This window comes from Candidatus Acetatifactor stercoripullorum, from assembly GCF_944382095.1.
In the GTDB taxonomy this organism is placed as follows: Bacteria; Bacillota; Clostridia; order Lachnospirales; family Lachnospiraceae; genus Acetatifactor; species Acetatifactor stercoripullorum.
Genome location: NZ_CALWMU010000025.1, coordinates 1 through 52,877, shown reverse-complemented (window position 1 = coordinate 52,877; position 52,877 = coordinate 1). Strand labels below are relative to the sequence as shown.

The following is a 52,877-nucleotide window of genomic DNA, read 5'->3' as shown; positions in this document are numbered from 1 at the left end:
ATCTCTCAAAAATCGGCAGATTGGTACTTTGGAAAGACATATCTGTCTTTTTATTGCAGTTTGCGGAAACTCAAGGATTTGTAAAAAATGGGAAAATGAAAACCGGCATGACGAAAGCCATACCGGTTCTGCTGTGCGCCTGACGGTGCATATTAAGCCACTACAGTGACATTGGTAGCACGGATCTTGCTGCTGTTCTGAGGATCGCATTCGGTGTCGAAGGTAACCTTCTGGCCTTCCTCCAGGGACTTAAAGCCCTCAGCATTGATTGCGGAGAAGTGTACGAATACTTCCTCTCCGGTGGCGTCATTGGTAATGAAGCCATAACCTTTCTGTGCATTAAACCATTTTACTGTACCGTTGTTCATCTTGGTACCTCCTTTTATTGTGCAGGCAGAGCCCGTTTTAGTGTTGGTGATTCTAAAACGTAGTGCAAAAAAATCACATATTTTTGTAAACCATCATCAAAGTAGCAATGACTTACAAAAATATGTGAGTTCAATGACTTTCATTTAGAATACGAGTAGAGTATACCACTGTATTTGTCGTAATGTCAATGATTTTTTATGAATAATTTTCCGGCTTTTTGCAGAAAGTATGAAAAAAGCAAAACGGAGGAAAAGGTCTGCGGCGGCAGGCGTATAGAGCGGAATGTACATTACAGTCAGTATGTTTATGATCGTGGCAATTACAATGGTGTCCTTGATGGCGGGCTTCTGGGTGGGGAGAAGCCTGCGCTGGAAGCTGGCGGAGACGGAGGAAGAAAACGGCGGGCAGCCGGGAGAACAGACAGATGAGGAAAGATTTGTCCGGGAAGCGGTTTCGGCAGGAGAGGGCCGTGAGACGGTGAAAGAAGAAGGGTCCCGCACACGGTTTGTTTTTCAGGAGCGGAAAAATAAAACGGTGGAGAAGGTAATTCCCAGGGGCTGGGCCATTGGAAGTCCCTGCGCCGGAGAAGTAAGCTTTTTTTATGAGGGAAGCCGCAGAGGCGCGGTGATTCAGGCGCAAAAGGGAATGGTGTATGCGCCTGCGTCAGGAAAAATCACAAAACTGTATCCTATGGGAAATGCTTTTCTTTTGTGCACGGAATTTGGCGTTGAGCTGTTGATCAAGGTGGGAAGCTGCAGGGATGAGATGTTCAGCATGTATTACCGGCCCCGCATTGTACAGAACGAAATTGTAAATAAGGGTAAGCTGCTTTTGGAATTTGACCTGGAGGGACTGGAGGCAGAGAATGTGGACGCCAGCGTGTCCATCAGTGTGGAAGCGGCACAGGACAGCCGGGAAATCCTTGTCACGGGACAGAAGTATGTCCGGGTGGGGGAAGAGGTTCTCTGGGTGAGAGATCAGAAGACCCTTGATTAAGGGCGCGGCTTCGGCGGTATTCCTTGGGCGTGATATGGAATGCCTGCTGAAATTCCCTGAAAAAGGTGCGGGAGCTGCCGAAGCCTGAATCCAGCGCAATCTTGGTGACGGAGTCGTCCGTGGAGATGAGCAGATCTCTGGCGTATTCCAGACGCTTGGTATTTACATAGCATGGAAAAGTGGTATGGAATTTGTCGGAAAAAAGCCTGGAGAGGCGGAAACGGCTGACGCCGAATTCCCTGGACAAAATTTCCAGGGACAGGCTTTCTGTGTAGTGGGCGTCTATGTACATAAGAATTCGCTGCTCTAAAATTAAATCCATGGATATATTCTTTGGCTCCAATGTAAGCTTTGGAAAGAGATCCGCCAAAAGAAGCGTCAGGTACCCTTCGGCCAGGGCCAGCACGGACTTTGGGATAAGGCCCTCCTTTGTAGGAAAGTCCAGGGCCAGGCTTAAAAGTCCCTTTATAGCAGCGTTTCCGTGGCAGGAAATGGCGCAGGAGGGAATAAGGCTTCTTAGGGGATTGCACTTTTGAAAATATTGCTGATAGCTGTGGCAGCAGTCGTCATCAAAAATACATAAAAGAATCCGGCTGTGGGAAACGGTTTCCAGACTGTGGAGCTGGTTTGGAAAAATAATGGCGGCGCTGCCCTCTGAAAGCAGGTACTCTGTGTGATCCACGCAGATGCGCACTTCGCCCTCCAAAAGGACAACAAGCTCTGCCTGGCGGTGCAGATGGGCCGCAAAGGATATATTGTGGGAGGTATAAAAGCGCAGGCGCTCCGAACGATTCTGGTAAAAAATACTCATAAGGCTTTCTATTCTCCTGTAAGGCGAAGATCGCAAAAAATGGCATCAGAAAGGTACTGTTTCATAGGATTATAATACTCTATTTTTATGGGATTTCAAGGGAAAATCACAATAAATGGCATAAATATTTGGCAATATGACACGCGTTGGGGGAAAAAGGCTGTTATACTTAAAAAAAAGCACCGGAAAGGAGAATGTATGGACAAAACAAAGATCAAGAAAATGTGGATTGCCGATCAGGGAGACGGCACCTACATAAATCCCATATTATATACGGATTATTCGGACCCGGACGCCATCCGCGTAGGGGAGGACTTCTTTTTAATTGCTTCCAGCTTCTGCAACACACCTGCCATACCCCTTCTGCATTCCAGGGATCTGGTGAACTGGAAGGTGATCAATTATGTGATGGACAGGCTGCCTTTTGACTATTACGACAAGCCCATGCACGGCTGCGGCACATGGGCGCCCTCCATACGGTATCATGAGGGAGTGTACTATGTGTTTGTGCCCATGCCTGATGAAGGAATTATGATGTGCAAAACCACGGACCCCTGGGGAACCTGGAGTGAACCGGCCTATGTGAGGAAGGTGGTAGGATGGATTGATCCCTGTCCTTTCTGGGATGAGGATGGCAGGGCGTATATGGTGTCCGCCTTTGCCAGAAGCCGAATCGGCTTTAAGAGCATGCTTTATATGTCTCCCATAGAGCCTGACTGCTCCGGGGTTTTGGACGATGGAAGGTTTATCTATGACGGACATGACACCCAGCCCACCATCGAAGGGCCTAAGCTTTACAAGCGCAACGGATGGTACTATATTTTTGCTCCCGCAGGGGGCGTGAAGCCGGGCTGGCAGACCGTGCTGCGCTCCAGAAATATCTATGGCCCATATGAAGAGAGGATTGTGCTGCATCAGGGAGACACCCCTGTAAACGGCCCCCACCAGGGAGCCTGGGTGGATACACCGGACGGCCAGGACTGGTTTCTGCATTTTCAGGATGTGGGAAATGCAGGCCGTATTGTGCATCTGCAGCCTATGCGCTGGGTGGACGACTGGCCTGTGATCGGCGTCAATGAAAAGGACGGCTGCGGCGAACCGGTGCTTCGTTATCAAAAACCGGATGTGGGAGCGGTTTATCCCATAGACGCTCCTGAGGACAGTGATTTCTTTGAGGGAGATACCCTGGGACTGCAGTGGCAGTGGAATGCCAACTACAAAAAAGAGTGGTACCGGCTGGGAGATGGAGGGATTACCCTGTTTGCACAGCCCTCTGATCCAAAAACACAGCTTTGCGACATCAGCAATCTGCTGCTCCAGAAATGGCCGGCCCCGGAGTTCCAGATCACCACATGCCTGCATCTGGAGCATATGGGAGAGGGCGATGTGGCGGGCATGGTGTCACTGGGAGGACATTATACAGCCCTTTTGGTCAAAAAGGAAAAAGGGAAGCTTATCCTGCAGCAGAGAACGGGAAACTGGACGAAGGACGACGAGGTGCGCACCGATCTGGGACAGGTGGAGGAAAACACACTTTATCTCCGGATGCGGGTGGAGAAGGAAACCTATGTATCCTTTGAGACTGGCTGTGATGAGGAGCATTTTTCAGCGGCAGGGGAAACAGTGGAGGCAGCTCCCGGACGCTGGGTTGGCGTAAAGGCAGGACTTGCAGCCATTAATGAAGGGGGCAGCGCCCCCGGAAGCATAAAGGCAGACTACTTTGTGTTTGAAGCGCTGCACTAGAGCTGTTTAAGAAGAGATGCTGCCCCTTTTTGGGAAGGCTATTCCACAATGGTGTAGGAGTTTTTCTTTTCTATGCGTCCCGGAAGAGGAGATGCGGGATATCCAAGGGCAGCCGCTCCGAAAACGGCGTGGTCAGGGCGCAGGCCAAAGCTGTTTAGTACGTCCCGGACAGCCGGTTCGTCACAGATGTCTTTTAACTGGTTGAGCCAGACAGAACCTATGCCAAGGGAGTGGGCTGCGAGAAATATATTTTCCAGAGCGCAGGCATTGTCCTCCCTGGCAAAGGGGCTTTCCTTTTCGTTGGCGGCAAGAATCAGCACGGCGGGGCGGTACATATCGTAATTTTCCCGGCCTAAAACCCCTGCTGCGGCCTGGGCAAGCCGTTGTATTTTTTCGCGGTTTGTAATGGCGATGAACTGCCAGGTCTGCCGGTTCATGCCGCTTGGGGCGCAGACGGCGGCCTGAAGGATTTCTGTAAGCGCTTCCTCTGGAATGGGCTGCTCCGTAAAAGAACGGCAGCTTCTTCTGGTGTAAATGTTTTCCAAAACGGTGTTCATAAAATACCTCCTTCAAAAATATGTATCTGCCTGAAAATAGGTCGTTTCCTTCTTTATCATAGCTCTTTTTTCTGTAAATGACAATAAAGTACAAAAATAAAGGAAGGGATGGGGACTATGTTATTTACGGATCAGGATTTGAAAAAGCTTATTGGCCCTTTGGTCATTGAGCAGATTTTGTCGGTTACCATCGGCATGGCGGACACCATTATGGTGGCTTCCTGCGGGGAGGCGTCTGTGTCCGGGATTTCGCTGGTGGATTCCATCAGTGTGCTGCTTGTAGGGCTTTTTGGAGCCATGGCCAGCGGAGGGGCCGTAGTGGCGGCACAGTATATGGGGAAAAAGGACAAGGAAATGGTGGGAAGGGCCTCCAACCAGCTTTTCTTAGCGGTAGGCGGCGTGGCTCTGGTGTTTATGGTGATCGCTCTGGCGGGCAACCAATTTCTGCTGAACCTGATCTACGGGGGCATAGAGGCCGACGTGATGGAGGCGGCAAGAATTTATTTTTATATAACTGCCGTGTCCTATCCCTTTTTGGGCATTTATAATGGCGGGGCGGCTTTGTTTCGGGCTGTGGGAAACGCCAAGGTATCCATGCAGGTGGCTGTGGTGGCAAATCTGATTAATGTGGCGGGAAATGCTCTTTTGATTTATGGCTTTCAAATGGGAGCGGCGGGAGCGGCCATATCCACGCTGGCAGCCCGGGTGGTGTGCGCTGTGGTGATTTTTGCCCTGCTGAAGAAAAATAAAGAGATTCCGCTGGGAAAAAGCTGGAAGCCTGATGGAAGAATCCTAAAGAAAATTTTGTATATCGGAGTGCCAAACGGTTTGGAAAACAGTATATTTCAGATCGGAAAGCTTATGGTAAGCAGTCTCATTGCAGGCTTTGGCACGGCGTCGATTACCGCAAACGCCATTGTGGGCAATGTGGGGAATTTTCAGCTGATTCCCGGAAATGCCATAGGTATGGCAATGATCACTGTGATCGGGCAGTGTGTTGGAGCGGGAGATGTAAAGCAGGCGGAATATTATAACAGAAAACTGATAAAGACGGCGTATCTTTATATGATCGTTCTGGGGATAGGGCTGATTGTTCTTGCCCGCCCTGTCTGCAGCCTCTATCAGCTGAGCGAGGCGACCACAAGGCTGACCATTACGGTGCTCTTATATAACTGCATCTGCTGTATGCTGGTGCATCCTCTGGCCTTTGCACAGGCAAATTCCCTGAGGGCGGCGGGAGACGTAAAATTTACCATGGTGGTTTCCATCGCCTCCATGTGGACCTGCAGGATTGTGCTGGCTTATCTGATGGGCGGATATATGGGGCTTGGCGTTCTGGGAGTCTGGATTGCCATGACCATTGACTGGTGTGTGCGGGCGTTCTTTTTTACCACCAGGATACGGTCCGGAAAATGGACAGCACATATGAATGTGATTACCAACGGATAGAAGCTTTGTGGCACGCCATGATTAGAAAATTGAAAAAAGTAATTGACAAATACCCTGTGGGGGTATATCCTTTTTGGTGAAAGGAATACCCCTATGGGGTATTTTAAAATGGGTGATTACGAAACTCGCTCCCAGGTTCGTGACTTTGCCAGCGAGTTTCGCAAACGCCTAATTTCAAAAAACAGAAAGGATAGGAACCGGGTGGAAGGAAAAAATAAAACGGAAGAGTGCTGTTGTCATCATAAGACAACGCCAAGGCAGGAGAAAGAGCTGAAACAGCTGAAAAATCGGCTCAACCGCATGATCGGGCAGCTAAACGGCATCAGTAAGATGCTTGACGACAACCGCTACTGCGGGGATATCCTGACCCAGGTGGCGGCGGTGGAAAGCGCCCTTCAGGCATTTGGCTATGTGGTGTTGAAGGAGCACATGGAAACCTGTGTGGTGGAAGAGATTAAAAAGGATAATGTAAAGATTGTGGATGAAGCTGTGGAGCTGATCAAAAAGCTGAAGTGATCAAGGACTTAGGAGGTGTATCGTGTGAAGGAAAGATATCATATTTCAGGCATGACCTGTTCCGCCTGCTCCTCTCATGTGGAGAAGAGCGTAAACAAGGTGGCGGGAGTGGAGCATGCTTCCGTGAACCTTCTGACGGAGACGATGGATGTGACCTATGACGAACAGGTTATCGGAAGGCCGGATATTATAGGAGCTGTGGAAAGGGCGGGGTACGGCGCCTCTCCCATGGAGCAGGAAAAGGCCGGCGGAGGCGGCCAGGCCGCTGGGACTTTTAAAACCCGGGAAAGCTCTGTGGGAGGCCGGGAAGGACTTAAGGAACAGGCAAAGGAGCAGGACCGGGCCATGAAATGGAGGCTTGGCATCTCTATCGGCTTTTTGATTCCTCTTATGTATGTGGCCATGTTCCACATGTATCAGGATTGGTTTGGGCTTCCGGTTCCGGGCTTTGTGATGAATGCCTTTCACGGAAATGCCAATGCCATGAATTTTGCGCTGACGCAGTTTTTGCTCTTACTGCCGATTTTGTATATGAACCGGAAGTTTTTTGCGGTGGGCTTTAAGACGCTTTTTCATTTAAGCCCTAATATGGACAGTCTCATAGCCCTTGGGGCGTCTGCGGCCACGGGCTATGGAATTTTTGCCATGTACCGTATCAGCTATGGGCTGGGACATGGCGACATGGCCCTGGTGGAGCAGTATTCCCACGATCTGTATTTTGAATCTGCAGGCATGATTTTAACGCTGATTACGGTGGGAAAATATCTGGAAAGCCGTTCTAAAGGGAAAACCAGCGAGGCTATCACAAAGCTCATGGACCTGTCGCCAAAGATGGCGGTCATCTTAACCCAGGACGGACAGGAAAAGGAGGTTCCCACGCAGCAGCTGAAACAGGGAGATATTTTTCTGGTAAAGCCTGGGAGTCTTGTGCCGGTGGACGGTATTGTGATAGAGGGCCGCTCCAGCATAGACGAGGCCGCCATTACCGGAGAAAGCGTTCCCGTGGAGAAGAAGGAAGGGGACAGCGTGGTTTCCGCCACCATGAATAAATCCGGATTCTTAAAGTGCAGGGCCCAGAGAGTGGGGGACGACACTACGCTGGCCCAGATCATCCGTCTGGTGGAGGAAGCCAGCGCAAGCAAGGCCCCTATCGCCCAGCTTGCGGATAAGGTGGCCGGAATTTTTGTGCCGGTGGTCATCGCCATTTCGCTGGTCACCCTTGGCGCATGGCTTGCGGCAGGAGCGGGAGCGGAATTTGCCATATCAACGGCTATCGCAGTGCTGGTGATTTCCTGTCCCTGTGCGCTGGGACTGGCCACACCTGTGGCCATCATGGTGGGAACCGGCGTAGGAGCCAGCCACGGCATTTTGATTAAATCCGGGGAGGCTCTGCAGCGGGCCAAGGAAATTGACACGGTGGTGCTGGATAAAACAGGCACCATTACAGAGGGAAGCTTAAGCGTTATGCAGGTTAAGACGCTGGCGGCGAAGCACACAGGGGAACAGATTATCGCTCTGGCAGCCGCTTTGGAGAGTAAAAGCGAGCACCCTCTGGCGGAGGCGGTAGTAAGAGCTGCCAAGGCAGCTCCGGCAGCTAAAGCAACTCCGGCAGCCCAGGACGGCAGTCTCTATCAGGGAATTGGCGTTTCGGATTTCAATGCGGTATTTGGCCGGGGCATTGAAGGGAAGCTTGAGGCGGACTGGATACAGCCCGGGAAATACTATGTGGGAAACAGCGCTTATCTGGCGGAAAACCATATCTCCCTGGAGGGAGAGGATGGCGCCTTGTGTCAGCCCATAGCCGACGCTATGGCGGACGAAGGCCAGACGCCCCTTTTTGTGGCGGATGAGAACCGGGTTCTGGGTATTATCGGCGTGGCCGACAGCATCAAGGAAAGCTCTCTGGAGGCCATCCAGGCATGGCATCAGATGAAGGTGAGGGTGATCATGCTCACCGGGGATAACAGACGGACGGCGGAGGCTGTGCGAAAGAAGCTTAATCTTAAGGAGGTAGTGGCCGAGGTGCTGCCCCAGGACAAAGAAAAAAAGGTTTCCCAGCTAAAGGAGCAGGGCTGCAGGGTAGCTATGATCGGGGACGGTATCAACGATGCTCCCGCTCTGGCAGCAGCAGATGTGGGCATGGCAATCGGAGCGGGAACGGATGTGGCGATAGAGAGCGCGGATATCATTTTGATGAAGAGCGATTTAAGAGACGCTGTTACAGCCATGCGCCTGAGCCGGGCGGTGATCCGGAATATCAAGGAAAACCTGTTCTGGGCGTTTTTCTATAACAGCATCGGAATCCCGCTTGCCGCAGGTCTTTTGTATCCGGCCTTTGAACTGCGCTTAAATCCAATGTTCGGCGCTGCGGCCATGAGTTTAAGCAGTATTTTTGTGGTAGGCAATGCACTCCGGCTGCGGGGCTTTAAAAGCTCCTTCGGCAAAAGGGAGGCAAATATAAAAAATATAGAAAAAAGGAATGAGAAAGGAAGAAAAGAAATGACAAAGGTATTGACAGTGGAAGGCATGATGTGTGCACACTGCACCGCAAGAGTGCAGAAGGCTTTGGAGGCCGTGGAAGGTGTAAAAGAGGCAGCCGTAAGCTTAGAGGATAAGACGGCAGCAGTGCAGCTTGAAAAGGAGGTTTCCGACCAGGTCCTTACAGCGGCTGTGACAGACGCCGGCTATGAGGTAACGGATGTGAAGATAAGCTGAAGGGGCAACCATTAATATTTCTTTAAGATTTTTACCAGGGAATTGTGTACAGGATGCAGATATGCTAAGTTATGTGTATGCGGACACATCTGAAATTTGCGTAAGATCAGCGTTTAAAGCGCGGAAATGAGGTACTTATGAAGAATAAGCTGTATTATCTTTTGTTTGTTGTCTACGCACTGGTGGTGGTTTTTATCCTGTATATCAACGGCGTGTTTTCCCAGGATACCTCCGGCCTTGTGAATTTGTTGATCAATGTGGGCTTCCTGGTAATCATCGGTATTTTATTTATTATATCCAGCGTCAGCTTTTCCAGGCTGAACCGCTGTACGGATGATCTGTGCGAAGCGGCGGACCAGCTGTATCAGGAGTATAAGGAAAAGGGACAGAATCTCTGGGAGAGCTGCCGTGACAAAAAGGATTTGTTTCACGAGGAGATACTGAAAACGGCATTCTCCAAATATAAGGCCAGAATCAGCAATTACCGCACCAAAAGGGGATATGCCGGAACCTGTGATCTGGAGGAGTATATCAACGAGGACCTTCTGGATCAGGCGGCTATGACCTATTATAACTCAGGCATAGCGGGGACCATGACGGGACTTGGCATTCTGGGAACCTTTCTGGGGCTTACCATGGGGCTTGGCTCCTTTGACGGCAATGATATTTTTACCATTTCCGATAATGTGGGACCGCTGCTTTCTGGAATGAAGGTGGCCTTCCACACTTCGGTATACGGTATTTTCTTTTCTCTGGTATTTAACTTTGTGTACCGCAGCATTATGTCCGACGCCTACGAAAAGCTGGAGCGCTTTCTGCAGGTATTCCGCCAGTGCGCCATGCCGCCGGAAATGCCGGCAGATGAAAATGGCGCCGCCATGCTGGTGTATCAGGCGAATATGTCCCGCAGCATGAAGGAGATTGCCCAGCTTTTAAGGGGAAATGCCCTGGATCAGACAGCGGGTGTGGAGCGTATCGTTAAGGAATTTGTGGAACAGATGCAGTCTGCACTGGGAACGGATTTCGGGCGGTTTGGAAACACGATGAGGGCCACCCAGGAGGCCCAGCAGGCTTATGCAGATAACTGCAGGAATCTCATTGACGCTGCTACGGCGCTGGTGGAGGTCAACCGAAACGTACAGGAGACCCTGGCACAGATCATGAAGCGTCAGGAGGAGTTTGCCCAGGAGTTAAATGCCCAGAAGGAAAAACTGGAGGATACCTGTGAGAATATAAGCGATGAGGTATCCAGCCAGCTTTACACCTTTACCCAGACAAGGAGCGCCTATGAAAAATAACAGGAAGAACAGAGAGGCTTTTGCGGAGCACAGCTTTTGGCAGTCCTATTCGGATATGATGGCAGCCCTTCTTTTGATCTTTATTTTAATCATCGCCATCACTCTGGCCATATATAAGCAGAAAACCTCCGACTTAGAGCAGACCAGACTGGACTTAAGCGCAGCACAGGAACAGCTTGACGCGACCCGGGCGGACCTGGAAAGCTCAAGAGCGGAGATTGAGCAGCAAAATAAAGAGCTGGAGGAATCTCTGGCCCAGCTGCAGCAGGCCTATGCCCAGGCTGCGCTGACACAGGAGGAGCTGGATCAGGCTTATCTGGAAATTGCAAATGCCCAGGCGGAGCTTTCCGCCACAAGGAGCGAGCTGCAGAATATAGTGGGAATCCGCACGGATTTGATCGGAGAGCTGCAGAATACCTTTGAGAATTCCAGCATGACGGTGGACGCTCAGACAGGATCCATCACCTTTTCCGCGGACGTGCTCTTTCGGTATAACAGCGCTACGCTTACATCCCAGAGCCGCAGCACCCTGCGGGAGGTCATTCCCAAATATCTGGAGGTGCTTTTACAGGATCAGTACCGGGAATATATTGCGGAAATTATCATCGAGGGACATACGGATACGGACGGCGGATATCTGAGCAATATGGAGCTGTCCTACAACCGGGCCAGCGCAGTGGCTAAATTCTGTCTGGATGAGGAAAACGGGCTCGGCCAGGAAAAAATAGAGCAGCTGCAGGAGCTTTTGACTGTGAACGGGCGTTCCTACAGCGAGCCTGTCTACGAGACGGATGAGGCGGGAGCCCAGACCGGGGAAATAGATATGGCCGCCTCCCGCCGGGTGGAAATCAAGTTCCGCTTAAAGGAGGACGAAATGATCGAGAAGATTTCTTCCATCCTGCAGCAGCAATAAAAGAGCCTTTATAAAAAGTTTATACTTTTGTGCTTGCTTTTTATCTCCTCTGTGTTATAGTAGATATAGAACAAACAACTTAAGGCAGAGATGAGGAGGTGTGCGTATGAATATTCAAAAGTTTACGCAAAAGTCCATGCAGGCAGTGGAAGGCTGCGAAAAGCTGGCTTATGAATATGGAAATCAGGAAATTGAACAGGAGCATCTGCTGTACAGCCTTTTGACGATAGAGGACAGCTTGATTTTAAAGCTTGTTGAGAAAATGGGAATCCAAAAGGAGCATTTTGTAAACCGGGCGGAGCAGGCCCTGGGAAAATGCGTGAAGGTACAGGGAGGCCAGGTGTACATCGGCCAGCACCTGAATAAGGCGCTGACTTATGCGGAGGATGAGGCAAAACAGCTGGGAGACGAATATGTGTCCGTGGAGCATTTATTCCTTGCCATGATCAAGAATCCCAACAAGGAGATCGCTCAGATTTTTAAGGAATATGGCATCACCAGGGAGCGTTTCCTGCAGGCGCTGTCCACGGTAAGGGGCAATCAGCGGGTTACAAGCGACAATCCGGAGGCTACCTATGACACCCTGGAGAAATATGGCCAGGATTTGGTGGAGCGGGCAAGAAATCAAAAGCTGGACCCTGTGATCGGACGAGACAGTGAAATCCGCAATGTGATTCGGATTCTTTCCAGAAAAACAAAGAACAATCCCGTTTTGATCGGTGAGCCCGGCGTGGGCAAAACCGCCGTAGTGGAGGGGCTGGCCCAGAGAATTGTGAGAGGAGACGTCCCCCAGGGGCTGAAGGATAAGAAGATTTTTGCGCTGGACATGGGAGCCCTTGTGGCGGGAGCCAAATACAGGGGCGAGTTTGAGGAACGTTTAAAGGCGGTGCTGGAGGACGTAAAAAACAGCGACGGACAGATTATTCTGTTTATCGACGAGCTTCATACCATTGTGGGTGCGGGCAAGACGGACGGCGCTCTGGATGCCGGGAATATGTTAAAGCCCATGCTGGCCAGAGGAGAGCTGCACTGTATCGGCGCCACTACTCTGGATGAGTACCGTCAGTATATTGAAAAGGATGCGGCGTTAGAGCGTCGGTTCCAGCCGGTTCAGGTGGATGAGCCCACGGTGGAGGACACCATCTCCATCCTGAGAGGCTTGAAGGAGCGTTATGAGGTTTACCACGGCGTGAAGATCATGGACAATGCCCTGGTGAGCGCCGCAGTGCTTTCCAACCGTTATATCTCGGACCGGTTCCTTCCGGACAAGGCCATCGACCTGGTGGACGAGGCCTGCGCCCTCATTAAGACGGAGCTGGACAGTATGCCCACGGAGCTTGATGAGCTCCAGAGAAAGATCATGCAGATGGAGATTGAGGAGGCGGCCCTGAAAAAGGAGGATGACCGGTTAAGTAAAGAGAGGCTTGCAAGCCTTCAGAAGGAGCTGGCTGAGTTAAAGGAGGAATTTGCAGGCCGCAAGGCCCAGTGGGACAATGAGAAGGCGTCTGTGGAGAAGCTTTCAAAGCTGCGTGAGGAGATTGATCAGGTAAACAGTGAAATCCAGATCGCACAACGAGAGGGCAACCTGGAAAAGGCTGCGGAGCTAAGCTACGGCAGGCTGCCGGCGTTAAAAAAGCAGCTGGAGCAGGAGGAGGAGAGAGTGAATTCCTCCGATCTGTCCCTGGTGCATGAAAAGGTATCTGATGAGGAGATCGCCAGAATTATCTCCCGGTGGACGGGCATCCCTGTGGCAAAGCTGACGGAGAGCGAGCGGAACAAGACGCTGCATCTGGACGAGGAGCTGCACAAGAGAGTGATCGGGCAGGACGAGGGCGTCACCAAGGTGACGGAAGCCATCATCCGCTCCAAGGCGGGGATTAAGGACCCTACAAAGCCCATAGGCTCCTTCCTGTTTTTAGGGCCCACCGGCGTGGGCAAGACGGAGCTTGCCAAGGCACTGGCTGCGGCGCTGTTTGACGACGAAAACAATATGGTGCGTATCGATATGAGCGAGTATATGGAGAAATACTCCGTATCCCGCCTGATCGGAGCCCCTCCCGGATATGTGGGATATGAGGAGGGCGGACAGCTGACTGAGGCAGTCCGCAGAAAGCCTTACAGCGTGGTACTGTTCGATGAGATCGAGAAGGCTCATCCCGACGTGTTCAATGTGCTTTTGCAGGTGCTGGATGACGGGCGTATCACGGACTCCCAGGGAAGAACCGTGGACTTCAAGAATACGATCCTGATTATGACCTCCAATATCGGGGCAAGCTACCTGTTAGAGGGCATTCACCCGGATGGAAGCATTCAGCCGGAGGCGGAGAGCATGGTGATGAACGATCTGCGGGCTCATTTCAGACCGGAATTTTTGAACCGTCTGGACGAGATTATCCTCTTTAAGCCGCTGACAAAGGAAAATATAGAGGGAATCGTTCATTTGATCATTGCCGACCTGAACAAGCGTCTGGCAGACCGTGATCTTAAGATAGAGCTCACAAAGGAAGCCCTTTCCTTTGTGGTGGATAACGCCTATGACCCGGTTTACGGCGCAAGGCCCCTGAAGCGTTATATCCAGAAGCATGTGGAAACGCTGGCGGCAAAGCTGATTCTGGGAGACCAGGTATCCTCCGGAGACACCATTCTGATCACCCTGGAGGACGGAGCCTTGAGCGCAGCTGTGAAGAAGCAATAAAAGAGATTTGGATGCAGGCAAAAAAATCCTCCCTGTTTTGTGCGACAGGGAGGTATTTTTTGCGCAGAATTTTCTTGTAAAAGTGAAAGCTTTTTGTTAATATAAACTTAAAAACAGGTAATAAACTTAAAATATTCGACTAAAATTACTTAAAAGCCATACCGGAGAAAGGAGAGGGGCATGAATCTGCAGTATTTGGAGGAGGAACGAATTTTTCGCCTGGACACGCCGGGCACATCCTATCTGATCGGCATTGTGGGAGAAGAGGGGTTTTTAGGCCATATTTATTACGGAGGGAGGCTGGCGGATTTAAGCGGAATCAAAACGCTGCTTCGGACCGAGGAAGCGCCCTATACTCCGGATACAAATGACAGGGAGCGGATTTCCTTTCTGGACAGCTTTCCTATGGAGTATTCCTTCCACGGTGTGGGAGATTACAGAGAAAGCTGCGTGCGGGTGAGAAACGCTTTAGGAGCTGGCGCAGTCTGCCTGACCTATGTAAAGCATGAGATTTTCCGGGGGAAGGAAAAGCTTCCCGGGCTGCCCGCTGTCTTTGGCGGCCAGGACGATGTGATGAGTCTTGCAATCACCTGCGAGGACAAGGCGCTGGGGCTTGGGGCAGTGTTAAAATACAGTGTGTTTGCGGATACGGACGCCATTGCAAAAAGCGTCTGCTTTACCAATCTGGGGGAAAAGCCCCTTTATCTGGAAAAGGCGTTGAGCGGCTGCCTGGATATGGACAACAGAGAATTTGACGTGCTGACCCTTCACGGCTCCTGGGGAAGAGAGCGGCATATGGAGCGTAAAAAGCTGGGACATGGGAAATTTAAGGTCTCCTCCCTAAGAGACGGCAACTGTCATCAGGAGCATCCCTTTCTTGCGCTTTTGTCCCCCGGAGCAGACCAGGATGCGGGGGAGGTGTACGGCTTTCATTTTGTCTATTCCGGGAATTTCATGGCCCAGGCCGAGGTAAACCAGTTTGACAGCGTGAGAGTGGTTATGGGAATTGAGCCGGAGGATTTTTGCTGGAAGCTGGAGCCGGGAGAAAGCTTTCAGACCCCGGAGATGATCACGGTGTATTCGGAAAAGGGACTTTCCGGCATGACAAAAAGCCTTCACACACTTTACAGAAAGCACCTGATCCGAAGCCCTTATCTGCATAAAAGACGGCCCATACTGATCAATAACTGGGAGGGCACCTACTTTGATTTCAATGAAGAAAAGCTGATTGAGATTGCCAGACAAAGCGCGGCCTTGGGGATCGAAATGCTGGTGATGGACGACGGCTGGTTCGGGGATCGGTGCGACGACAGCCGCTCCTTAGGGGACTGGCAGGTGAATCAGGAGAAGCTAAAGGGGGGACTGCCCTATCTGGTGGAGCAGGTAAAGGCTCTTGGAATGCAGTTTGGCATCTGGTTTGAGCCGGAAATGATCTCCCCGGATTCCAGGCTTTACAGGGAGCATCCGGACTGGGCCATCGCCATTCCGGGAAGAAGGCCGGGAATGGCCAGAAACCAATATGTGCTGGATTTAAGCCGGAAAGAGGTCAGAGATCACATTATGGAGGAAATGTTTGACATTCTCCACAGTGCGGACATTGCCTATGTAAAATGGGATATGAACAGACCCCTGACAGACCTTCACAGCGCGGCGCTTGCGCCGGACAGACAGGGAGAGCTGGCCCACCGCTTTGTGCTGGGAATGTATGAAATGCAGGAGAGGCTGCTTGCGGAATTCCCCGGGCTTTTGCTGGAAAACTGCAGCAGCGGGGGCGGACGCTTTGATCCGGGAATGCTGTATTACAGTCCCCAGATCTGGTGCTCGGACGATACGGACGCCGTGGAGAGACTTGCCATACAGGAGAGCACGGCCATGCTGTATCCTTTGTCCACCATTGGGGCTCATGTGAGTGTGTGTCCCAATCATGCGGTGGGACGAAATACGCCCCTTGAGACCAGAGGGTTTGTGGCTCTTGCGGGCACCTTCGGCTATGAGCTGGATATCACAAAGCTGACGGAGGAGGAAAAGGAGCTGGTTTCAAGACAGACCAGGCTGTATGGAAGCCTTTGTGAGCTGATCAGAGAGGGTGATTATTACAGGCTTGCCTCCTATCAGGAAAATCATTCCTATGACTGTTTCCAGGTAAACGCTGCAGACGGCGGACAGGCGCTTGTTTTCTATACCCAGGTGCTCAACGAGACAAACCGCAAAGCCAGGTTTATCCCTTTAAGGGGGCTTTTGGAGGAGGCCCGGTATGCCTTGTACCAGGCGGACATTAAGACGGAGGAGCTTTTTGTTTACACAAACAGGATATTTTCAGGAAGCGTGCTTATGAAGGCCGGGCTTCCTGTGGAGAGAATGTGGGGGGATTTTCAGGGGAGGCTTTTGTATCTGAAAAAAATCTAAGGGAAGAAAACAGAGGAAGGAAAGCAGGAAAACAAGACGGATATGGGAAAAATTGTGAGAATGGCTGATATTGCAGCAAGGCTTGGGGTCAGCACCGTGACCGTGTCAAAGGCTCTCGGGGATCAGAAGGGGGTCAGCGAGGAGCTCAGGGAGCGAATCAAGCAGATGGCCGGGGAAATGGGGTATAAGGCTCCCTCCGCAAACAGGAGCGAAGAAAAAAAGAGCTATAATATCGGAGTGCTGGTGGCGGAAATCTATATTGAAAAATATGCTACCTTCTATTGGGAGCTTTATCAGAAAATCACAACCGCTGCGGTGAAGGAGGACTGCTTTGTGCTGCTGGAGGTTCTGGAATCGGCGGCGGAGAAGGAGCTGCAGGATATTAAACTGATCCGGGAAAATAAGATCGACGGTCTGATTGTGCTGGGAAGCGTCAGTACCGAATACCTGGAGCAGCTGTGCAGGGGAAACGATCTTCCTATTGTGTGCATGGATTTTTATGACAACAAGGTTAAGGTGGACTGTGTGATTTCCAACAGCTTTTATGGCGCTTATCAGCTTACCAACTATTTGTTTGACAAAGGACATCAAAAGATTGCCTTTGTGGGAACGCTGCTTGCCACCGACAGCATTACGGACCGCTACCTGGGCTATCAGAAGTCGCTTATGGAGCATGGAGTGGCGGTGGAAAAAAAATGGGTTATCCCTGACCGGGATGAGAGCAGAAAGTGCTTTGATCATATTACCTTTCCCCGGGAAATGCCCACAGCCTTTGTATGTAACTGTGACCTGACGGCCAGCAAGGTGGTCAAAGGCCTTCAGGAGAGGGGCCTTTGTGTGCCGGGCGACGTTTCTGTGGTGGGATATGACGATTATCTTTATCCGGGCCTGTGCGATGTGGAGCTGACCACCTATTCCGTCAATATGGAGAAAATGGCGGAAACAGGTGTGGAAATTCTAAGAAGCCGGCTGGGCGGGGATCTGGGGCAGATAGGCATTCATGTGATAGAAGGAGGCCTTGTGGAGCGTGACAGCGTTTCACCTATAATATAAAGAACCCTTACGATAGGCGGCGGGCGTTATGCCCGCCGCTTTTTTAAAGTGGCGGATAAAATGATTTACATTTTCATATCCGATGGAAGAAGCAATCTCATGGATTTTTAAATTGCTGTTTTCAAGAAGCTCCCTGGCGGCGGCAATACGGGTTTTGTGGAGATATTGCATGGGAGAAATGCCATAGTGCTCCTTAAATTCCCGGCAGATCCGGTAGCGGCTCACCTGACTGCGCATCTCCAGCTGCTGCAAAGTAAGATCAGTGTAATAGCTTTTATCCAGCAGCTCCTTTATCTCAGTGAGATAGCCTGGAATTTTCTTTGCACAGGGGGCTTTTTGAAACAGCATTTGGGTTAGAAGCTCTGTAAGCAGCAGGTTTGCCTGAAAGGAATCCACCGGCTGCTGCCGGATCAGCGCGCGGTAGCCGGGCAACAGAGAAACGGGGGAGGGAGGTTCAAAAAAGAGAGAATCGGACAGCAGAGTACGGCAGTAGCAGCCGGCGCTGCAGCCGTCAAAAAGAAGCAGCTTAAATCCGCCGAAGTCCTTTATGGAAAGGGTATGGGGCACTCTGCCGTCTATCAGGAGAAACTGTCCTTGATTTAACAGCAGGGAGCTTTCCGACGCAGAAAGCGGGGTATACCGCACGCTTCCCCGTGTGGAATGGAGAATCCCATAGGTGGGAAACAGGTTTGAAGAAAGCGTAAGGGAAGCGCCTGCACTGCAGTGGAGGACGCCCAGTCTGCACAGCAGATGCCGCAGAGCAGCTTCTTCATTTTGAATCTCATAGAATTGAAGGGGACTGGCGTCCTGGGAGGGAGTTCTCAGGGTATATACGGGAAATGAATTCATATGCCGTTCCTCGCTTTCCGCAGATTGCTTAAATAAAATTAAATTAATAATTGTAATAGAAAAGCAATAATTGTATAATTGATTTAAAAAGGTAATAGGCAAGAAAATATATAAGGTAACAATTAACCTAATAATTAACATTATAATGCTTAAAAAAGAAAAAATACACCGTGATAATAGCTAAAATCACCGTGATATAATTGTATAAATAGACGAAATGGACAAAGAAATCAATAATAAGATATAAAAAGCAATTAATGTAGATGACTAATAATAAATTTAATGTAAAATAAATTTAAGTTAACAAGTAGTTAACAAAAATTAAAGGAGGGTTATATTATGAAACTGAAAAAGGTTATGGCATTGTCTCTGGCAGCGGCGCTTACCTGTTCTCTGGCAGGCTGCGGCAATGAAACCGCACAGACAGCGCAGAGCAGTACCACTGCTGACAGTCAAGAGAGCACGGAAACGCAAAGCGGCGGGGAGGACGTTTTGGAAGAGGAGCTGGGCTATGCGGATATCGTACTGGGAGAGACCTATGCGGACTTGACGGCGTCCATAAAGGTAATGTCTCACAGGACAGACCTGGCGGATACCAAATTCCCTGAGTATATTGCAGCGTTCAATGAAATGTATCCTAATATTACGGTAGAATATGAAACCATCACTGATTATGCAGAGCAGGCGCTGCTTCGTATTGAACAGTCTGACTGGGATATTATGATGATTCCTGCAGTGGACAAAAAGGATCTTGGCACTTATTTCGTACCCTATGGCGATCTGGAAACTGTCAGTGAACAGGTACGGTTTGCAAACACCTGGGTGTTTGACGATCTGGTGTATGGAATTCCTTCCACCGGAAATGCCCAGGGCATCGTATATAATAAGCAGGTATTTGCAGATGCAGGAATTACGCAGCTGCCCACTACGCCCGACGAATTCATGTCTGCACTGCAGGCCATCAAGGAGAGCAATCCCGATGTGATTCCTCTGTATACCAACTATGCGGCTGAGTGGACCATGGGAGCATGGGACGCCTATATTGGAGGCTCCGCAACAGGAAGCGCAGCCTTTATGAATCAGGAGCTGATTCACAGCGCTTCACCTTTTTCTGACAGAGGCGATGGCACAGGCCCCTATGCGGTGTATAAGCTTCTTTATGATGCGGTTGCCCTGGGATATACCGAGGAGGATTACACCACTACGGACTGGGAGGGCTGCAAGGGCATGATCAACAACGGAGAGATCGGCTGTATGGTGCTTGGCTCCTGGGCCTACTCTCAGATGGTGGAGGCAGGACCCAACGGCGATGATATTGGCTATATGTCCTTCCCCATTACCGTGGACGGAAAGCAGTATGCTTCCGCAGGACCGGATTACAGCTACGGCATTAACGTACAGTCCTCTGATGACAACAAAAAGGCTGCCATGGTTTACGTGAAATGGCTCACCAATCTTTCCAATTTCTCTTATTCCGAGGGCGGCATTCCCATCGACGTAAACGGGGCTTATCCCGATTTGTATTCCGCTTTTGACGGTATAGAATTTGTGGCGGATGAAGCGGCTCTTCCGGGAGAGGAGACCTATCTGAACGATCTGAATACACAGTCCGAGCTGATGATCAACGCCGGTGGAAACAGGAAGATCATGGAGATCGTAGAGCATGCGGCCCAGGGCGATATGAGCTATGACGAGATCATGGAATCCTGGAACCAGGCATGGAGCGACGCACAGACTACACTGGGAATCGAAGCGCAGTAAGCAAAAAAGTGCGGGGGCAATGCCCCCGCATTGTGCCAAGGGCCTCAAAAGGGACAGAAAGGGCGTAAGGATATGAAAACAGGTTTTGATTTTGCAAGGTGGTTTAAGGGAAGAAAGGTGCAGAGATTTCTGGTGATTTTCACATTTATGGCGGTGCCGCTTTTACTGCTTTTTGTGTTCACCTACCTTCCCTTCGGGGAAATGGTGAATTTCAGCTTTTATAACATGAGATATACCGGAACGAGAACCTGGGTGGGACTTCAGAATTACATAGACGTTTTCCGGAGAGACGACTGCTTTGGGGCGCTGAAGCTGAGCTTTTATTATATGGCAGGAGCGGTGGTGCAGCTTATGCTTGCGTTGTACTTTGCAACGCTTCTAAGCTTCCGGGTGAGGGGCGGCAGCTTTTTTAAGGGAGCCATTTTCTTCCCCTATCTGATCAACGGCATTGCCATAGGCTTCATCTTCAAGTTTTTCTACACCAGGGGCTTTGTGCTTGATACGGTGCTTGGGTGGTGCGGCTTTGAATTGGATCAGCTTCCTTTTTGGCTGAGGGACACCAATATCAATAATATATCCCTTGTGGCCACCAGTGTGTGGCGCTATATGGGACAGAACATGGTGCTTTTTATTGGAGCCATCATGTCTGTGGACGGCGAGCTTTATGAGGCGTCAAGGCTGGACGGTGCAAACCGGTTCCAGCAGTTTATCCATATTATTCTTCCCAATATCAGAACCATTGTCATGCTGAATCTGATCCTGTCCATTACCGGTTCCTTAAGCGCTTTTGAACCGGCCTACGTGATCACCAGCGGCGCCAACGGGACAGCCACCTACTTTGTGCTGATGGATGAGCTGGCTCATGTGACCCAGAAGGTAGGTCTGGCAAGCGCCATGGCTGTGGTGCTGCTTGGCATGATACTGCTTGCAACCCTTCTGCAGAAGCTGTTCTTTAAATATGTGTTCAGAAGCGCAGAGGATGAGGATAAGGGCGCCGGGGCAAGAAGGGAGAGAAGGCTTGCCCGCTATGCAAGGCGGCATAAGACGGGGAAAGGAGAGTTAAGACCATGAAGGTATTCCTGTTTGTAAAAAAAGCTGCTGCAAAAATATTGATTTATGCCAGCCTGCTCCTTGCCGCCTTTATCGCGCTGGTTCCGGTAGCCAGCTGCGTCATCACAGCCTTTAAGCCGGATGAGGAGTATGCGGCCACCAATGTGATGGAGCTTCCTGCGGTGTGGAAAAGCTTTTCCCCAAGCCTTGCATGGATAAAAGAGGCTTTCGCCAACTTTATCACAGCCTGGCAGAGGGCGGATATGCTGCTGGCCTTCCGCAATACGGCTATTATTCTGTTTTTTGTGCTTTTGGGCTCCATTATGACAGGCTCTATGCTGGCCTATGTGCTCAGCCGTTTTAAGTTTCCGGGAAACGGACTGATCCGCAGCCTGTTTCTATTTGCCAGCCTTCTGCCCGGTATTGCCATGCAGGTTTCGCTCTACCGCATTATGTACGAGCTGGATTTTATCAATACCCTTTACGGCTATATTATCATGCAGATGGGCACGGACGTTATATCCATCTACATCTTTATCCAGTTTTTTGAAAATATCTCAACCTCTCTGGACGAATCCGCCATTATGGACGGCTGCACCTATTTCGGCGTTTTCTTTCGGATATTATTCCCTTTGTTAAAGCCGGCCATTGTGACCGTGCTGATTTTAAAGGGGGTGGGCACCTACAATGAGTATTATGCAGCCAGCCTGTATCTGCAGGATAAGACAAAATATATCACAGTTGCCACCTGTCTGTACAAATTTACGGGGCCTCTGGGAAATCAGTATAATCTGATCTGCGCTGGACTTTTGATTACGCTGCTTCCGGCCCTGGTGATTTTTATTCTGTGTCAGAAGCAGATTTACGGAGGGCTTACCCTGGGAGCTGTGAAGGGCTGAAACAAAAGGAGGCAGAAAGTGTGAGGAAGCCGGAAGAGCACAACAGAATCAGCAGGCAGATGAAAACGGAGATGAAAAGACATCTGGAGGAAAAGCTGCTTCCCTTCTGGAAGGGACTCATTGACCGTGAAAATGGAGGATACTTCGGATATATGGACGGGCAGCTTCAGATTCATAAAGAGGCGGTGAAGGGCTGTATCTTAAACAGCAGAATACTGTGGTTTTTTTCAAACGCTTATCTTTGCCTGGGAGACAGGGAATTGGAGGAGTATGCGGCGTGGGCCTATGTTTTTCTGCGAGATTGCTTTTATGACAAGGAAAAAGGGGGGCTGTTTTGGTCCGTAACCTGTGAGGGCAGGGTGGAGGATGACGGAAAGCATACCTACAATCAGGCGTTCGGGGTGTACGCCCTCGCAGCCTATTACAGAGCCTTTGGAGAAGAGGAGGCGCTTTTGCTGGCCGGAAAGCTGGTACAGGTGATAGAGGAAAAATGCTTTGACCGGTACGGCTATAAAGAGGCCCAGACACGGGACTTTGGGCCTGCGGACAATGAAAAGCTGTCGGAAAACGGCGTGCTGGCGGACAGAACCATGAATACCCTTCTGCATGTGCTGGAGGCCTATACGGAATATTACAGAATTACAAGGGATTTGGCCGTGGGAGAAAAGCTTCGGTATATGCTGGGCCTGATAGAGGGGAAAATTTACAATTCAAAGCTTCGGCGCCAGGAGGTTTTTTTTGACAACGAGATGCACAGTCTCATTGATCTGCATTCCTATGGCCATGATATTGAGACGGCATGGCTTGTGGACCGATGTGTGGAGATTTTGGGGGATGCGGACTGGGCCGGAAAAATGAGCCCTGTAACTGCAGCCTTGGAGGATCAGGTATATAAAGAGGCTTACAGGAGCCATTCCCTGGCCAATGAGTGCGAGAAGGGTGTGGTAGACGAAAGGCGTATCTGGTGGGTACAGGCAGAGGGCGTGACGGGCTTTTACAACGCCTGGCAGAAAACGAAAGAAGGCCGGTATCTGGAGGCTTCCGCAGATGTCTGGGGCTTTATCAGGGAGCATATTGTGGATAAAAGGCCCGGTGGGGAATGGTTCTGGTATACGGATGAAGCAGGCCGGCCGGCGGTGGAGGCCCCGGAGGTGGAGCCCTGGAAATGTCCCTATCACAATGGGAGAATGTGTATGGAAATCATGATGAGAGGAGAAGGAAGCGATGCTCCATGAAAATTATTACAGAGAGCTTGCAAGGCAGGAAGCCCTGATTGCCAGAAAAAATAAGGTTGATGAAAGCTTTTATAACGGCGTTTATGAGCGGTATGTGTATCCGGTGCTGACCAGAGAGCATGCGCCCCTTTTCTGGAGATATGATCTCAATCCGCAGACCAATCCTTATTTTCAGGAGCGGCTGGGGATCAATGCGGTGATGAATGCGGGGGCCGTTCGTTTAAACGGCCGTTTTTATCTGGTGGCCAGAGTGGAGGGGAATGACAGAAAATCCTTTTTTGCGGTGGCGGAAAGCGAGAGCGGTGTGGATGGCTTCCGCTTCTGGGATTATCCTGTGAGGCTGCCGGATACCTGCCCGGAGGAGACTAATGTATATGATATGCGTTTGACAAAGCATGAGGACGGCTATATTTATGGGGTTTTCTGCTCGGAAAGCAAGGATACTGCATCCTCCGATCTGTCGGCGGCGGTGGCATCGGCGGGTATTGTGCGCACAAAGGATCTTAAGAAATGGGAGAGGCTGCCAAATTTAAAGACGCTGCGTTCCCCGCAGCAGAGAAACGTGGTGCTGCATCCGGAATTTGTAAAGGGAAAATATGCCTTTTATACCAGACCCATGGACGGTTTTATCGAGACGGGGTCAGGGGGCGGCATTGGCTTTGGGCTGTGTGATGACATCGAAAATCCGGTGATAGATGAAGAGGTTATCCTGAGCAGGAGAAGGTATCATACCATAACAGAGGCAAAAAACGGCGCAGGAGCGGTTCCCATCAAAACGAAAAAGGGCTGGATTCATATTGCCCACGGTGTGCGAAGTACGGCGGCGGGGCTGCGTTATGTGCTCTATGCCTTTGCAACGGCCTTGGAGGATCCCTCCAGAATCATTGCAGAGCCTGGCGGAATGCTTATGGGGCCCAGAGGGGCGGAACGGGCAGGGGATGTGTCCAACGTAGTGTTTACCAACGGAGCCATAACAGGAGAAGACGGGAAGATTTATCTTTATTATGCTTCTTCTGATACAAGACTGCATGTGGCCGTCACCACGGTGGAGCGGCTTTCGGACTATGTGTTCCACACCCCCAAGGACCCGTTAAGAAGTTCCGGCTGCGTATCCCAAAGGTGTGAGCTGATTGACCGGAATCTGGAAATTTTAAAAAAAGAACAGGAATGGAAAGAAGTATGAGCAAATATAAAATCTTAGGCCAGCCAGTGCCAAACGTACCCTGGCAGGAAGGGCCGGATTGCTTTTTTGGAGCGCCGGTGTGGAGATACAGCGAAAATCCCATTATCGGAAGAAATCCGGTGAAAAATGTGGCAAGAATTTTCAACAGCGCGGTAATGCCCTATGAAGATGGGTTTATCGGTGTTTTCAGAGGGGAGCAGACCAACGGCATTCCCTATATTTATCTTGGAAGAAGCGGGGATGGCATACATTGGGATTTTGAGGAGAATAAAATCTCTTTTACGGATGAGGAGGGAAAGCCCTTTATGCCCGCATATGCCTATGATCCCAGGCTTGTGAAGGTGGAGGATGTCTATTACATTATCTGGTGTCAGGATTTTTACGGAGCGGCCATCGGCATGGCGAAAACCACGGACTTTCAGACCTTTACCAGAGTGGAAAATCCCTTTCTGCCCTTCAACCGCAATGCGGTGCTGTTTCCACGGAAAATAGGGGGACGCTTTTGTATGCTCAGTCGTCCCTCGGACAGCGGTCATACCCCTTTTGGGGATATTTTCTTAAGCGAAAGCCCGGATTTGGTTTACTGGGGAAAGCACAGACATGTGATGGGGAAGGGAAAGGAATGGTGGGAATCCTTAAAGATCGGCGGCGGAGCCGCTCCCATTGAGACAAGCGAGGGCTGGCTTTTGTTTTACCATGGAGTCAGCGGTACCTGCAACGGCTATGTGTACAGCATCGGGGGCGCAATCCTGGATATAGACCAGCCCTCTGTGGTGAAGTATCGGTGTGAAAATTTTCTGCTGACGCCGGAGGAGTGGTATGAGGAGAGGGGCTTTGTACCCAATGTATGCTTTCCCTGTGCCACCATACAGGACGCGGACAGCGGAAGGATCGCCATTTATTACGGTGCGGCGGACAGCTATGTGGGCCTTGCCTTTACAAAGCTGGATGATATTATGGATTATATTATGGAGCACAGTGTGGTCACACCGGACGACAGAGAGCCCGGCAGGCGGTAGCCAATGGCAGAGGAGAAAAAGGAGGGCAGCTTGAAGGCGGAAGAACTTTTAAAGCGTTATTGCAGGGATGGGGAAGCTGTGGTGCTTCCTGGAAATCCTCTGCTTTCCTTTCAGGGAAGAATAGACTGGGGAAAGGAGGAGGGCCCCTTGTGGACTTATCCGGCCACCAGCGTAACGATGAGATTTCGGGGAAGAAAGCTTTGTGCTGTGGTCACCAATCTCCACAGCTACTGGGACAATTATCTGGGCTTTATCGTAGACGGAAAGGAAGGGAAGGTGCCTCTTGCGAAGGAGGGGGTCTCCTGCATTCCACTGATAGAGGAGAATGAGGAGGGGGAGCATGTGCTTTGTCTTTTCAAGAGACAGGACGCCTGCCACAGGATACTGCTCCATGGCTTCCTTGTGGACGGCGGCTTCCGGCTTCTTGACCCGCCTCCTTCTCCGGAACGGAAAATAGAGGTGTATGGGGATTCGGTGTCGGCGGGGGAGGTGTCGGAGGCTTTGGACTGCTGCGGACTGCCTGACCCGCCCCATCAGGGGGAGCTTTCCAACAGCTATGCTTCCTATGCCTGGATTCTTGCCCGCAGCTTAAATGCCTGCATTCACGACATTGCCCAGGGCGGCGCGGGCCTGCTGGATGGAACCGGCTTTTTTTTGGCGGACCGGCTGCGGGGAATGGAAAGCATTTACGACAAGGCTGATTATTCTCCAGAACCATGGCAGACCGCAGACTGGGACTTTACCCGGTATACGCCGGATGTGGTGATTGTGGCTCTTGGACAAAATGACTCTCATCCGCTGGATTATATGGCCCAGGACTATGAGGGGGAGGCAGCTGTCCGATGGAGAAGGGCTTATAGAGCTTTTTTGGAAAGGCTTCGCAGCATTTATCCAAAGGCCGTTATCATCTGCGCCACCACTATACTGGAGCATGATGAAAGCTGGGACAGAGCCATCGGAGAGGTCTGTGAAGGGCTTGGGGATAGGCGGGTGTTTCATTTTCTGTATCAGGAAAATGGAAAGGGCACCAAGGGCCATGTGCGAAGGCCGGAGGCGGAGAAGATGGCCCGGGAGCTGGCATCCTTTATTACTTCACTGGAGGGATTTGAAAAATGGAAAGCTTGATTTACGAAGGAAGCCTTGTGCGGCTGCATGAGGCAATGGAAAAGGCTGCCCATGGGGAAAGAACCGTCATAGGATACATCGGCGGTTCCATTACCATGGGCAGCCTTTCCTCCACACCAAAGACCTGTTACGCGTATTTATCCTTTCGATGGTGGCAGCAGCACTTTCCCGGGACGGAGCTTGTCTATGTGAACGCAGGCATCGGGGGAACCTCCTCTCATTTTGGAGCGGCCAGAGTGCGGGAGGACCTGCTTTTGGCACAGCCGGATGTGGTGTTTGTGGAATTTAGCGTAAACGACGAAAATACGGCCCATTTTCAGGAAACCTATGAAGGCCTTGTGCGGCAGATACTTTACAGCGCCTGGAATCCGGCGGTGGTTCTGCTTCACAATGTCTGTTATAAGGATAAAACAAGCGCCCTGGAAATCCATTCCCAGATCGGAAAATATTATGATATTCCTTGCATCAGCTTTGGGAAGGGTGTATATTCTTTGATAGAAAAAGGACAGCTGTCAGAGGGGGATATCACCCCGGACGGCCTGCACCCCAATGACAGGGGGCACAGACTGCTTGCGGATATGGTGTGTGAGTTTTTGGAGAAGGCTTACAGACAAAAGCGTAAGGCTTCACTTACGAAAAATCGGTATGAGCGGATGGCCAGACTGCAAAGCAGGGATACTGTTCCCATCAGGATGGAGGGCTTTTTGGCAGACGGCAGGAAAAGCGGGCTGATCACAGAGGTTTTTCAGGGAGGCTGGCAGGCCTGGGAAAAGGGAGCTGAAATCTGCTTTCAGGTGGAATGCGTCTGCCTTGGAGTGCAGTATCGAAAGACTATACAGCGTCCTGCGCTCAAGGCGGCGGCCGTGGTGGATGGAAGAGAAGAGGAAGCTGTGATATTGGATGGAGCCTTTGAAGAGGACTGGGGGGACTGTCTGTATCTTCAAAGTCTGGTTGAGGGAGAGAAAAAAGAGGTTCATACCCTTAAGATCACGGTTCTGGAGGCCCCCAAAGAGGCTCCATTGCCTTTTTATCTGGTTTCTCTTCTGGCGGCCTTATAGACTGGCCAAAGGGTATGGGTAGTGCAGTTTTGGGAAAGGAAAAGAATAAGCTATGTTTGGGAAAAATTTTGCATGGGGCGCTGCGGCCAGCGCCTATCAGGTGGAGGGAAGAGCTGAGGGAGACGGCTGCGGAAAGACGGTGTGGGATACCTTCTGTGAACAGAAAAGGGTTTATGAGGGACAGGACGCACGGATTGCCTGCGATCAGATTCACCGTTACAAAGAGGATTTTGCCCTGATGAGAACCATGGGCATCCGCCATTATCGGTTTTCCTTAAATTGGGCCAGAATTCTTCCGGAGGGCACAGGTAAAATCAATCCTGCAGGCATTGCCTTTTATCAGGATATGTTAAAGTCCCTTAAGGAGAATGGCATAACGCCGTACATTACGCTGTTTCATTGGGAATTTCCACAGGCGCTGCAGGATAGGGGCGGCTGGAAAAATCCGGAAAGCGTGGAATGGTTTGCAGAGTATGCAAGGGTGGCAGCAGAACACTTCGGGGAGGACTGTGAATATTTTATCACCTTCAATGAGCCGGAGTGCTTTCTGGGACTGGGTTATCTGAGAGGAGAGCATGCTCCCGGACTTAAGCTGCCCTGTGAGGATGTGTTTGCTATGACCCACAATGTGTTAAAGGCTCACGGCGCTGCGGTAAAGGCCCTTCGGAAATATGCGGGGAGAGAGATTAAGGTGGGCTTTGCGCCTACCTGCGGCGTGGCAATGCCGGCTTCGGAGGAGGCCTTGGATGTGGAGGCTGCCAGAAGGCGCTATTTTTCCTTTCCCGCAGAGCCTGACAACTGGACCTGGAATGTTTCCTGGTTTACGGACCCTGTATGCCTGGGGCATTACCCGGAGGAAGGCCTTAAGCGTTTTGCCCCTTATCTTCCTGAAATAACAAAGGAGGATATGGAGCTGATCTGCCAGCCCATTGACTTTTTGGGGCAGAATATCTACAACGGTTACGAGGTGCGCGCCGGGAAGCAGGGGGAGATCATAGATGTGCCCAGATATCCGGGCTTTCCCAAAACTGCCTCTCAGTGGCCGGTGACGCCCATGTGCCTTTACTGGGGCAGCCGCTTTTTGTATGAGCGCTATGGACTGCCCTTGTATATTACGGAAAACGGCATATCCTGTCATGATATGATTGCACCGGACGGCAGAGTACATGACCCGGACCGGATCACTTTCCTGGACGGATATCTGTCCTGCCTTAAACGGGCTGTGGAGGAAGGCGTGGACGTGCGGGGATATTTTCTCTGGAGCTTTCTGGACAATTTTGAGTGGGCTAAGGGCTACAGCGAACGGTTTGGAATTGTGTATGTGGATTATCCTACACAGAAGCGAATTGTGAAGGACTCTGCTTACTGGTATCGCAGGGTGATCGAAAGCACTGGAGAAATTCTTTCCGGAAATCGTCCTTCCAGAGAAATGCTGGTACTGCAGCCTGTCTTGAAGGAATGCGTGTGGGGCGGAGACAGGCTGGTGAAGGAGTTTGGATACGCTCAATGCCAAAAGGCGGACGGCATCGGGGAATGCTGGGCGGTCAGCGCCCATAAAAACGGGGATTGCGTGATCGCGGAGGGCTCCTATCAGGGGAAAACCCTGTCCTGGCTTTATGAAAACCACAGAGAGCTTTTCGGCGGTCTTACGGCGCGGGAATTTCCGCTGTTAGTAAAGATAATCGACGCGAGAACGGATTTGAGCATTCAGGTGCACCCGGATGACGCGTATGCCATGGAGCATGAAAACGGTTCCTTCGGAAAGACGGAATGCTGGTATATTATGGACTGCCCTGAGGATGCCAGGCTGGTGATCGGACATCATGCACGTACCAGAGAGGAGCTTAAGGAGCTGATAGACCAGGGCAGATATGAGGAGCTGATCCGTCTGGTGCCTGTAAAAAAAGGCGACTTTATTCAGATTAATCCTGGCACGGTGCATGCCATTACAGGAGGCTTTCTGCTTTTGGAAACCCAGCAGAGCAGCGATATCACCTACCGGGTTTATGATTATGGACGGCTGGTGGACGGAAAGCCAAGACAGCTTCATATAAAGCAGAGCGAGGATGTGATCCGTGTGCCGGACTGCACTGATCAGGAGGCCGTTTTTCATACCCAGGAAATACCGGAAAACCAGATGGGGCTTTTGGTGGACTGCGACTATTATAAGGTGTGGAAGCTGTCCCTTTCGGGAGAGATGAAAATAGACCAGAAATATCCGTTTTTGATTCTCAGCGTATTAAGCGGAAACGGAGTAATCGAGGGAAGACCGGTGAAAAAGGGGGATCATCTGCTTTTGCCCGCAGGCTTTGGGGAGGTATCCCTTTTGGGGCGGATGGAACTGATACTTTCCACGGCGAAGGAGTCTGGGAAGGAGGAATGAGAGGATGCTGCCAAAGGACCCGGCAATGCTTTTGAGCTTTGTAAATATGAAGCTGAGAGATTATTATAAGGATGTGGACGCTTTGTGCCAGGATATGGAGCTTGACAAAAAAGAACTGGAACAGAGTCTGGCCTCTATTGATTATCATTACAATAAGGAGAGAAACCAATTTGTCTGACGAGAGAAAAAAGGGCCTGCGCTGCGATATCTGCACGGGCTGTGGGCGCTGTCCGGGGACTATCCGGGCCGTCTCGCAAAGCGGTCAGGAAAAGAGGCTTCAGGTGGTGACGGACAGCGTGCCTGGCCGGGATTTTTTAGAAAAGGGACAGGCGGGCAGCGGTATGTTTATCGCCGCAGATATAGGAACCACCACTATTGCCATGGAGCTGTGCGATGAAAGAGGGAGGAGGGTGGACAGCTTTGTGAGCCTGAATCCCCAGGCGGCATACGGGGCGGACGTGATTTCCCGGATACAGGCTGCCGGGGAGAGTAAAAAGGCCCTTGCCATGCAGAGAATGGCAAGGCAGACCCTGGCCCGGGGAATACGCCAGTTTCAAAAAAAGGTCCCGGAGCAGGAGCAGCTTTTTATGGTGATTGCCGCCAACACGACCATGTCTTATCTGCTGATGGGCTGGGATACCGGGGAGCTTGGGAGAGCCCCCTTTTTTTCCTCCCATCTGAAGGGAGAAAGCTTCCTGCTGGAGGGAATCCCCTGTTACCTGCTTCCTGGCCTGTCCGCCTTTGTGGGAGGGGACATTGCAGCGGGAATTTACGCCTGTGGCATGACCTGCAAAAAAGGTCTCACTCTTTTGATCGACCTTGGCACAAACGGAGAAATGGCTCTGGGAAACTGTGACAGGGTGCTTGCCTGTGCAACGGCGGCAGGACCTGCCTTTGAGGGGGGAGCAAACAGAGGGATTTTCGGAGCGGATATGGTAAGCCTGACGGCAAGGCTCTTGCGGGAAGGCATTCTGGATGAGACAGGGCTTCTTACAGACCCTTATTTTGAAGCGGGCATCCGCATAGGGGATGTGTGCGTCACACAGCAGTCTATCCGGGCCATACAGCTGGCAAAGGGAGCCATAGCTGCAGGCATAGAGATATTGATGAAGGCTTACCCGGCCACGGCGGATGCCATTGGGCAGGTGGTGCTGGCGGGAGGATTCGGATATTATTTAAAGCCGGAGGATGCGGCCGGGATTGGACTGCTGCCAGGGAAGCTGGCTTCAAAAGCCCTTGCGGGGGGAAATACGGCCCTTGCAGGCGCACGGCTTGCAGGCGTCCGGCTTTTGCAGGCGCAAAAGGGCCGGGACGAGGCGTGGGAGCGTCTGAAGAAGGATATTTTTCCTTCCGGCTGCAGTGTGGAAATCAAAAATCTGGCCCGGGAGCCGGATTTTGAAGCTCTTTATCTGGAAGCCATGAACCTCGGGTAATCACATCTGTTTTTGTTAAAAATGTCGAAAATGATTCATATTTAGTCATTTTTTCTATTTAAAAATTATAGGAAATATTATATACTATAGAAAGATAGTAATTTAATATATCTATGTTTGGAGGAAGCCGGAATGGATAACAGGAAAAAAACGGATCAAAAGCCTGAGAAGGGTATTTTCCGAAAGAAGGAGAATACAGGGAAGGAGCCAAAGCCTGAAAAGAAGAAGGCCAAGGCTCAGAAAAAGCAAAAGACAGTCAGGCAGACCGGGAAATCCGGCTTTCTGATTTTCAGTATCCGCAACAAGATCGTGGTATGCTTTCTTGTGCCGATTGTATTTATGATTGTAATCGGCTTTTCTGCGTACCAAAAGGCTGCGGAGGGCATGAGCGGGAATTTTGAGGACTCTACAGTGCAGACCATAGCTATGGCTACGGAATACATTGATATGAGCTGCACCTTTATTGAATCGGAGGGAATGAAATATGCCTTTAACTCCGATCTGAGCAAGTATTTTCTGGGAATGTATGAGGATTCCCCGGTGGATAAGCTGAATGTGACCACCAGCGTCAGGTCGGACATTATGTCCTCCCAGACCACGAACCCTTTTATCAGCAACATACATATTATTACAAAGGCTGGTATCTCCATGATTTCCACTAAGGCCAGCTCTTCCGGCGGAGGAACCATGGACGGTATCCTGGAGGAATATCAGGAAATTGTTTCCACGGGAAAGAGGACCATCGAGAAGTGGATTGACAGCCATCCCCTTTTGGACACCAACTTTGGCCTTATGGAATCAGATTACATTCTGGCCTTTGAAATGATGTCCCAGTCTAATAACGCCTGTATTGTGGTAGATATCAAGCCCTCGGCCATTGAAGAATTTATGGCCGGGCTGGATTTGGGAGAGGGAAGCATTCTGGGATTTGTGACCAAAAACGGCAGGGAGATTATCTGTGAGAATGTTCCCGAGGGACAGGAGAGTGTTCTGACCGGAGAAGAAGCCGTATTTTATGGACAGGATTTCTACAGTGCGGCTCTTGAAAGCGGTGAACTGCAGGGAGCAGCCCAGGTAAGCTTTCAGGGCGGCGATTACCTGTTTATTTACAGTACAAGCGATATGACCAACGCCTCCGTGTGCGCGCTGGTGCCCATGCAGGTTGTTACGGGACAGGCGGAGGATATTAAGGGGCTTACTGTAGGTCTGGTGATTCTGGCAACGGTTATTGTACTGGCAGTGGGCATTCTCATCGTGACAGGTATCCAGAACAATATGAAGCGGATTTCCAAAAAATTCGGAGAGGTGGCAAAGGGCGACCTGACCGTTTTGGTGAAGGCTAAGGGACATGACGAATTCAGAGGCCTTGCCGGCTCCGCCGCCAATATGATCGAAAATACCAAAAAGCTTGTGAATCAGGTGTCCAACGCTACGGGGCAGCTGGAGGAGTCCGCCAAGGAAGTGGAGAAGGCATCGGACGTGATCAATGATTATTCCATGGACATCACCCAGGCCATCAGCGAGATCAACGAAGGCATGACCAGGCAGTCCAGACATGCCCAGGAGTGTGTGGAAAAGACAGATATTTTGTCCAATGAGATACAGGAAGTCAGCCGGGTGGTGGAAAAGGTTGAAAAGCTGGTAGACGAAACAGAGGGCATGATCAACCAGGGAATGGAAATTGTGCAGCTGTTGGGCGGCAGAGCCAAGGAGACCACGCAGATCACGGCAAAGGTGGGTGAGAGCATAAACTCTCTGCGAAAGGAATCCGAGATTATCAACACTTTTGTGGAAACCATCACAGATATTACGGAGCAGACCAATCTTCTGTCCCTGAACGCTTCCATTGAGGCTGCCAGGGCCGGGGAGGCCGGACGAGGCTTTGCGGTTGTGGCGGAGGAAATCCGCAAGCTGGCAGATGATTCTGCAAAGGCGGCGGGAGAAATCCGCAACAATGTGGGACATATCACGGCGCAGACCTTAAACAGTGTGGAGAGCGCGAACCAGGCCCAGGCTATGGTTGATCTTCAGACGGAAGCGGTAGAGCAGGTGGTGTCGGTGTTCCGTGAGATGCAGCTTCGCATGAATCAGCTGATCGGCGGTCTGAAGGCCATAGTGGAAAGCATGGAGAAGGCGGACAAGGAACGCAATGATACAGTGGAAGCGGTAAAGAATATTTCCCATATCATTGAGGAGACGGCAAACAGCACTGAGGTGGTAAACGATGTGGCCGGCCGTCTGCTGGAGAGTGTTACGGATTTGAACAAGACTGCGGACGCCTTGGGGGAGAACATGGAGAGTCTCAAGACGGAAATCTCCGTATTTAAGATCTGACAGACTTAAGGATGTTCTGCCCGGCTATTTTAAGGAGTAAACAAGTTGAAACAGATTGTGATCCGATATCTGAAACCCTACTGCCCAAGAATGGGGGTAGGGTTTCTCATTAAATTCTGGGGAACCATAATGGACCTGTGTATTCCCTATATTCTGGCATATATCATTGACTCTGTGATCCCAAAGCAGCAGAAAAACCTGGTGCTGCTTTGGGGTTTCTTCATGATTTTCTGCTCCGTGCTGGCGGTGACCTTCAATATCATAGCAAACCGGATGGCCTCCAAGGTAGCAAGCGATGCCACGGAGCTCATACGCCATGATCTCTTTTCCAAAATCATGTATCTTTCCAACAGGCAGACCGACTTCTTTACAAAGCCCTCCCTGATCTCCAGAATGACAACGGATACCTACAATCTGCATCAAATGATAGGAAGGGTGCAGAGACTGGGTGTGCGTGCGCCCATACTTCTGATCGGAGGCATCTGCGTGACCTTTACACTGGACCCGGCCATGGCATGTGTGCTGGTGGCGGTGCTTCCCCTTTTAGGGATAATCACTGTGTATGTGTCCCGCAAAAGCATTCCAATGTATATTGTGCTGCAGGAGGCTTCGGACCGGTTTGTGCGCATGGTCCGGGAGGATATCGCCGGTATCCGGGTGATCAAGGCTTTGTCCAAGACTGATTATGAAACGGAGAAATTTCGTGCTATCAACAAAGAGGTGGTGGAACGGGAGCGGAAAAACGGAATGGTAATGGCCATTATAGACCCGGCAATGAATATCCTTTTGAATCTGGGACTGGTCTGCGTGATTTTTGTGGGTGCTCTGCGGGTAAATGGCGGGAACTGCGAGGTGGGAAAGATACTTGCCTTTACCACATATTTTACCATTATCCTGAACGCCATGCTGTCTATCTCCAAAATGTTTACCATATTGTCAAAGGCCATCGCCTCAGGGAACCGTATCTGGCAGGTGCTGGAGACCAAAGAGGACATGCAGGTGCTGGAGATGAAAGAGGATCAGCAGACATCGAAGGCCAAAGAGGATATACAGACGCCGGAGGAGATCGTTTTTGAGCATGTGAGCTTTTCTTATCTGAAGCAAAAGGATGCTGATATCCGGGATTTGAGCTTTCGCATAAAGCGCGGCGAGACGCTGGGAATCATCGGTGAGATCGGCTCCGGGAAATCCACAATTATCAATCTGATGATGCGGATGTATGATGCGGACCAGGGGCGCATTTTGATTTCGGGAAGAGATGTGCGAACCTACAAGCCGGAGGAGCTGAAAAGCAGATTTGGCGTTGTATTTCAGAATGATACGATTTTTGAGGATACCATTGCGGGAAATGTAACCTTGGGCAGAGAGCTTGATGAGACCCAAGTACAGGAGGCGCTTTTGTATGCCAGAGCAAGAGAATTTGTGGAGAACCGGACAGACAGGGAGGAGGAAGCCCTGAACATAAAGGGCGCCAATTTAAGCGGCGGCCAGAAACAGAGGGTTCTGATCGCCAGAGCTCTTGCGGCAAAGCCCCGGATATTGATACTGGACGATTCCTCCAGCGCACTGGATTATAAGACGGACGCGGCGCTGCGAAAAGGAATCAGAGAGCATTTTGCGGGAACCACTTTGGTCATTGTGGCCCAGAGAATCAGCTCCATTTTAAACGCCGATCATATTCTGGTGATGGAGGACGGGAAGGCTATCGGCTATGGAACCCATGAGGAGCTTTTGCGCAGCTGCGCCGTATACAGGGAGATCGGGAAATCCCAGATGGGAGAGGAGGTGACTGCCGGTGTCTGAGCGGGAGAGAAAGCAAAAGGGCGGCAGGCGTTATTCCCGAGGAACCATACTTCGCCTTGGAAAATATCTGTTTCATTATAAATGGCTGCTTTGTCTGGCCCTTGTGTGTACTCTGGGCAGCAATCTTTTTTCCCTGATCGGCCCAAGGCTTACCGGCTTCGCCATCGGGGCCATAGAGCCGGGAAAAAGGAAGGTAGATTTTGAGCAGGTCTTTTATTACGGGGCATGGATGGCTGGATTCTATGTGATTTCTGCCGCTATGGCCTATGGACTGCAGGTGCTGATGCTCACCATCAGCCGCAGAGTAGTGTATAAAATGCGTCAGGATGTATTTGAGAAGCTTTTGTCTCTTCCGGTGGGATATTTTGATATTCATCAGACAGGAGATATCATCAGCCGCATTTCCTACGACATTGATACGGTAAACGCCTCTCTGTCCAACGACCTGGTGCAGCTTCTGACTACCGTGATCACGGTGACGGGGGCTTTGGGAATGATGATCACCATTTCCCCCAGACTGGTTTTGGTGTTTGCGTTTACGGTGCCTTTGTCCATATGCCTGACAAAGTTTATCACGGGAAAGACCAGACCACTTTTCCGCATCCGCTCTGCGAAGCTTGGGGAGATGAACGGCTTTGTGGAGGAGATGATAACCGGGCAGAAAACCTTGAAGGCCTACGGAAGAGAAGCGTACACCGCAGGAAGGTTTGACGTAAAAAACAAGGAGGCGGTGGACGCCTATTACCGGGCGGAATATTATGGAAGCATCGTAGGGCCTACCGTAAATTTTGTAAACAATCTGTCCCTGTCCCTGATCAGTGTGTTCGGCGCGCTTTTGTATCTGGGGGGAAGCATGTCCATTGGGGATATTTCTTCCTTTGTGCTCTACTCCCGGAAGTTTTCCGGACCCATCAATGAGGCGGCCAATATTATGAGTGAGCTGCAGTCTGCGCTGGCGGCTGCAGAGAGAGTGTTCCGCCTGATTGACGAGGAGCCGGAAAAAGCGGATGCCGCACAGGCCCTGGAGCTTACACACACAGAGGGAGACGTGCGGGCGGAGCATATCAGCTTTGGCTATACGCCGGACAAAACCATTATTCATGACCTGAGCTTTCACGCAAGCCCCGGAAAGCTCATTGCCATTGTGGGCCCTACCGGGGCGGGAAAGACTACCTTGATCAATCTGCTGATGCGGTTTTACGATCCCCAGAAGGGAAGTATTTTGGTGGATGGGAAGGACATTGGCGGTCTTACCAGAAAAAGCCTGAGAAAGGCTTACGCCATGGTGCTTCAGGATACATGGCTGTTTTATGGAACCATTTATGAGAATCTGGCCTATGGAAGGGAGGATGCCTCCAGAGAGGATGTGATAAGGGCGGCCCAGGCGGCGCATATCCACTCCTTTATCAAAAAGCTTCCCCAGGGCTACGACACTGTTTTGACGGATGAGGGAACCAACATTTCCAAGGGGCAGAAGCAGCTGCTCACCATTGCAAGAGCCATGCTGCTGGACGCCAAAATGCTGATTCTGGACGAGGCCACTTCCAATGTGGATACCCGGACGGAATTGGAAATTCAACAGGCAATGCGCCGGCTGATGGAGGATAAAACCTGCTTTGTGATTGCCCACAGACTGTCCACCATCAAAAACGCGGACTGGATTCTTGTGGTAAAGGACGGGGAGGTGGTGGAGCAGGGCACCCATGAGCAGCTGATGGAGAGGCCCAGCTTTTACAGGCAGCTTTACAGAGCGCAGTTTGAGTAGGGGGGGAGCCGTACTTCGTTACATATTGAGCTGAAGCCATGCATACACTTTTACAAAAGGCATATAAGTGGGATTTTATATGAAAAAAGCGGCAGCGGCAATCCTGATTCTTGATTGTATATTGGGATTGCTGCTTTTTGGTTTATCTGAAAATAGACGGGCAGTGGTGACGACTGCAGGAGGAGATGCATCTGCGGCTGTCTGGGGCGAAGAGGTGGAGAGAAAAGAGGCGGAGGAGGATGTGAAAAAAATAGCGCTGACCTTTGACGACGGTCCCCACCCCTATTACACCGAGCAGCTTCTGGACGGCTTAAAGGAACGGGGAGTACATGCCACTTTTTTTGTGACGGGAGAGCATGCACAGCTGCATCCTGATGTGATCAAAAGAATGAGTGAGGAGGGGCATCTGATCGGTAACCATACCTACAGTCATATGCAGCTTGCCAGGGACAACAGGGAGGAATTTAAAGAAGAGCTGATCAAAACAAATGAAATTATTGAGGAAATCACGGGAAAGGAGGTGCTCTATGTGCGTCCGCCCTATGGAAGCTGGGACAAGAAATTTGAATCGGAGCTAAATATGTTTCCGGTGCTCTGGAATGTGGACCCGCTGGACTGGTGCTCCTCTAATGTGTCCTGCATCACAGAAAAGGTGGTATCCAATGTGGAGGAAAACGATATAATTCTGATGCACGATTATTATGATACTACAGTGACGGCAGCCTTGAAAATTGTGGATGAGCTGATGGAGGAGGGGTATACCTTTGTGACGGTGGAGGAGATATTGTTTGACTAACAGCATAGAAACATATGCTTTAGTCATACAACATATGGCTATATAAAAGTGTGATAAAAATTCACTAATTACATATAAATCAGAAATCCCTATTGCTATAAATCCTATAACTGGTTATACTGATAATAGAAGAAGGGAAGTGATATTATGGCACCATTGGCAGCAGTTAGTACGACAAAAATGAATAGAAACAGAGGCATGAGTTATACGGAACAGGATGCGTTTGATGCTCTTTATCAGGAACTGGAAAAAGGAATACAGAGTATGAAAAATGGTGATGTTTATTCCATAGAAGAAGCATGGAAGGAAATCGATAAGATTTAAACCAAACATGGAAAAACCTAAAAAGTACAAAATAGTCTTGTCAAAGGATGCACTGGAGGATATAAAGAATACGAAAACTTATATTCTTGAAACTTTCAAGTACAGAGAATATGCAGAAAACTTTTCCAGAAAGATAAAAATGGCTATTCAAGCTTTGTCGCCTTTCGCCGAGGGATATGCGGAAACAGGATATACGATTGAGGGTTTGCGCATTTATTACAAACCTTATAGTACATACTTGATTTTCTTTGTGGTGGAAGGTGAGACGGTTACAGTTATCAGAGTTCTGAAAGACAGGATGTATTGGCAGCCAATCATTAACAGAATGAAAAAAATTGATAGGTAGTATAACAGAGTCACAGTATAAGCAGTTATATTGTGGCTTTTTCTATTTGTCAACCCCAAAATCAAAATTTCTTCCCAAAATTTGGTTCTTACTTGACATCAGTAGCCGACGGCTCCCCCTATTTATTACACCGAGCAGCTTCTGGACGGTTTAAGGGAACGGGGAGTACATGCCACTTTTTTGTGACGGTGGAGGAGATATTGTTTGATTGACAGACTATGGCAAAAAAGATATGAGAATAAAAATTGCAACTTAAATGTGCCTTTGCTATAATATCTATGGAATCAACGAATTACTTAAAATTATGATATGCTGTGTCAACCGGGGAGGGTGAAAATAGCAATCAGGAAAAGGAGACAAAAAAATGCACTCACCCTTGGAAATTGCACTGCATTATGTGGAAATCGGAATTCATAAAGTACGGCTGTCGGCGTTTAAGCTGCTGCTTTTGGGTGTATTTGCCGGTATGTTTATAGGATTTGCAGGCATTGCCTCCACCACGGCTTCAGCCATGATCGAGAACCCTTCCGTGGCAAGGCTGGTCAGCGCCTGCGTGTTCCCGGCGGGGATGGCCATGGTGCTGGTGGCGGGCAGCGAGCTCTTTACCGGAAATAATTTAATCGTGATTGCGGTGTTGGAACGGAAGGTCAAGCTCCATGAAATGCTGAAAAACTGGGTGTTTGTATTTGCAGGTAATTTTATCGGCGCCTCCTTTACGGCAGTTATGGTGGTATATGGGCATATTCCCGATTTATATGAAGGGCGGCTGGCGGGGAAGGTTGTGGATGCAGCCTTGCTGCGTGTGGAGCAGTCTTTCCCCGAGGCGTTTGTCCGAGGCGTGCTGTGCAATATTTTGGTCTGCATTGCCGTGTGGGCGGCATTTGCGGCAAAAAAGGTGTCCGGCAAGCTCATGATGAGCTTTTGGCCGGTCATGCTTTTTGTGCTGTGCGGCTTCGAACACAGCATTGCGGATATCTACTTTGGCATGGCGGGGATTCTGACGGCCGGGGAGTACGGTCTTGCGGCAGAGGGATTGAGCCTGGGAAGCTTTCTTGTGCGAAATCTCCTTCCCGTGACCCTTGGCAATATCGTGGGAGGCGCGGGGATTGTAGGATGCGGCTATTGGGCGGTCTACCTGCACCATACGCCGGGCTTTGTAATGTCCGTGGAAAAGGAGCAGGAGGATATTGACACCGCTGAGGAATATTGATTTTGTCTCAGACAGGGAGGAGAAATATATGACCGTAAAAGAATGTTATGCTTTGTTTGAGGGGGATTATGAAGGTGTGCTGGGACGATTGCTGGATGAGGCTAGAATCCGTAGATTTTTGTTCAAATTTCTGGAGGATGAAAATTTTTCGGCGCTTATGACTGCCATGAGGGATCAGGATGTAAAAGCCGCTTTTCTGGCGGCCCATACCTTAAAGGGGCTTTGCGCGAATCTGGGATTTACAAGGCTTCAGGGGGCGGCGGACGCACTGACGGAGGAGCTGAGGGCAGGTGAATGGAAGGACTTTTCGGCTTTACAGCAGCAGATGGAGCAGGCTTATGAGGAAGTGGCATCCGCTTTAAATAGGTTCAGGGAGGAAGGGGAATCATCATGAAAAATCTCGTTTTGATTGTGGACGACGCTGAATTGAACCGGGAATTGCTCAAGGATATATTGCGGGATGAATATTATGTGGCAGAAGCCAAAAGCGGCAGGGAGGCTGTGGAGGCGCTCCAGAAGTTTCACGAGGAGATTTCGGTGGTTCTGCTGGATTTAGTGATGCCGCAGATGGATGGCTTTGGCGTCCTGGAGTTTATGCACAAAAAGGAATTTCTCGGCAAAATTCCCGTGCTGGTTATCAGCGGAGAGACTTCTGTCAGTGCGGAAAAAAGGTGTTTTGAATATGGAGTTTCGGATTTTATAAAGAAGCCCTTTGACACTACCCTGGTCAAAAAGAGGGTGGACAATATTACCAGGCTGTTTCAGTATCAGAACCGGCTGGAGGCCACGGTGGAGAAGCAGACGGCCACGCTGCGCAGGCAGTACAAGCTGCTGCAGCAGCAGGCGGAGAAGCTGCGGTTAAGAAATGAGAGCATTACAGACATTCTGGGCACGGTGGTGGAGTACCGCAATCTTGAGAGCGGACAGCATATAATGCGGGTGAGAGGCTTTACGCGGATTCTGGCAAAGGAGCTGATGAAATCCTATCCTGAGTACGGACTCACAGAACAAAAAATTGAAACCATTGCGGGAGCCAGCGCGCTCCATGATATTGGCAAGATCGCCATACCGGACAATATTCTGTTAAAGCCGGCGAAGCTGACGCCCCAGGAATATGAGTATATGAAATCCCATACCGTCAGAGGGGCTGAAATATTGAAGAATATCAATGACGTATGGGACGAGGAATACAAGCAGGCGGCCTATGAAATCTGCAGGCATCATCATGAGAGATATGATGGCAGAGGCTATCCGGACGGGCTTGCAGGGGAGGAGATTCCCATTTCTGCGCAGCTTGTTTCCGTGGCGGATGTGTACGATGCACTTGTGAGCCCGAGGGTATATAAGGGAGCCTATGCGAAGGAGGAGGCCTTTCAGATGATACTCACAGGGCAGTGCGGCACATTTTCCCCGAAGCTGTTAAAATGTCTGCGCAGTGTGAAAAAGGAATTTGAGGCCTTTGCCGACGAGAATGGAGAAAAACGGGACGATGGATCTATTTGAATATATGCGCAGCACAAAAATGGAGAAGGAATCGCCCTTGGCTGCAAGGATGCGGCCCAAAACCTTGGATGAGGTGGTGGGCCAGGAGCATATCATAGGGAAGGACAAGCTGCTCTACCGGGCCATCAAGGCGGACAAGATCAGCTCCGTGATTTTTTACGGGCCGCCCGGAACGGGAAAGACCACGCTGGCAAAGGTGATAGCCAATACCACCAGCGCAGAATTTACGCAGATCAACGCCACCACGGCCGGAAAAAAGGATATGGAGGAGGTCGTGGCCAAGGCGAAGGAGCTGCAGGGGATGTACGGCAAAAGAACCATCCTTTTTGTGGATGAGATTCACCGTTTCAACAAAAGCCAGCAGGATTATCTGCTTCCCTTTGTGGAGGACGGCACCGTGATTCTGATCGGCGCAACCACGGAAAACCCATATTTTGAGGTAAACGGGGCGCTGCTTTCCAGATCAAATATCTTTGAGCTGAGGCCTATTCCCAGGGAAGGCATAAAGGAGCTTCTAAAAAAAGCTGTCTATGATGAAGAGAGGGGAATGGGAGCATACCGTGCCGTTATCGAGGATGACGCCCTGGATTTTCTGGCGGATATCTCCGGGGGAGACGCGAGGCATGCGTTAAATGCTGTGGAGCTTGGGGTAATGACAACTCCCAGAGAGGAAGACGGGAGTATCCATATCACCCTGGATGTGGCCCAGGAATGTATACAAAAGCGCGCCGTGAGGTATGATAAGAACGGAGACAATCATTATGATACCATATCGGCTTTTATCAAAAGTATGCGGGGCTCCGATCCGGATGCTGCGGTGTACTATCTTGCAAGAATGCTCTATGCGGGAGAAAGCGTTACCTTTATCGCCAGAAGGATCATGATCTGTGCGGCGGAGGATGTGGGAAATGCGGACCCTCAGGCGCTTGCGGTGGCAGTGAACGCTTCCCTGGCGGCAGAGCGGATCGGCATGCCGGAGGCACAGATCATTCTGGCCCAGGCGGCGGCATATGTGGCCTGCGCGCCCAAGAGCAACGCCAGCTGCCTTGCCATCTTTGAGGCTATGGAGGAGGTGGAGCGGACAGGCTCTCTGCCCATACCTGTACACCTTCAGGATGCTCATTATAAGGGAGCTGCCAGGCTGGGACACGGAACAGGCTATAAATATGCCCATGATTATCCCAATCATTATGTGGAGCAGCAATATCTGCCCTATGAGTTAAATGGGAAAGAGTTTTATCGTCCCACGGGCAACGGATATGAGGTGAAGATAAGAGAGCATATGAAGCGCATCCGACGTGAGGCACATTCTTCTGAGGAAAAAAGCTATTAGGTATGGGACAGGAAGGAAGTGCCTTATGCAGAAAATTTTTATAAATGGAAACATATTGACCATGAGCGACAAATGTCCGAACCCGGAAGCCGTGCTGGTTGAGGGAAGGAACATTATCCGTGTGGGCAGCAGAGAAGAGGTGATGAAGGCGGCAGGAAGAAGGGCTGCAGTCATTGACCTGAAAGGACGAACTTTGCTGCCGGGATTTTTTGACGCTCATGGTCATTTTATTTCTTATGCCCTTTCCCAGCTGAAATTTGTGGACCTGCGCTGTGTGCCTGTGGGGAAAATCAGGAATGTGGAGCAGATGATACAAGCTCTTAAAAATTCTGATCAGGCCAGAAACAAAAGAGGAGTCATTGTGGGCTTTGGGTATGATGATACTCTTTCTGAGGATGGAAGAATGGCGGAGGCGGCGGACCTTGACAAGGTTTCCCGGACCAGGCCGGTCATCGTGATTCATGCCTCCTTCCATGTGGTTATGGCCAACACCAGGGCCATGGAGCTTACAGGCACAAATGCCCCCGATTTTCACCCCCAGGGAGGCATCGTGCGCAGGAGAAATGGGAAGGCCATAGGAGTGTTTGAGGAGATGGCCGCTGCGGGAAAGCTCATAGAGCTGGCTTACGGCCTTTCCCCACGGGAAAGACTTTCTCTGACATGTCTCCCCATTGGAAAAGTCTGTGACGAGTATCTGCGCCAGGGGGTTACTGCAGTCTGCGAAGGCGCCGGGGGAAACCAGATGGCCTGGCTTGTACAGCTTTGCATGAAAAGGGGACAGTTTCCGGCCAGGTATATAGTGTGTCCTTCTCTTACCAAGGAGGGAGAAGTGCCGCCCAGAATCAAAGGGGATCATATCATCAACGGGCCGGTAAAGCTCTTGATGGACGGAAGCATTCAGTGTTACACGGCGGCTCTGACAAAACCCTATTTTACTCCGGCTGCAGGACATGAGGATGAGAAGGACTATTGCGGCTACACGCATATGAGTGTGGAGGAGCTTAGGGGAAAGCTGGAAACAATTTTGAAATCCAACCGTTCCTTTGCCATTCACAGCAATGGGGACAGGGCCCTTGACAGGATTATAGAGGCTTTGGAGGGCTGTGAAAATTTGTCCCGGAACAATTATAAGCGGAACCTGATTATACACTGCCAGACAGTGCGGGAGGATCAGCTGGATAAAATGAAAAAGATCCATCTTTACCCTTCCTTTTTTCCGGCTCATATTTATGTGTGGGGAGACCGGCACTACGAAACCTTTTTGGGGCCGGAGAGGGCAGAGCGTCTTGACCCTGCAGGCAGCGCCGCCGCAAAAGGAATCCCCTTCAGCCTTCACAACGATGCCCCTGTGACGGATACAAGACCCCTGGAGGCTGTTTGGAATGCGGTGACAAGAAAAACCAGGCAGGGGCGTATTTTGGGAGAGAGCCAGAAAATCAGCGTGGAGGAGGCGTTAAAGGCCGTTACCATTTATGCGGCCTTTCAATATAAGGTAGAAGATATTCTGGGAAGCATTGAAGAGGGGAAAAGGGCGGATTTGGTGGTTCTTGACAAAAATCCTCTTACGGCAAAGGAAGATGAGCTTTTAAAGATCAGGGTACAGCGCGTCTGGATAGACGGCCGTCTGGCCTGGTCGGATGCTGTCCGCCGGGGAAAAAGGAAGAGAAGGAAGAAAAGAGCAGACTAAAAAAGCTGCTCTACCAGGTATTTATAAATCTGCTGATTTTTTTCCTGCCAGCTGTCACAGATGGCGGCGGCGGTCTCCTTTGAGGGCACAGACAAGGTAATCTCTACAAGCTTGATCTCCCTGTCCTTTGCGATCAGATGTGCCTCATATTCCCCGGAGGTAGATTTATAATAGTCTCCCTGTACAGATACCTCGTTTCGCAGGGTAAATTCATTTTCCCGCAGATAGGCGTCTATCTCGCCCCGGATGCTGCTGTTAATGCGATTTTCAAAAAAGCTCAGGGTATCTCTGCCGTCCTTTGTGAGAACCAGATGGGTGCGGTTTCCCACGGAACGAGTCTCTATCATGCCGGCGTCGGTGAGCTCGCCGATGGCCTGCTGCAGCGTCAGGAAGTTGGTATATTCCTTCTCCAGAATAAAGTCGCTGACCTGAGCCATGGTGAGGGGGAAGCTTACGCGGTTCAGCATATAGAGCACAATCAATTTATATAAGGTAAGGGGTTCCTGTAACATGTTAATTTCCTCCTGAAAAATATTTTCCCTGCCAGAGTTCTTTTTCCTTCATGAGCCTGTGCAGGGAATTGAGCACATCTCTCTTGCGGCAGCTCCACCTGGGAGCTATGAGCGTATCCCGGGGGCCGTCCCCTGTCAGGCGGTGCACCACAATCCTGGGTGAGAGAATGGAAAGGCATCTGGCTGTCAGCGAAAGATATTCTTCTTTTGTGAGAACAGAAAATGCGCCCTTTCTGTAAAGGGAAGCCAAATCTGTGTCCGCAAGCACATGAAGCAGCTGCAGCTTGACGCCGAAGGGACGGACGTCGTTCAGGTATCGGATGGTTTCCAGATTCTGTTCTTCGCTCTCTCCCGGCAGCCCCAGAATCACATGGACAATCACCGGAATCTGCAGACGGTGGAGCGCTTCTAAGGCATCGTTAAAACAGGAAAGGGGATAGCCTCTGCGGATGAAAGCGGCAGTGGCCTCGTGAATGGTCTGAAGCCCCAGCTCCACCCAGATAAATTTTTCTGGAAAGCGTCCCTTTAACTCCTCTAAGAGAAGCAATACCTCCCTGGGGAGGCAGTCGGGACGGGTGGCTATGGAGATGCCGCAGACCAGGGGAGAGGAAAGGGCCTGTGTGTAGATTTGTCTCAGGTATTCTATGGGGCCATAGGTATTTGTGTAAGCTTGAAAATAAGCGATGAAATGCTGCCCTGTGTTTTTCTGGTGCAGCAGAGAAATCCCCTTTGCAAGCTGCTTTTCCACAGTTTCACCCAAAATGGATACGGCAAAGTCGCCGCTGCCCCCTTTGCTGCAGAAGATACAGCCCCGAGTGCCCAGGGTACCGTCCCTGTTGGGACAGGTCAAATGGGCATTCAGGGCAATTTTGTAGCATTTATGGCCAAAAGTGTTTTTGCAGAAGGCATCCAGAGAATAGTAGGGCTTGCCGTACCAGTTTTGTGCCATGGTATCCATAACTAAACCTCCTGCGCTTTGGAAAGCCTCTCACTGTTTGATGTGGGATTTGACAGCCTCTGCCACAAGCTGCACCACCCTTGGATCAAAGGCCTGGGGCATGATATTGTCCTCGCTTAATTCCTCTGGGGGAACACAGGAAGCAATGGCCTGCGCGGCGGCAAGCTTCATTTCCTCCGTGATCTGCGCAGCGCGGCCTTCTAAAGCGCCCTTGAAAATACCGGGAAAGGCAACCACATTGTTTACCTGATTGGGGAAATCGCTGCGGCCGGTGCCTACAATTCTGGCGCCGGCGGCCTTTGCCTCATCCGGCATGATTTCCGGTACGGGATTTGCCATGGCGAAGAGTATGGCGTCCGGATTCATTTTGGCTACCATTTCCCCGGTTACGATACCGGGGGCAGAAACGCCTATAAAAATGTCGGCGCCCTCCAGGGCGTCTGCCAGAGAGCCGGTCTCGTTGTTAAGATTGGTAACTTTGACCATTCTTTCCTGCATCCAGTTTAGATTTTCTGATTCTCTTGACAGGATTCCTGCCTTGTCACATAATAGGATATCCGAAAAGCCGTAGGTGAGCAGCAGCCTTGCAATGGCAATGCCTGCGCTGCCTGCGCCGTTTATTACCACTCTGCAGTTCTCTTTTTTCTTGCCCACTACCTTCAGAGCGTTGATGATGCCCGCTAAAACCACGATAGCGGTGCCGTGCTGGTCGTCGTGAAACACGGGGATGTCCAGTGTCTCCTTCAGGCGTTCCTCGATTTCAAAGCAGCGGGGCGCGCTGATGTCCTCCAGATTGATGCCGCCAAAGCCGGGGGCCATCCAGGTCACCGCCTTGATGATCTCCTCAGTGTCCTGTGTATCCAGGCAGATGGGCACTGCGTTGACGCCGCCGAATTCCTTAAACAGCACCGCTTTTCCCTCCATTACGGGCATTGCGGCGTAGGGACCGATGTTGCCAAGGCCCAGCACGGCGCTTCCATCGGATACTACGGCCACGGTATTTGCCTTCATTGTATACCGATAGGCTGCATCCCGGTCCTTGGCGATTACCTTACAGGGTTCTGCCACTCCGGGGGTGTAGGCAATGGCCAGATCCTCCCTGGATTTTACAGGAGCTTTGGCAACAGTCTCCAGCTTTCCGTTCCATTCTTCGTGCATCAAAAGAGCCTTTTCGTTTGCTGTCATTGCAGTACCTCTTTTCTGTCAGGATTAAAATGAAAATACAATAGTCGTAAGATCGAATACTGCTAATATCATATAATAGTTTACTTTGGGACGCAAGATTTTTTTAAAAGCAGTTGATTATCTGGCGGTAAGTGATAAAATGGAATGTAAGTTTATGGAAGGTGCCTGTCAGGGGCGCCTGCGGAAAGGACATGATTTATGCTGAATCTAAAGAAAATGAAGATTAAAAAAAGATTAACCACAGGCTTTGTGCTTGCGGCGGCCATTGCCAGTGTGGCGGCCATTTTGGGAGTGGTGGCAATATTTGTGGTCTCTTCCAGATACTCCTATGCGCTGACAAGCTACGGATTCGCCCAGGGGGACGTGGGCAAGGCGATGGTGACATTTGCGGATATGAGAAGCGCAACAAGAGCGGTGATTGGCTATGATGAGCAGGAGTGGATCGACACGTCTGTGGAGACCCATGACGCCAAGAAGGAAGCTTTTCTTACATATATGGAAACCATTGGACAGATGCTTACGTCACAGGAGGAAACAGCAGCCTATAATGACGCTTTGTCTGCCCTGGAATCCTATTGGGAGATAGACGATGACGTGATTAATGTAGGCAGTACTACGGACCGGGTGAGAAAACAGGCCGCCCAGCTGCGGGCGTGGGAGGAGCTTGATCCCTTATATGATCAGGTCTATGCAGATTTGGAAATGCTGATGGATTTAAAGGTGGAAAGAGGAGACGACCTGGAAAGCAGTCTGCAGATTATCTGTCTGGTGCTGCTTTTGATCATTGGGGTTGTGATTTTAGTAGCATTTGGGCTGGCTGTGCGTCTGGGCGCTTCCATTGCAAAGGGGATTGCCGACCCGGTAGCTGCCCTGGAGGCCCGCTTTAAGACCTTTGCCCAGGGAAATCTGACGGAGGAATTTCCTAAGACGGATACGCAGGACGAGGTGGCAGGCCTTACGGAACAGGCAAGCAGGATGGCGGTTGATTTAAGCCTGATTGTCAATGATGCAGGGGAGCTTTTAGGTGAGATGGCCAACGGCAATTACGCCGTGAGCACCAAGATAGAGGACAAGTATGTAGGTGATTTTGAGGCGTTGAAGAATGCCATGCGCAAGATGAACCGGCAGATGAACGATACCATGCAGAAGATTGAGGAGGCGTCCGACCAGGTGTCGGCGGGAGCCGAGAACCTTGCCAACGCTGCCCAGGCTCTTGCAGAGGGGGCCACGGACCAGGCGGGCTCTGTAGAAGAGCTGCAGGCTACCATCGCCAATGTCACAAGCGGCGTGCAGATGACAGCAGAATCTGTGGAGGAAACCTACAAGAAGGCGCAGAAGTATGCAAAAGAGGCGGATCAGAGCCGGGGAGAGATGCAGGCTATGGTAAGCGCCATGAACAGAATCAATGAAACCTCGCAGAAAATTGAAAATATTATTTCCGAAATTGAGGATATTGCCAGCCAGACAAATCTTCTTTCCCTGAATGCTGCCATTGAAGCCGCAAGGGCCGGAGAAGCGGGAAGAGGTTTTGCAGTGGTTGCAGAGCAGATCAGAAAGCTTGCGGAGCAGAGTGCACAGTCGGCAGTGGATACCAGGCAGCTGATTGAGGGTTCTCTTTCGGAAATCGAGGAGGGAAATAAGGCCGCAGGACGTGCGGCAGCCTCCATTGATGAGGTGGTAAACGGTGTGAAGATCATTGCGGAAGCCTCTAAGGAGTTGAGCGAGCTTACAAGCCAGCAGGCGGACGCCATGGAGCAGGTGGAAAATGGTGTGAATCAGATATCGGAGGTAGTGCAGTCCAATTCTGCAACGGCGCAGGAAACCTCGGCCACCAGCGAAGAGCTTTCGGCTCAGGCAGTTTCCATGAGCGAGCTGGTGTCGCATTTTACATTGCGTAGGGAATAGCCTGTGAAAACAGCAGTAAAAGACAATAGAATTGATCGAATCAAAAAACGCCCCACAGCAGTTCTAAGCTGTGGGGCGTTTTTTCTGAAGTGCGCCTGGCGGCGCACGTTTCCATCAGGATACAAAAAGCATTCGTCAGCCCTTCACATGACGTTTGATCGCTTCAAAGCTTTCGGCGCTGATCACATGCTCAATTTTGCAGGCATCCTCTGCGGCGGTCTCCTTGGAAACCCCAAGACGTTCCAGCCAGGAGGAGAGCAGCTCGTGACGCTCGTAGATCATTTCGGCGATAGCCCTGCCGGAGGGGGTGAGGGTGATAAAGCCGGAATCATCCACTGAAATATGATTTTTCAGCCGGAGATTCTTCATGGCCACACTGACGCTGGATTTTTTAAAGCCAAGCTCATTGGCGATATCTACGGAACGGACCACAGGCAGTTTTCTGCTCAATATCAAAATAGTTTCCAGATAATTTTCGGCGGATTCGTTTACGATCATTTGTGTACTCTCTCCAATATGGTTACTTAATGCTTATTATTCTATCATGAAATTGAAGTTTGTGCAATTTTTAGAAAAAAATACTAAGGGTTCTTGACAACTAATAGATGTTAGCATATACTAACTTTCGTAGAAATGAAAATCGTTTTCAAGTTGGAACGAAACAGTCAAAACGGAAGAGAGGATGAGATGATGCCGTTGTCAATGGCAAGGGAGGGAGAACCCAGTGTTATCAAAAAAGTTGGAGGCAGGGAGGAAACCCGCAAGTTTCTGGAAAGCCTTGGCTTTGTGACCGGCGGAACCGTTACGGTGGTATCTCAAACCGGAGGGAATCTGATTGTAAACATTAAGGATTCCAGAGTGGCCATAGGGAAGGATATGGCGAATAAAATCATGGTTTAGTAAAGGAGAGCATTATGAAAACACTGAAGGAGGTTGCCTGCGGGCAGACAGTGAAGGTAAAGAGGCTGTCCGGGGACGGTCCGGTCAAAAGACGCATCATGGACATGGGAATCACCAAGGGCGTTGAAATCTTTGTGAGAAAGGTAGCTCCCCTTGGGGACCCCGTAGAAGTGACCGTAAGAGGCTACGAGCTGTCTCTTCGGAAGGCGGATGCCGCTATGATCGAGGTGGAATAATTTTTTGCACAAGAGTTAGTAATGACTAATTTTGGATAGCTCAAAATAACTGCTGTCCTGAGGGTAAAGGAGATTGAAATGTCGATTAAAATTGCACTAGCAGGAAATCCAAACTGCGGGAAAACAACATTATTTAATGCGCTGACCGGCTCCAATCAGTTTGTGGGAAACTGGCCCGGCGTAACGGTGGAAAAAAAGGAGGGAAAGCTGAAGAAAGCCTATGCGGCAGGCGCTTCGGACGTCACCATTATGGACCTGCCGGGCATCTATTCCCTTTCTCCCTACACGTTAGAGGAAGTGGTGGCCAGAAATTATCTGATAGGTGAAAGACCGGATGCCATTATCAATATTGTGGATGGGACAAATATTGAAAGAAATCTGTATCTCTCCACGCAGATTCTGGAGCTTGGCATCCCCGTTGTCATGGCGGTAAACATGATGGACCTGGTAGAAAAATCTGGGGATAAAATACATATCGACAAGCTGGGCAAAAAGCTTGGCTGTGAGACTGTAGAGATTTCGGCTTTGAAAGGAACGGGAATTGAAAAGGCGGTGGCCAAGGCTGTTTCTGCAGCCCAGAGAAAGGCTGGGGCCGTGCCTGTGCATGAGTTTGCCCCTGAGGTTGAATCTGTAATCAGGCAGGTGGAGGGGATGCTTCCCGGAGATATCCCCAAGGAACAGAGACGCTTCTTTGCCATTAAGCTTTTGGAAAAGGATGATAAGATCAAGGAGCAGATGAAGCAGGCTCCGGACGTATCGGCGCAGATCAAGGCTTTGGAGGAAGCCTTTGACGACGACACGGAGAGCATTATCACCAACGAGAGATATGTATATATTTCTTCCATTATCAAAGACTGCTGTACAAAAAGCGGCAAAAGAGAGATGACAACCTCCGATAAGATCGACAGAATCGTCACCAACAGGTGGGCTGCGCTTCCCATTTTTGCATTGGTTATGTTTTTAGTCTATTATGTATCCGTCACAACGGTGGGCACCTGGGCCACCGATTGGGCCAATGACGGTGTATTCGGGGATGGCTGGAGTCTCTTTGGACTGGAAATTCCCGGAATACCTGTTTTGGTCACCGGACTTTTAGAGTCCATCGGATGCGCCGCATGGCTGCAGGGACTTATTGTTGACGGTATTGTAGCCGGTGTGGGAGCCGTGCTGGGCTTTGTGCCTCAGATGCTGGTATTGTTTATTTTCCTGGCATTTTTGGAGTCCTGCGGTTATATGGCCCGTGTTGCCTTTATCATGGATCGTATTTTCCGCAAATTCGGTCTTTCCGGCAAGTCCTTTATTCCCATGCTGATCGGTACGGGCTGTGGTGTTCCCGGGGTTATGGCTTCCAGAACCATTGAAAATGACAGAGACCGGAAGATGACCATTATGACCACTACCTTTATCCCCTGTGGCGCCAAGCTTCCCATTATCGCCCTGATTGCAGGAGCGCTGTTCGACGACGCTGCCTGGGTTGCGCCCAGCGCATATTTTGTGGGGATTGCGGCAATTATCTGTTCCGGCATTATTCTGAAAAAGACAAAGATGTTTGCAGGAGACCCGGCTCCCTTCGTTATGGAGCTCCCCGCATATCACTGGCCCACTGTTGGGAATGTGCTCAGAAGCATGTGGGAGAGAGGCTGGTCCTTTATCAAGAAGGCCGGTACAGTGATCCTTCTTTCCACCATCGTGATTTGGTTTACCACTTATTTCGGCTTTGTGGACGGACAGTTCAGAATGCTTGAGGATATGGAGATCGACCACAGCATTCTGGCAGGCATCGGAAATGCAATCGCATGGATATTTACTCCTCTTGGATGGTCCGATCTTGCGCCTGCTGACGCATGGAAATCTGCGGTGGCGGCCATCACCGGACTGGTGGCAAAGGAAAATGTGGTAGGCACCTTTGGCATTCTCTACGGCTTTGCCGAGGTTGCCGAGGACGGCGCAGAAATCTGGGGCAATCTTGCAGGCAGCATGACCCCTGTTGCGGCATACTCCTTCCTTGTGTTCAATCTGCTGTGCGCTCCCTGCTTTGCCGCTATGGGCGCCATCAAGAGAGAGATGAACAATGCCAAATGGTTCTGGTTTGCCATCGGCTATCAGTGCGGTCTTGCATATGTGGTTTCCCTGTGCATCTACCAGATCGGCATGCTGATTACCACAGGCGCATTTGGCATCGGAACCGCAGCAGCCTTTCTTCTGCTGGCAGGCTTCCTTTACCTGCTGTTTAGGCCCTACAAGGAGAGCAAAACCCTTAGAGTCAATACCAGAAAGCTGGCTGGAGCAAAATAGCCAGATGAATTCCTCATAAAATGAACCAATTAAGCAATGCCGCAGGGCTGCAGAGAATTTCTGCAGTCCTGTGGCATTTTTACGGAGAAAGTTCAGTAAAAAGCCGGAAAATTTTTCTGCTGGAGCGTTTGAGAGAGTTTTATGGGACAGCATTTCCTTTACTATGAGCATACAGCAACAAAAGGTATTTTAAGTAATTGCGAAACTCGCTGGCAAAGTCACGAACCTGGTCATAATAACCAAAAACGGGTTCCGAAGCAGTGGCTAGT

44 protein-coding genes are annotated in these 52,877 nt (G+C 50.4%); 36 read left to right on the top strand and 8 right to left on the bottom strand.

The window, feature by feature from the left end:
- Positions 1-152 precede the first annotated feature (152 nt).
- On the bottom strand, positions 153-368 hold the full coding sequence (locus tag SHK35_RS08935; RefSeq protein WP_103240592.1) for a cold-shock protein: 216 nt from the start codon (positions 366-368) through the stop codon (positions 153-155).
- A 283-nt stretch (positions 369-651) separates the two neighbouring features.
- On the opposite strand from SHK35_RS08935, the gene SHK35_RS08930 reads away from it, so the two are divergent.
- Entirely contained in the window at positions 652-1,365 is a 714-nt protein-coding gene (locus SHK35_RS08930; protein ID WP_318709516.1) for a PTS glucose transporter subunit IIA, read from the top strand.
- On the opposite strand, the gene SHK35_RS08925 is transcribed toward SHK35_RS08930, so the two are convergent.
- Positions 1,295-2,176, bottom strand: a complete 882-nt coding sequence (locus SHK35_RS08925) for an AraC family transcriptional regulator (RefSeq protein ID WP_318709515.1) — start codon at positions 2,174-2,176, stop codon at positions 1,295-1,297. The two genes, SHK35_RS08930 and SHK35_RS08925, sit on opposite strands and share 71 nt — an antisense overlap.
- Before the next feature lie 198 nt (positions 2,177-2,374).
- On the opposite strand from SHK35_RS08925, the gene SHK35_RS08920 reads away from it, so the two are divergent.
- Complete coding sequence (locus SHK35_RS08920; RefSeq protein WP_318709514.1) at positions 2,375-3,919, top strand: glycoside hydrolase family 43 protein; 1,545 nt, start codon at positions 2,375-2,377, stop codon at positions 3,917-3,919.
- 38 nt (positions 3,920-3,957) lie between these two features.
- Here SHK35_RS08920 and SHK35_RS08915 read toward each other — a convergent pair whose 3' ends face one another.
- Positions 3,958-4,476 (bottom strand): nitroreductase family protein, encoded by a 519-nt coding sequence (locus SHK35_RS08915; RefSeq protein WP_318709512.1) that lies wholly within the window; start codon positions 4,474-4,476, stop codon positions 3,958-3,960.
- Positions 4,477-4,593: 117 nt separating this feature from the next.
- On the opposite strand from SHK35_RS08915, the gene SHK35_RS08910 reads away from it, so the two are divergent.
- The 8 genes from SHK35_RS08910 to SHK35_RS08875 all read left to right on the top strand — a co-directional run bounded on the left by SHK35_RS08910 (position 4,594) and on the right by SHK35_RS08875 (position 17,521).
- Complete coding sequence (locus SHK35_RS08910) at positions 4,594-5,925, top strand: MATE family efflux transporter (RefSeq protein ID WP_318709510.1); 1,332 nt, start codon at positions 4,594-4,596, stop codon at positions 5,923-5,925.
- Positions 5,926-6,018: 93 nt separating this feature from the next.
- A complete protein-coding gene (locus tag SHK35_RS08905) occupies positions 6,019-6,441 on the top strand; it encodes a metal-sensing transcriptional repressor (RefSeq protein WP_318709509.1) in 423 nt (140 codons plus the stop codon).
- A gap of 24 nt (positions 6,442-6,465) precedes the next feature.
- On the top strand, positions 6,466-9,156 hold the full coding sequence (locus SHK35_RS08900; RefSeq protein WP_318709508.1) for a heavy metal translocating P-type ATPase: 2,691 nt from the start codon (positions 6,466-6,468) through the stop codon (positions 9,154-9,156).
- Between the two features lie 137 nt (positions 9,157-9,293).
- Entirely contained in the window at positions 9,294-10,454 is a 1,161-nt protein-coding gene (locus tag SHK35_RS08895) for a MotA/TolQ/ExbB proton channel family protein (protein ID WP_318702917.1), read from the top strand.
- Complete coding sequence (locus tag SHK35_RS08890) at positions 10,444-11,367, top strand: OmpA family protein (protein WP_318709507.1); 924 nt, start codon at positions 10,444-10,446, stop codon at positions 11,365-11,367. The genes SHK35_RS08895 and SHK35_RS08890 overlap by 11 nt, the downstream gene beginning before the upstream one ends.
- A gap of 106 nt (positions 11,368-11,473) precedes the next feature.
- Positions 11,474-14,062: an ATP-dependent chaperone ClpB gene (gene clpB / locus SHK35_RS08885; RefSeq protein WP_318709506.1), complete on the top strand. Its 2,589-nt coding sequence runs from the start codon at positions 11,474-11,476 to the stop codon at positions 14,060-14,062.
- 180 nt (positions 14,063-14,242) lie between these two features.
- Complete coding sequence (locus SHK35_RS08880; RefSeq protein WP_318709505.1) at positions 14,243-16,468, top strand: alpha-galactosidase; 2,226 nt, start codon at positions 14,243-14,245, stop codon at positions 16,466-16,468.
- A gap of 42 nt (positions 16,469-16,510) precedes the next feature.
- Positions 16,511-17,521 (top strand): LacI family DNA-binding transcriptional regulator, encoded by a 1,011-nt coding sequence (locus SHK35_RS08875; RefSeq protein WP_318702921.1) that lies wholly within the window; start codon positions 16,511-16,513, stop codon positions 17,519-17,521.
- Here the strand turns inward: SHK35_RS08875 and SHK35_RS08870 are convergent.
- On the bottom strand, positions 17,507-18,370 hold the full coding sequence (locus SHK35_RS08870) for a helix-turn-helix transcriptional regulator (RefSeq protein ID WP_318709504.1): 864 nt from the start codon (positions 18,368-18,370) through the stop codon (positions 17,507-17,509). The two genes, SHK35_RS08875 and SHK35_RS08870, sit on opposite strands and share 15 nt — an antisense overlap.
- Before the next feature lie 339 nt (positions 18,371-18,709).
- Here SHK35_RS08870 and SHK35_RS08865 point away from each other — a divergent pair, with 339 nt between their 5' ends.
- From SHK35_RS08865 to SHK35_RS08760, 22 genes are all read left to right on the top strand, one after another.
- Complete coding sequence (locus tag SHK35_RS08865) at positions 18,710-20,131, top strand: ABC transporter substrate-binding protein (RefSeq protein WP_318709503.1); 1,422 nt, start codon at positions 18,710-18,712, stop codon at positions 20,129-20,131.
- Between the two features lie 72 nt (positions 20,132-20,203).
- Entirely contained in the window at positions 20,204-21,202 is a 999-nt protein-coding gene (locus SHK35_RS08860; protein WP_318702924.1) for a carbohydrate ABC transporter permease, read from the top strand.
- The gene (locus tag SHK35_RS08855; RefSeq protein ID WP_318709502.1) at positions 21,199-22,080 is read left to right on the top strand and encodes a carbohydrate ABC transporter permease; all 882 of its coding nucleotides are present in this window, start codon (positions 21,199-21,201) and stop codon (positions 22,078-22,080) included. Before SHK35_RS08860 ends, SHK35_RS08855 begins: the two co-directional genes overlap by 4 nt.
- A 20-nt stretch (positions 22,081-22,100) precedes the next feature.
- Positions 22,101-23,315, top strand: coding sequence for an AGE family epimerase/isomerase (locus SHK35_RS08850; RefSeq protein WP_330638222.1), 1,215 nt, complete (start codon positions 22,101-22,103; stop codon positions 23,313-23,315).
- Entirely contained in the window at positions 23,305-24,498 is a 1,194-nt protein-coding gene (locus tag SHK35_RS08845) for a glycoside hydrolase family 130 protein (protein ID WP_318702927.1), read from the top strand. The genes SHK35_RS08850 and SHK35_RS08845 overlap by 11 nt, the downstream gene beginning before the upstream one ends.
- Positions 24,495-25,517 (top strand): glycoside hydrolase family 130 protein, encoded by a 1,023-nt coding sequence (locus SHK35_RS08840; protein ID WP_318709501.1) that lies wholly within the window; start codon positions 24,495-24,497, stop codon positions 25,515-25,517. Before SHK35_RS08845 ends, SHK35_RS08840 begins: the two co-directional genes overlap by 4 nt.
- 3 nt (positions 25,518-25,520) lie before the next feature.
- Complete coding sequence (locus SHK35_RS08835) at positions 25,521-26,642, top strand: GDSL-type esterase/lipase family protein (protein ID WP_318709500.1); 1,122 nt, start codon at positions 25,521-25,523, stop codon at positions 26,640-26,642.
- Positions 26,630-27,700, top strand: coding sequence for an SGNH/GDSL hydrolase family protein (locus tag SHK35_RS08830; protein WP_318709499.1), 1,071 nt, complete (start codon positions 26,630-26,632; stop codon positions 27,698-27,700). Before SHK35_RS08835 ends, SHK35_RS08830 begins: the two co-directional genes overlap by 13 nt.
- A gap of 52 nt (positions 27,701-27,752) precedes the next feature.
- Positions 27,753-30,083 carry a GH1 family beta-glucosidase gene (locus SHK35_RS08825; RefSeq protein ID WP_318709498.1) on the top strand — a complete coding sequence of 777 codons (2,331 nt, stop codon included), beginning with the start codon at positions 27,753-27,755 and terminating at the stop codon, positions 30,081-30,083.
- A gap of 4 nt (positions 30,084-30,087) precedes the next feature.
- The gene (locus SHK35_RS08820; protein ID WP_318709497.1) at positions 30,088-30,261 is read left to right on the top strand and encodes a DUF4250 domain-containing protein; all 174 of its coding nucleotides are present in this window, start codon (positions 30,088-30,090) and stop codon (positions 30,259-30,261) included.
- Positions 30,254-31,516 carry an ASKHA domain-containing protein gene (locus tag SHK35_RS08815; protein WP_318709496.1) on the top strand — a complete coding sequence of 421 codons (1,263 nt, stop codon included), beginning with the start codon at positions 30,254-30,256 and terminating at the stop codon, positions 31,514-31,516. Before SHK35_RS08820 ends, SHK35_RS08815 begins: the two co-directional genes overlap by 8 nt.
- Before the next feature lie 132 nt (positions 31,517-31,648).
- A complete protein-coding gene (locus SHK35_RS08810) occupies positions 31,649-33,850 on the top strand; it encodes a methyl-accepting chemotaxis protein (protein ID WP_318709495.1) in 2,202 nt (733 codons plus the stop codon).
- 45 nt (positions 33,851-33,895) lie between these two features.
- Positions 33,896-35,653: an ABC transporter ATP-binding protein gene (locus SHK35_RS08805; RefSeq protein WP_318709494.1), complete on the top strand. Its 1,758-nt coding sequence runs from the start codon at positions 33,896-33,898 to the stop codon at positions 35,651-35,653.
- Complete coding sequence (locus SHK35_RS08800) at positions 35,646-37,418, top strand: ABC transporter ATP-binding protein (RefSeq protein WP_318709493.1); 1,773 nt, start codon at positions 35,646-35,648, stop codon at positions 37,416-37,418. The genes SHK35_RS08805 and SHK35_RS08800 overlap by 8 nt, the downstream gene beginning before the upstream one ends.
- Positions 37,419-37,497: 79 nt before the next feature.
- Positions 37,498-38,214, top strand: a complete 717-nt coding sequence (locus SHK35_RS08795; protein ID WP_318709492.1) for a polysaccharide deacetylase family protein — start codon at positions 37,498-37,500, stop codon at positions 38,212-38,214.
- 147 nt (positions 38,215-38,361) lie between these two features.
- Complete coding sequence (locus SHK35_RS08790) at positions 38,362-38,538, top strand: hypothetical protein (RefSeq protein ID WP_318702938.1); 177 nt, start codon at positions 38,362-38,364, stop codon at positions 38,536-38,538.
- Between the two features lie 7 nt (positions 38,539-38,545).
- Complete coding sequence (locus SHK35_RS08785; RefSeq protein ID WP_318709491.1) at positions 38,546-38,884, top strand: type II toxin-antitoxin system RelE/ParE family toxin; 339 nt, start codon at positions 38,546-38,548, stop codon at positions 38,882-38,884.
- A gap of 364 nt (positions 38,885-39,248) precedes the next feature.
- Positions 39,249-40,094: a formate/nitrite transporter family protein gene (locus SHK35_RS08780; RefSeq protein ID WP_318702940.1), complete on the top strand. Its 846-nt coding sequence runs from the start codon at positions 39,249-39,251 to the stop codon at positions 40,092-40,094.
- A gap of 28 nt (positions 40,095-40,122) precedes the next feature.
- The gene (locus SHK35_RS08775; RefSeq protein ID WP_318709490.1) at positions 40,123-40,488 is read left to right on the top strand and encodes an Hpt domain-containing protein; all 366 of its coding nucleotides are present in this window, start codon (positions 40,123-40,125) and stop codon (positions 40,486-40,488) included.
- On the top strand, positions 40,485-41,597 hold the full coding sequence (locus SHK35_RS08770; RefSeq protein WP_318702942.1) for an HD domain-containing phosphohydrolase: 1,113 nt from the start codon (positions 40,485-40,487) through the stop codon (positions 41,595-41,597). The genes SHK35_RS08775 and SHK35_RS08770 overlap by 4 nt, the downstream gene beginning before the upstream one ends.
- A complete protein-coding gene (locus tag SHK35_RS08765) occupies positions 41,584-42,930 on the top strand; it encodes a replication-associated recombination protein A (RefSeq protein ID WP_318702943.1) in 1,347 nt (448 codons plus the stop codon). Before SHK35_RS08770 ends, SHK35_RS08765 begins: the two co-directional genes overlap by 14 nt.
- A 25-nt stretch (positions 42,931-42,955) precedes the next feature.
- Positions 42,956-44,617: an amidohydrolase gene (locus SHK35_RS08760; RefSeq protein ID WP_318709489.1), complete on the top strand. Its 1,662-nt coding sequence runs from the start codon at positions 42,956-42,958 to the stop codon at positions 44,615-44,617.
- On the opposite strand, the gene SHK35_RS08755 is transcribed toward SHK35_RS08760, so the two are convergent.
- Genes SHK35_RS08755 through SHK35_RS08745 form a run of 3 tightly spaced genes read right to left on the bottom strand, consistent with a single transcriptional unit; the run spans position 44,614 to position 47,272 of the window.
- Entirely contained in the window at positions 44,614-45,129 is a 516-nt protein-coding gene (locus SHK35_RS08755; protein WP_318709488.1) for a DUF4364 family protein, read from the bottom strand. The genes SHK35_RS08760 and SHK35_RS08755 overlap by 4 nt on opposite strands.
- 1 nt (position 45,130) lies before the next feature.
- Positions 45,131-46,078, bottom strand: a complete 948-nt coding sequence (locus SHK35_RS08750; protein ID WP_442867436.1) for a TIGR01212 family radical SAM protein — start codon at positions 46,076-46,078, stop codon at positions 45,131-45,133.
- 39 nt (positions 46,079-46,117) lie between these two features.
- Positions 46,118-47,272 (bottom strand): NAD(P)-dependent malic enzyme, encoded by a 1,155-nt coding sequence (locus SHK35_RS08745; protein ID WP_318702947.1) that lies wholly within the window; start codon positions 47,270-47,272, stop codon positions 46,118-46,120.
- A gap of 216 nt (positions 47,273-47,488) precedes the next feature.
- Between SHK35_RS08745 and SHK35_RS08740 the strand changes: the two genes are divergently transcribed.
- Positions 47,489-49,177 (top strand): methyl-accepting chemotaxis protein, encoded by a 1,689-nt coding sequence (locus tag SHK35_RS08740; RefSeq protein ID WP_318709487.1) that lies wholly within the window; start codon positions 47,489-47,491, stop codon positions 49,175-49,177.
- Between the two features lie 135 nt (positions 49,178-49,312).
- On the opposite strand, the gene SHK35_RS08735 is transcribed toward SHK35_RS08740, so the two are convergent.
- On the bottom strand, positions 49,313-49,675 hold the full coding sequence (locus SHK35_RS08735; protein WP_318702949.1) for a metal-dependent transcriptional regulator: 363 nt from the start codon (positions 49,673-49,675) through the stop codon (positions 49,313-49,315).
- Between the two features lie 189 nt (positions 49,676-49,864).
- Here SHK35_RS08735 and SHK35_RS08730 point away from each other — a divergent pair, with 189 nt between their 5' ends.
- The 3 genes from SHK35_RS08730 to feoB all read left to right on the top strand — a co-directional run bounded on the left by SHK35_RS08730 (position 49,865) and on the right by feoB (position 52,608).
- Positions 49,865-50,077 (top strand): FeoA family protein, encoded by a 213-nt coding sequence (locus SHK35_RS08730; protein ID WP_318702950.1) that lies wholly within the window; start codon positions 49,865-49,867, stop codon positions 50,075-50,077.
- 14 nt (positions 50,078-50,091) lie between these two features.
- Entirely contained in the window at positions 50,092-50,313 is a 222-nt protein-coding gene (locus tag SHK35_RS08725; RefSeq protein ID WP_318702951.1) for a FeoA family protein, read from the top strand.
- Positions 50,314-50,391: 78 nt separating this feature from the next.
- A complete protein-coding gene (gene feoB / locus SHK35_RS08720; protein WP_318709486.1) occupies positions 50,392-52,608 on the top strand; it encodes a ferrous iron transport protein B in 2,217 nt (738 codons plus the stop codon).
- Positions 52,609-52,877 lie beyond the last annotated feature (269 nt).

Excerpts from the sequence above, each read along its gene's own strand:
- SHK35_RS08770 (WP_318702942.1), top strand. The coding sequence starts at position 40,485 with ATGAAAAATCTCGTTTTGATTGTGGACGACGCTGAATTGAACCGGGAA.
- SHK35_RS08920 (WP_318709514.1), top strand. The coding sequence starts at position 2,375 with ATGGACAAAACAAAGATCAAGAAAATGTGGATTGCCGATCAGGGAGAC.
- SHK35_RS08735 (WP_318702949.1), bottom strand. The coding sequence starts at position 49,675 with ATGATCGTAAACGAATCCGCCGAAAATTATCTGGAAACTATTTTGATA.
- SHK35_RS08895 (WP_318702917.1), top strand. The coding sequence starts at position 9,294 with ATGAAGAATAAGCTGTATTATCTTTTGTTTGTTGTCTACGCACTGGTG.
- feoB (WP_318709486.1), top strand. The coding sequence starts at position 50,392 with ATGTCGATTAAAATTGCACTAGCAGGAAATCCAAACTGCGGGAAAACA.
- SHK35_RS08845 (WP_318702927.1), top strand. The coding sequence starts at position 23,305 with ATGCTCCATGAAAATTATTACAGAGAGCTTGCAAGGCAGGAAGCCCTG.
- SHK35_RS08750 (WP_442867436.1), bottom strand. The coding sequence starts at position 46,078 with ATGGCACAAAACTGGTACGGCAAGCCCTACTATTCTCTGGATGCCTTC.
- SHK35_RS08925 (WP_318709515.1), bottom strand. The coding sequence starts at position 2,176 with ATGAGTATTTTTTACCAGAATCGTTCGGAGCGCCTGCGCTTTTATACC.
- SHK35_RS08910 (WP_318709510.1), top strand. The coding sequence starts at position 4,594 with ATGTTATTTACGGATCAGGATTTGAAAAAGCTTATTGGCCCTTTGGTC.
- SHK35_RS08745 (WP_318702947.1), bottom strand. The coding sequence starts at position 47,272 with ATGACAGCAAACGAAAAGGCTCTTTTGATGCACGAAGAATGGAACGGA.
- SHK35_RS08880 (WP_318709505.1), top strand. The coding sequence starts at position 14,243 with ATGAATCTGCAGTATTTGGAGGAGGAACGAATTTTTCGCCTGGACACG.
- SHK35_RS08905 (WP_318709509.1), top strand. The coding sequence starts at position 6,019 with ATGGGGTATTTTAAAATGGGTGATTACGAAACTCGCTCCCAGGTTCGT.
- clpB (WP_318709506.1), top strand. The coding sequence starts at position 11,474 with ATGAATATTCAAAAGTTTACGCAAAAGTCCATGCAGGCAGTGGAAGGC.
- SHK35_RS08830 (WP_318709499.1), top strand. The coding sequence starts at position 26,630 with ATGGAAAGCTTGATTTACGAAGGAAGCCTTGTGCGGCTGCATGAGGCA.
- SHK35_RS08725 (WP_318702951.1), top strand. The coding sequence starts at position 50,092 with ATGAAAACACTGAAGGAGGTTGCCTGCGGGCAGACAGTGAAGGTAAAG.
- SHK35_RS08780 (WP_318702940.1), top strand. The coding sequence starts at position 39,249 with ATGCACTCACCCTTGGAAATTGCACTGCATTATGTGGAAATCGGAATT.
- SHK35_RS08790 (WP_318702938.1), top strand. The coding sequence starts at position 38,362 with ATGGCACCATTGGCAGCAGTTAGTACGACAAAAATGAATAGAAACAGA.
- SHK35_RS08785 (WP_318709491.1), top strand. The coding sequence starts at position 38,546 with ATGGAAAAACCTAAAAAGTACAAAATAGTCTTGTCAAAGGATGCACTG.
- SHK35_RS08865 (WP_318709503.1), top strand. The coding sequence starts at position 18,710 with ATGAAACTGAAAAAGGTTATGGCATTGTCTCTGGCAGCGGCGCTTACC.
- SHK35_RS08740 (WP_318709487.1), top strand. The coding sequence starts at position 47,489 with ATGAAGATTAAAAAAAGATTAACCACAGGCTTTGTGCTTGCGGCGGCC.
- SHK35_RS08875 (WP_318702921.1), top strand. The coding sequence starts at position 16,511 with ATGGGAAAAATTGTGAGAATGGCTGATATTGCAGCAAGGCTTGGGGTC.
- SHK35_RS08795 (WP_318709492.1), top strand. The coding sequence starts at position 37,498 with ATGAAAAAAGCGGCAGCGGCAATCCTGATTCTTGATTGTATATTGGGA.
- SHK35_RS08810 (WP_318709495.1), top strand. The coding sequence starts at position 31,649 with ATGGATAACAGGAAAAAAACGGATCAAAAGCCTGAGAAGGGTATTTTC.
- SHK35_RS08765 (WP_318702943.1), top strand. The coding sequence starts at position 41,584 with ATGGATCTATTTGAATATATGCGCAGCACAAAAATGGAGAAGGAATCG.
- SHK35_RS08935 (WP_103240592.1), bottom strand. The coding sequence starts at position 368 with ATGAACAACGGTACAGTAAAATGGTTTAATGCACAGAAAGGTTATGGC.
- SHK35_RS08775 (WP_318709490.1), top strand. The coding sequence starts at position 40,123 with ATGACCGTAAAAGAATGTTATGCTTTGTTTGAGGGGGATTATGAAGGT.
- SHK35_RS08860 (WP_318702924.1), top strand. The coding sequence starts at position 20,204 with ATGAAAACAGGTTTTGATTTTGCAAGGTGGTTTAAGGGAAGAAAGGTG.
- SHK35_RS08915 (WP_318709512.1), bottom strand. The coding sequence starts at position 4,476 with ATGAACACCGTTTTGGAAAACATTTACACCAGAAGAAGCTGCCGTTCT.
- SHK35_RS08730 (WP_318702950.1), top strand. The coding sequence starts at position 49,865 with ATGATGCCGTTGTCAATGGCAAGGGAGGGAGAACCCAGTGTTATCAAA.
- SHK35_RS08930 (WP_318709516.1), top strand. The coding sequence starts at position 652 with ATGTACATTACAGTCAGTATGTTTATGATCGTGGCAATTACAATGGTG.
- SHK35_RS08835 (WP_318709500.1), top strand. The coding sequence starts at position 25,521 with ATGGCAGAGGAGAAAAAGGAGGGCAGCTTGAAGGCGGAAGAACTTTTA.
- SHK35_RS08825 (WP_318709498.1), top strand. The coding sequence starts at position 27,753 with ATGTTTGGGAAAAATTTTGCATGGGGCGCTGCGGCCAGCGCCTATCAG.
- SHK35_RS08855 (WP_318709502.1), top strand. The coding sequence starts at position 21,199 with ATGAAGGTATTCCTGTTTGTAAAAAAAGCTGCTGCAAAAATATTGATT.
- SHK35_RS08890 (WP_318709507.1), top strand. The coding sequence starts at position 10,444 with ATGAAAAATAACAGGAAGAACAGAGAGGCTTTTGCGGAGCACAGCTTT.
- SHK35_RS08755 (WP_318709488.1), bottom strand. The coding sequence starts at position 45,129 with ATGTTACAGGAACCCCTTACCTTATATAAATTGATTGTGCTCTATATG.
- SHK35_RS08760 (WP_318709489.1), top strand. The coding sequence starts at position 42,956 with ATGCAGAAAATTTTTATAAATGGAAACATATTGACCATGAGCGACAAA.
- SHK35_RS08870 (WP_318709504.1), bottom strand. The coding sequence starts at position 18,370 with ATGAATTCATTTCCCGTATATACCCTGAGAACTCCCTCCCAGGACGCC.
- SHK35_RS08840 (WP_318709501.1), top strand. The coding sequence starts at position 24,495 with ATGAGCAAATATAAAATCTTAGGCCAGCCAGTGCCAAACGTACCCTGG.
- SHK35_RS08820 (WP_318709497.1), top strand. The coding sequence starts at position 30,088 with ATGCTGCCAAAGGACCCGGCAATGCTTTTGAGCTTTGTAAATATGAAG.